This window comes from Pseudonocardia ailaonensis, assembly GCF_039531635.1.
Classification (GTDB): domain Bacteria; phylum Actinomycetota; class Actinomycetes; order Mycobacteriales; family Pseudonocardiaceae; genus Pseudonocardia; species Pseudonocardia ailaonensis.
The window spans coordinates 96406-150856 of sequence record NZ_BAAAQK010000024.1 but is presented as its reverse complement, the minus strand read 5'-3'; the positions used below and the strand labels follow the sequence as shown (position 1 = coordinate 150856).

General features: G+C 72.0%; 57 protein-coding genes and 4 tRNA genes (1 of these 61 cut by a window edge). 27 read left to right on the top strand and 34 right to left on the bottom strand.

The window, feature by feature from the left end; genetic code table 11:
• Nucleotides 1-1956, bottom strand: the start of a protein-coding gene (hrpA, locus tag ABD324_RS29055) for an ATP-dependent RNA helicase HrpA (protein ID WP_344424171.1). 2310 nt of this gene lie to the left of the window's left edge; 1956 of the gene's 4266 nt are visible here — the first part of the coding sequence; the start codon lies at nt 1954-1956; its stop codon lies off the left edge, out of view.
• Nucleotides 1957-2066: 110 nt separating this feature from the next.
• Here hrpA and ABD324_RS29050 point away from each other — a divergent pair, with 110 nt between their 5' ends.
• The gene (locus ABD324_RS29050) at nt 2067-2213 is read left to right on the top strand and encodes a hypothetical protein (RefSeq protein WP_344424168.1); all 147 of its coding nucleotides are present in this window, start codon (nt 2067-2069) and stop codon (nt 2211-2213) included.
• Nucleotides 2214-2468: 255 nt separating this feature from the next.
• Here ABD324_RS29050 and ABD324_RS29045 read toward each other — a convergent pair whose 3' ends face one another.
• Nucleotides 2469-3671, bottom strand: coding sequence for an FAD-dependent monooxygenase (locus ABD324_RS29045; RefSeq protein ID WP_344424165.1), 1203 nt, complete (start codon nt 3669-3671; stop codon nt 2469-2471).
• A gap of 78 nt (nt 3672-3749) precedes the next feature.
• Between ABD324_RS29045 and ABD324_RS29040 the strand changes: the two genes are divergently transcribed.
• Complete coding sequence (locus tag ABD324_RS29040; protein ID WP_344424163.1) at nt 3750-4397, top strand: TetR/AcrR family transcriptional regulator; 648 nt, start codon at nt 3750-3752, stop codon at nt 4395-4397.
• On the opposite strand, the gene ABD324_RS29035 is transcribed toward ABD324_RS29040, so the two are convergent.
• From ABD324_RS29035 to ABD324_RS29025, 3 genes are read right to left on the bottom strand one after another with little or no spacing between them, the layout of a single operon-like run.
• Entirely contained in the window at nt 4381-5208 is an 828-nt protein-coding gene (locus tag ABD324_RS29035) for a serine hydrolase domain-containing protein (RefSeq protein ID WP_344424160.1), read from the bottom strand. The genes ABD324_RS29040 and ABD324_RS29035 overlap by 17 nt on opposite strands.
• Nucleotides 5209-5218: 10 nt before the next feature.
• On the bottom strand, nt 5219-6520 hold the full coding sequence (locus ABD324_RS29030; protein WP_344424157.1) for a M20 family metallopeptidase: 1302 nt from the start codon (nt 6518-6520) through the stop codon (nt 5219-5221).
• Between the two features lie 21 nt (nt 6521-6541).
• Complete coding sequence (locus ABD324_RS29025; RefSeq protein WP_344424154.1) at nt 6542-7012, bottom strand: hypothetical protein; 471 nt, start codon at nt 7010-7012, stop codon at nt 6542-6544.
• Between the two features lie 49 nt (nt 7013-7061).
• Here ABD324_RS29025 and ABD324_RS29020 point away from each other — a divergent pair, with 49 nt between their 5' ends.
• Entirely contained in the window at nt 7062-7862 is an 801-nt protein-coding gene (locus tag ABD324_RS29020) for a DUF72 domain-containing protein (RefSeq protein WP_344424151.1), read from the top strand.
• Here ABD324_RS29020 and ABD324_RS29015 read toward each other — a convergent pair.
• The 5 genes from ABD324_RS29015 to ABD324_RS28995 form a co-directional block, all read right to left on the bottom strand.
• Complete coding sequence (locus ABD324_RS29015) at nt 7859-9037, bottom strand: MFS transporter (RefSeq protein ID WP_344424148.1); 1179 nt, start codon at nt 9035-9037, stop codon at nt 7859-7861. The genes ABD324_RS29020 and ABD324_RS29015 overlap by 4 nt on opposite strands.
• A gap of 103 nt (nt 9038-9140) precedes the next feature.
• Nucleotides 9141-10718, bottom strand: coding sequence for a long-chain-fatty-acid--CoA ligase (locus ABD324_RS29010; RefSeq protein ID WP_344424145.1), 1578 nt, complete (start codon nt 10716-10718; stop codon nt 9141-9143).
• Between the two features lie 48 nt (nt 10719-10766).
• Nucleotides 10767-10958, bottom strand: coding sequence for a ferredoxin (locus tag ABD324_RS29005; RefSeq protein ID WP_344424142.1), 192 nt, complete (start codon nt 10956-10958; stop codon nt 10767-10769).
• A 4-nt stretch (nt 10959-10962) separates the two neighbouring features.
• Complete coding sequence (locus ABD324_RS29000) at nt 10963-11421, bottom strand: hypothetical protein (RefSeq protein WP_344424139.1); 459 nt, start codon at nt 11419-11421, stop codon at nt 10963-10965.
• Nucleotides 11422-11520: 99 nt separating this feature from the next.
• Entirely contained in the window at nt 11521-13398 is a 1878-nt protein-coding gene (locus tag ABD324_RS28995) for a propionyl-CoA synthetase (protein WP_344424136.1), read from the bottom strand.
• 230 nt (nt 13399-13628) lie between these two features.
• On the opposite strand from ABD324_RS28995, the gene ABD324_RS28990 reads away from it, so the two are divergent.
• Entirely contained in the window at nt 13629-14936 is a 1308-nt protein-coding gene (locus ABD324_RS28990; RefSeq protein WP_344424133.1) for a GDSL-type esterase/lipase family protein, read from the top strand.
• Nucleotides 14937-14973: 37 nt separating this feature from the next.
• Here the strand turns inward: ABD324_RS28990 and ABD324_RS28985 are convergent, their stop codons facing one another.
• From ABD324_RS28985 to ABD324_RS28975, 3 genes are all read right to left on the bottom strand, one after another.
• Nucleotides 14974-15327 carry a hypothetical protein gene (locus ABD324_RS28985; protein ID WP_344424130.1) on the bottom strand — a complete coding sequence of 118 codons (354 nt, stop codon included), beginning with the start codon at nt 15325-15327 and terminating at the stop codon, nt 14974-14976.
• 81 nt (nt 15328-15408) lie between these two features.
• A complete protein-coding gene (locus ABD324_RS28980) occupies nt 15409-15627 on the bottom strand; it encodes a heavy-metal-associated domain-containing protein (RefSeq protein WP_344424127.1) in 219 nt (72 codons plus the stop codon).
• A gap of 25 nt (nt 15628-15652) precedes the next feature.
• Complete coding sequence (locus ABD324_RS28975; RefSeq protein ID WP_344424124.1) at nt 15653-15934, bottom strand: metal-sensitive transcriptional regulator; 282 nt, start codon at nt 15932-15934, stop codon at nt 15653-15655.
• A 304-nt stretch (nt 15935-16238) separates the two neighbouring features.
• Between ABD324_RS28975 and ABD324_RS28970 the strand changes: the two genes are divergently transcribed.
• From ABD324_RS28970 to ABD324_RS28955, 4 genes are all read left to right on the top strand, one after another.
• Nucleotides 16239-16457 (top strand): hypothetical protein, encoded by a 219-nt coding sequence (locus tag ABD324_RS28970; protein WP_344424121.1) that lies wholly within the window; start codon nt 16239-16241, stop codon nt 16455-16457.
• A 191-nt stretch (nt 16458-16648) separates the two neighbouring features.
• A tRNA-Glu gene (locus ABD324_RS28965) sits at nt 16649-16721 on the top strand.
• Between the two features lie 23 nt (nt 16722-16744).
• A tRNA-Asp gene (locus ABD324_RS28960) sits at nt 16745-16818 on the top strand.
• Between the two features lie 30 nt (nt 16819-16848).
• Nucleotides 16849-16922, top strand: a tRNA-Phe gene (locus ABD324_RS28955).
• A 173-nt stretch (nt 16923-17095) separates the two neighbouring features.
• On the opposite strand, the gene ABD324_RS28950 is transcribed toward ABD324_RS28955, so the two are convergent.
• From ABD324_RS28950 to ABD324_RS28935, 4 genes are all read right to left on the bottom strand, one after another.
• Nucleotides 17096-17284: a hypothetical protein gene (locus ABD324_RS28950; protein ID WP_344424119.1), complete on the bottom strand. Its 189-nt coding sequence runs from the start codon at nt 17282-17284 to the stop codon at nt 17096-17098.
• A gap of 243 nt (nt 17285-17527) precedes the next feature.
• Entirely contained in the window at nt 17528-18091 is a 564-nt protein-coding gene (locus ABD324_RS28945) for a flavoprotein (protein WP_344424117.1), read from the bottom strand.
• Nucleotides 18088-18507, bottom strand: a complete 420-nt coding sequence (locus tag ABD324_RS28940) for a hypothetical protein (RefSeq protein WP_344424114.1) — start codon at nt 18505-18507, stop codon at nt 18088-18090. Before ABD324_RS28940 ends, ABD324_RS28945 begins: the two co-directional genes overlap by 4 nt.
• 411 nt (nt 18508-18918) lie before the next feature.
• Entirely contained in the window at nt 18919-19296 is a 378-nt protein-coding gene (locus tag ABD324_RS28935) for a helix-turn-helix domain-containing protein (RefSeq protein ID WP_344424111.1), read from the bottom strand.
• A 158-nt stretch (nt 19297-19454) separates the two neighbouring features.
• On the opposite strand from ABD324_RS28935, the gene ABD324_RS28930 reads away from it, so the two are divergent.
• Nucleotides 19455-22763 carry an NACHT domain-containing protein gene (locus tag ABD324_RS28930; RefSeq protein ID WP_425565927.1) on the top strand — a complete coding sequence of 1103 codons (3309 nt, stop codon included), beginning with the start codon at nt 19455-19457 and terminating at the stop codon, nt 22761-22763.
• A gap of 446 nt (nt 22764-23209) precedes the next feature.
• Nucleotides 23210-23306, top strand: a tRNA-Phe gene (locus tag ABD324_RS28925).
• Between the two features lie 556 nt (nt 23307-23862).
• On the opposite strand, the gene ABD324_RS28920 is transcribed toward ABD324_RS28925, so the two are convergent.
• Both ABD324_RS28920 and ABD324_RS28915 read right to left on the bottom strand, forming a co-directional pair.
• Nucleotides 23863-24741, bottom strand: a complete 879-nt coding sequence (locus ABD324_RS28920) for an alpha/beta hydrolase fold domain-containing protein (RefSeq protein ID WP_344424105.1) — start codon at nt 24739-24741, stop codon at nt 23863-23865.
• The gene (locus ABD324_RS28915) at nt 24738-25634 is read right to left on the bottom strand and encodes an NAD-dependent epimerase/dehydratase family protein (protein ID WP_344424103.1); all 897 of its coding nucleotides are present in this window, start codon (nt 25632-25634) and stop codon (nt 24738-24740) included. The genes ABD324_RS28920 and ABD324_RS28915 overlap by 4 nt, the downstream gene beginning before the upstream one ends.
• 96 nt (nt 25635-25730) lie before the next feature.
• On the opposite strand from ABD324_RS28915, the gene ABD324_RS28910 reads away from it, so the two are divergent.
• The gene (locus ABD324_RS28910) at nt 25731-26303 is read left to right on the top strand and encodes a TetR/AcrR family transcriptional regulator (RefSeq protein ID WP_344424099.1); all 573 of its coding nucleotides are present in this window, start codon (nt 25731-25733) and stop codon (nt 26301-26303) included.
• Between the two features lie 76 nt (nt 26304-26379).
• Here ABD324_RS28910 and ABD324_RS28905 read toward each other — a convergent pair whose 3' ends face one another.
• The gene (locus ABD324_RS28905; protein ID WP_344424097.1) at nt 26380-27297 is read right to left on the bottom strand and encodes an oxidoreductase; all 918 of its coding nucleotides are present in this window, start codon (nt 27295-27297) and stop codon (nt 26380-26382) included.
• Between the two features lie 63 nt (nt 27298-27360).
• Here ABD324_RS28905 and ABD324_RS28900 point away from each other — a divergent pair, with 63 nt between their 5' ends.
• Together ABD324_RS28900 and ABD324_RS28895 are read left to right on the top strand one after the other, a co-directional pair.
• Nucleotides 27361-27939, top strand: a complete 579-nt coding sequence (locus ABD324_RS28900; protein WP_344424094.1) for a TetR/AcrR family transcriptional regulator — start codon at nt 27361-27363, stop codon at nt 27937-27939.
• 151 nt (nt 27940-28090) lie between these two features.
• Complete coding sequence (locus ABD324_RS28895) at nt 28091-29146, top strand: sugar-transfer associated ATP-grasp domain-containing protein (protein WP_344424091.1); 1056 nt, start codon at nt 28091-28093, stop codon at nt 29144-29146.
• 57 nt (nt 29147-29203) lie between these two features.
• Here ABD324_RS28895 and ABD324_RS28890 read toward each other — a convergent pair whose 3' ends face one another.
• A complete protein-coding gene (locus tag ABD324_RS28890) occupies nt 29204-30367 on the bottom strand; it encodes an FAD-dependent oxidoreductase (protein WP_344424088.1) in 1164 nt (387 codons plus the stop codon).
• 65 nt (nt 30368-30432) lie between these two features.
• On the opposite strand from ABD324_RS28890, the gene ABD324_RS28885 reads away from it, so the two are divergent.
• The 3 genes from ABD324_RS28885 to ABD324_RS28875 are packed head-to-tail and all read left to right on the top strand — an operon-like array spanning nt 30433 to nt 32938.
• Nucleotides 30433-31098 carry a TetR/AcrR family transcriptional regulator gene (locus tag ABD324_RS28885; protein WP_344424085.1) on the top strand — a complete coding sequence of 222 codons (666 nt, stop codon included), beginning with the start codon at nt 30433-30435 and terminating at the stop codon, nt 31096-31098.
• A gap of 39 nt (nt 31099-31137) precedes the next feature.
• On the top strand, nt 31138-31572 hold the full coding sequence (locus tag ABD324_RS28880) for a MarR family winged helix-turn-helix transcriptional regulator (protein ID WP_344424082.1): 435 nt from the start codon (nt 31138-31140) through the stop codon (nt 31570-31572).
• Complete coding sequence (locus ABD324_RS28875) at nt 31565-32938, top strand: MFS transporter (protein ID WP_344424079.1); 1374 nt, start codon at nt 31565-31567, stop codon at nt 32936-32938. Before ABD324_RS28880 ends, ABD324_RS28875 begins: the two co-directional genes overlap by 8 nt.
• On the opposite strand, the gene ABD324_RS28870 is transcribed toward ABD324_RS28875, so the two are convergent.
• Nucleotides 32928-33686, bottom strand: a complete 759-nt coding sequence (locus tag ABD324_RS28870; RefSeq protein WP_344424076.1) for a helix-turn-helix domain-containing protein — start codon at nt 33684-33686, stop codon at nt 32928-32930. The genes ABD324_RS28875 and ABD324_RS28870 overlap by 11 nt on opposite strands.
• A gap of 56 nt (nt 33687-33742) precedes the next feature.
• Here ABD324_RS28870 and ABD324_RS28865 point away from each other — a divergent pair, with 56 nt between their 5' ends.
• Nucleotides 33743-34129: a VOC family protein gene (locus ABD324_RS28865; protein WP_344424073.1), complete on the top strand. Its 387-nt coding sequence runs from the start codon at nt 33743-33745 to the stop codon at nt 34127-34129.
• Here ABD324_RS28865 and ABD324_RS28860 read toward each other — a convergent pair.
• Both ABD324_RS28860 and ABD324_RS28855 read right to left on the bottom strand, forming a co-directional pair.
• On the bottom strand, nt 34105-35550 hold the full coding sequence (locus ABD324_RS28860) for an FAD-dependent monooxygenase (RefSeq protein WP_344424070.1): 1446 nt from the start codon (nt 35548-35550) through the stop codon (nt 34105-34107). The two genes, ABD324_RS28865 and ABD324_RS28860, sit on opposite strands and share 25 nt — an antisense overlap.
• On the bottom strand, nt 35547-36179 hold the full coding sequence (locus ABD324_RS28855) for an acyl-CoA-like ligand-binding transcription factor (RefSeq protein WP_344424068.1): 633 nt from the start codon (nt 36177-36179) through the stop codon (nt 35547-35549). Before ABD324_RS28855 ends, ABD324_RS28860 begins: the two co-directional genes overlap by 4 nt.
• 200 nt (nt 36180-36379) lie before the next feature.
• Here ABD324_RS28855 and ABD324_RS28850 point away from each other — a divergent pair, with 200 nt between their 5' ends.
• A complete protein-coding gene (locus ABD324_RS28850; RefSeq protein WP_344424065.1) occupies nt 36380-36928 on the top strand; it encodes a hypothetical protein in 549 nt (182 codons plus the stop codon).
• Here the strand turns inward: ABD324_RS28850 and ABD324_RS28845 are convergent.
• Nucleotides 36912-38438, bottom strand: a complete 1527-nt coding sequence (locus ABD324_RS28845) for a glycosyltransferase family 39 protein (RefSeq protein ID WP_344424063.1) — start codon at nt 38436-38438, stop codon at nt 36912-36914. The two genes, ABD324_RS28850 and ABD324_RS28845, sit on opposite strands and share 17 nt — an antisense overlap.
• Before the next feature lie 332 nt (nt 38439-38770).
• Between ABD324_RS28845 and ABD324_RS28840 the strand changes: the two genes are divergently transcribed.
• Nucleotides 38771-39124, top strand: coding sequence for a hypothetical protein (locus ABD324_RS28840; RefSeq protein WP_344424060.1), 354 nt, complete (start codon nt 38771-38773; stop codon nt 39122-39124).
• Nucleotides 39125-39240: 116 nt separating this feature from the next.
• On the opposite strand, the gene ABD324_RS28835 is transcribed toward ABD324_RS28840, so the two are convergent.
• Nucleotides 39241-40236 (bottom strand): sigma-70 family RNA polymerase sigma factor, encoded by a 996-nt coding sequence (locus ABD324_RS28835; protein ID WP_344424057.1) that lies wholly within the window; start codon nt 40234-40236, stop codon nt 39241-39243.
• 151 nt (nt 40237-40387) lie between these two features.
• Nucleotides 40388-41218 carry a mycofactocin-coupled SDR family oxidoreductase gene (locus tag ABD324_RS28830; RefSeq protein ID WP_344424055.1) on the bottom strand — a complete coding sequence of 277 codons (831 nt, stop codon included), beginning with the start codon at nt 41216-41218 and terminating at the stop codon, nt 40388-40390.
• A gap of 156 nt (nt 41219-41374) precedes the next feature.
• Here ABD324_RS28830 and mftR point away from each other — a divergent pair, with 156 nt between their 5' ends.
• Nucleotides 41375-41992 (top strand): mycofactocin system transcriptional regulator, encoded by a 618-nt coding sequence (gene mftR / locus ABD324_RS28825; protein WP_344424052.1) that lies wholly within the window; start codon nt 41375-41377, stop codon nt 41990-41992.
• 116 nt (nt 41993-42108) lie between these two features.
• On the opposite strand, the gene ABD324_RS28820 is transcribed toward mftR, so the two are convergent.
• Nucleotides 42109-42978 (bottom strand): hypothetical protein, encoded by an 870-nt coding sequence (locus ABD324_RS28820; RefSeq protein WP_344424049.1) that lies wholly within the window; start codon nt 42976-42978, stop codon nt 42109-42111.
• A gap of 302 nt (nt 42979-43280) precedes the next feature.
• Nucleotides 43281-44231 carry an acyl-CoA desaturase gene (locus tag ABD324_RS28815; protein ID WP_344424046.1) on the bottom strand — a complete coding sequence of 317 codons (951 nt, stop codon included), beginning with the start codon at nt 44229-44231 and terminating at the stop codon, nt 43281-43283.
• A 473-nt stretch (nt 44232-44704) separates the two neighbouring features.
• Between ABD324_RS28815 and ABD324_RS28810 the strand changes: the two genes are divergently transcribed.
• On the top strand, nt 44705-44908 hold the full coding sequence (locus ABD324_RS28810; protein ID WP_344424043.1) for a cold-shock protein: 204 nt from the start codon (nt 44705-44707) through the stop codon (nt 44906-44908).
• A gap of 63 nt (nt 44909-44971) precedes the next feature.
• Here ABD324_RS28810 and ABD324_RS28805 read toward each other — a convergent pair whose 3' ends face one another.
• Complete coding sequence (locus ABD324_RS28805; protein WP_344424040.1) at nt 44972-45880, bottom strand: NAD-dependent epimerase/dehydratase family protein; 909 nt, start codon at nt 45878-45880, stop codon at nt 44972-44974.
• A gap of 306 nt (nt 45881-46186) precedes the next feature.
• Between ABD324_RS28805 and ABD324_RS28800 the strand changes: the two genes are divergently transcribed.
• Both ABD324_RS28800 and ABD324_RS28795 read left to right on the top strand, forming a co-directional pair.
• On the top strand, nt 46187-46723 hold the full coding sequence (locus tag ABD324_RS28800) for a hypothetical protein (RefSeq protein ID WP_344424037.1): 537 nt from the start codon (nt 46187-46189) through the stop codon (nt 46721-46723).
• Between the two features lie 235 nt (nt 46724-46958).
• Complete coding sequence (locus tag ABD324_RS28795; RefSeq protein WP_425565923.1) at nt 46959-48269, top strand: DUF445 domain-containing protein; 1311 nt, start codon at nt 46959-46961, stop codon at nt 48267-48269.
• Nucleotides 48270-48272: 3 nt separating this feature from the next.
• On the opposite strand, the gene ABD324_RS28790 is transcribed toward ABD324_RS28795, so the two are convergent.
• Nucleotides 48273-49547, bottom strand: coding sequence for an amidohydrolase family protein (locus ABD324_RS28790; RefSeq protein ID WP_344424033.1), 1275 nt, complete (start codon nt 49545-49547; stop codon nt 48273-48275).
• Complete coding sequence (locus tag ABD324_RS28785; protein WP_344424031.1) at nt 49544-50341, bottom strand: class II aldolase/adducin family protein; 798 nt, start codon at nt 50339-50341, stop codon at nt 49544-49546. Before ABD324_RS28785 ends, ABD324_RS28790 begins: the two co-directional genes overlap by 4 nt.
• 120 nt (nt 50342-50461) lie before the next feature.
• Here ABD324_RS28785 and ABD324_RS28780 point away from each other — a divergent pair, with 120 nt between their 5' ends.
• Nucleotides 50462-51430: an ATP-binding cassette domain-containing protein gene (locus ABD324_RS28780; protein ID WP_344424029.1), complete on the top strand. Its 969-nt coding sequence runs from the start codon at nt 50462-50464 to the stop codon at nt 51428-51430.
• Entirely contained in the window at nt 51427-52230 is an 804-nt protein-coding gene (locus ABD324_RS28775) for an ABC transporter permease (protein WP_344424026.1), read from the top strand. Before ABD324_RS28780 ends, ABD324_RS28775 begins: the two co-directional genes overlap by 4 nt.
• Nucleotides 52231-52260: 30 nt before the next feature.
• Here ABD324_RS28775 and crcB (ABD324_RS28770) read toward each other — a convergent pair whose 3' ends face one another.
• Together crcB (ABD324_RS28770) and crcB (ABD324_RS28765) are read right to left on the bottom strand one after the other, a co-directional pair.
• Complete coding sequence (gene crcB, locus ABD324_RS28770) at nt 52261-52617, bottom strand: fluoride efflux transporter CrcB (RefSeq protein ID WP_344424023.1); 357 nt, start codon at nt 52615-52617, stop codon at nt 52261-52263.
• Nucleotides 52614-53075 (bottom strand): fluoride efflux transporter CrcB, encoded by a 462-nt coding sequence (gene crcB / locus ABD324_RS28765; RefSeq protein WP_344424020.1) that lies wholly within the window; start codon nt 53073-53075, stop codon nt 52614-52616. The genes crcB (ABD324_RS28770) and crcB (ABD324_RS28765) overlap by 4 nt, the downstream gene beginning before the upstream one ends.
• A gap of 121 nt (nt 53076-53196) precedes the next feature.
• Here crcB (ABD324_RS28765) and ABD324_RS28760 point away from each other — a divergent pair, with 121 nt between their 5' ends.
• Both ABD324_RS28760 and ABD324_RS28755 read left to right on the top strand, forming a co-directional pair.
• On the top strand, nt 53197-53637 hold the full coding sequence (locus ABD324_RS28760; RefSeq protein WP_344424017.1) for a helix-turn-helix domain-containing protein: 441 nt from the start codon (nt 53197-53199) through the stop codon (nt 53635-53637).
• Nucleotides 53638-53642: 5 nt separating this feature from the next.
• The gene (locus ABD324_RS28755) at nt 53643-54437 is read left to right on the top strand and encodes a hypothetical protein (protein WP_344424014.1); all 795 of its coding nucleotides are present in this window, start codon (nt 53643-53645) and stop codon (nt 54435-54437) included.
• Nucleotides 54438-54451 lie beyond the last annotated feature (14 nt).

Genomic DNA, 54451 nt, shown 5'->3' with positions numbered 1-54451 from the left:
GAAGTCCGAGCCGTCGACCTTGAAGCGGTTGTGCTGCTCGTCCGCGGCCTGGCGCTGCTCGGTGGGGCGCTCGCGCGGGTCCTGGACCGACAGCGCCGCGGCGATCACCAGGACCTCGCGCAGGCAGCCGGTCTTGTTGGCCTCCACCAGCATCCGACCGAGCCGGGGATCGACGGGCAGCCGCGACAGGGCCTGCCCGGTGGCGGTGAGCCGGCCCCCCTGACCGGCTCCGGGCTCGATCGCGCCGAGCTCGTGCAGCAGCGCCAGCCCGTCGGCCACGTCGCGGCGGTCCGGCGGCTCGACGAACGGGAACGCGGCGATCTCGCCCAGGTCCAGCGCGATCATCTGCAGGACGACGCTGGCCAGGTTGGTGCGCAGGATCTCCGGGTCCGTGAACTCGGGGCGCGCGTCGAAGTCGTCCTCGGCGTAGAGGCGGATGCAGATGCCGTCGGACGTACGGCCGCAGCGGCCCGCGCGCTGGTTGGCGCTGGCCTGCGAGACCTTCTCGATGGGCAGTCGCTGCACCTTGAGCCGCCGCGAGTAGCGGGAGATGCGGGCCGTGCCGGCGTCGATCACGTACTTGATGCCCGGGACCGTCAGCGAGGTCTCGGCGACGTTGGTGGACAGCACGATCCGGTTCCCCGCGTGCGGGGCGAAGATCCGCTGCTGCTCGGCCGTGGTGAGGCGCGCGTAGAGCGGGAGGACCTCCGTGCCCGAGAAGTTCCTGCGCTGCAGGGCATCCGTGGTGTCCCGGATCTCACGCTCGCCGGGCAGGAACACGAGGATGTCGCCGGGGCCCTCGCGCTGCAGCTCCGTGACCGCGTCGGCGATCGCGTCGATCTCCTCGCGGTCCGGGTCGGCGTCCGGATCGTCCGGGTCGACGACGGGGCGGTAGCGCACCTCGACGGGATAGGAGCGGCCGCTGACCTCGACGATCGGCGCGTCTCCGAAGTGCCGGGAGAAGCGCTCGGGGTCGATGGTCGCGCTCGTGATGATGACCTTGAGGTCGGGCCGGCGCGGCAGCAGCTGGGTGAGGTAGCCCAGGATGAAGTCGATGTTGAGGCTGCGCTCGTGCGCCTCGTCGATGATCAGCGTGTCGTAGCGGCGGAGCTCGCGGTCGCCGGTGAGCTCGGCGAGCAGGATGCCGTCCGTCATCAGCTTGACCATGGTGCGGTCGCCGACCTGGTCGGTGAAGCGGACCTTCCAGCCCACGACGTCGCCCAGCTCGGTGCCCAGCTCCTCGGCGATGCGGGTGGCCACGGTGCGTGCGGCGAGCCGGCGGGGCTGGGTGTGGCCGATCATGCCGGTGACGCCGCGGCCGAGCTCGAGGCAGATCTTGGGCAGCTGGGTGGTCTTCCCGGAGCCCGTCTCGCCCGCGATGATCACGACCTGGTTGTCCCGGATCGCGGCCGCGATGTCCGCCTTGCGCTGGGAGACCGGTAGCTGCTCGGGATAGACGATCCGCGGGACGGCGGCGCGGCGGCGCTCGAGCCGGTGCTCGGCGGTGGCGACGGCCTCGACCACGGCCTGCTGGGCGGTGCCGTTGCCGGAGCGCCGGGCGCCCTGCAGCCGGCGGGCCAGGCGTTCGGCGTCGAACGGGGCCAGATCGTCGATGCGACGAGAAAGATCGTCGAGGACCTCGTCGGGCAGCGAGGGGGCGGCCGGCTCGGGCGGGCGGCGTTCGCCGCTGCCCGGGGACGTGCTGGTGGGGCCGGGCGCGTTGCCCCGCGCGTCGGCGGGTGCGCTCCGGCCCCGGGAGCCGCGCCGCCGGGGGCGGCGGGCACGGCTCCGATCGCCGCCCGCGGCGCCGCCGGTGGGTACGGCTGCGGCCTGCTCGGCGGCGGGTCCGGTCCCGTGGGTGGGCTGGGACGGACCGGTGGGGAGGGGATCACCACGACGCGCGGAGGGGTCGCCTGCGCGCGCGGGGGTGGTCCCGGTGGTCTGGTGGGAGGACATCGTTCGTCAAGTGTGCCTGTCGGGGACAAAGGGTTTGCCCGCCGGGCCTGTCGTGCAACGGGCGGACCCGCGGACTTGTTCCCCGGGTGCGACCGGCGTCTCATGGGGACATGGAGTCCGAGGGCGGCGATCCGGTCTGCTGGCTGAGCCAGGTGTGCCCGGAGTGCGGTGCGATGCCGGCGGAGGACTCGCCGGAGAAGTGCTGGCGGTGCGGCGTCGTGCGGCCGCAGGGGCAGGGACGGGTCGAGCAGGACTGACGTCCGGACCGGGCGGGCCGGTCGCCTCTCGGCGCGCGGCCGCTCTCGGCGGCGAAAAGGTGGGACCCGGGGACACGGTGTCCGCCCGGATCCGGACGCGTCCAGCACCCTGCGGGGAACCGCAGGGGTGTCCGGACCGGGCGCAGGTCGCCTCGCGGCGAGTTGCACACCGCGGCTCCAGCCGGACTGGTATTCCACGGTGGCGGTTATCCATTGCGGCCCGGGGACACTGCTCGCCCGGTCCGGACAGGTGGCTCAACGGGCGGGAGGCCCGGATGATTCCCCGATCCCGGACGTGTCCCGGGCCACCTCGGGCAGTTCCACCGCGGCGGCCTGCGAGTCCGCCTGGCCGAGCAGCAGTTTTCGGCCCGGGGACGAGCGGAAGATGCGAGTGCGCAGCGCGATCCCGGCGGCCGTGCGGGGCGCGAGGAACTTCCCGGCGCCCGCGGCGCCGCGCTGGCAGCGGGTGACGTAGCGGCGGAGCCGGTCCTCATAGCGGGCGAACGCGACCGCGTGGTCCGGCGTGGCGGCGAGCTCGGCGGCCAGCACGTACGCCCCGACGACCGCGGTGCCGGCGCCCATCCCGCCGAGGGTGGCGCCGTACCCGGCGTCGCCCAGCAGGACGATCCGGCCCTGTGACCAGCGGGGGAGGCGGACGCGGGCGATCGCGTCGACGTAGACGTCGGTCGCGGCGTCGAGCGTGGCGAGCAGCTCGGGCACCCACCAGCCGACGCCGGCGTAGGCCTCGCGCAGCTCGTCGAGACGCGCGGGGCGGTCGCGGGGGAGATCGCCGGTGGCCGCGTGGACGAACAGGGCGCGGGCGGTCCCGGGGTCGTGCGGATCCGCGGTCAGCGCGGCGGTGCGGCCGGGCACGCTGTGCAGGACGGTCGTGCGGTCCGCGCCCAGGGTGTTCGGCAGGTCCCAGCCCGCGACCCGGTAGCCGAAGTGCCGCACGAACCGCTCCTCCGGGCCGAAGGCGAGCCGGCGGACCGCCGAGTGCAGCCCGTCCGCCCCGATCACGAGATCGACGACGCGCTCGACGCCGCTCGCGAGCCCCACCTCGACGCCGTGCGGGCCGTCCCGCAGGGCGGTGATCGAGTCGCCGAACAGGTACTCGACGCCGTCGGCCGCCGCGGCGAGCGTCCGGCTCAGGTCGCCGCGGCGCACCTCGATCGCGCCCCCGGCGTAGGACGCGGGGAGGGTGGCGAGCTCGTGGCCGGCGTCGTCGACGAACGACCAGGGGCTCCCGCCGGTCTGCTGCGCGCGCAGCGGTTCGAGCAGGCCCGTGCGGCGCAGGACCTCGAGATGGACCTCGCCGCGGAAGTCGACGGCCGAGCCGCCGGTCCGCAGCGCGGGTGCGCGCTCGACCACGGTGACCCGGTTGCCGGCGCGGGCGAGCGAGGCGGCGAGCGCGGGGCCGGCGATGCCGGCGCCGGAGATCAGGATCGTGCGGGTCATGGGTGCTCCTCCAGAAACTGTGTCCGCTAGACACTGTGTAAGGTAGACACGGTTTCGTTGGGAAGGCAAGGAGGATCCGTGGACGTCCTGTGGGACTCCGAACCCGCCCCGGCCCGCGGGCCCCGGCGCGGGCTGACGCGCGAGGGGATCGCGAGGGCCGCGATCGCGCTGGCCGACGCCGAGGGGCTCGAGTCGATCGCCATGCAGCGGGTCGCCGCGGCCCTCGGCGTCACCAAGATGGCGCTCTACCGGTACGTCCCGGGCAAGGCGGAGCTGGTCGCGCTGATGGTGGACGTCGGGATCGGGCCGGTCCCGGACATCGCCGGGACCGGACGCGCCGCGCTGGAGGCCTGGTCACGGGCCCTGCACGCGGTCTTCGCCCGGCATCCGTGGGCCACGACTGCGGTCGTGGGCCCGCGCGCGGTGGGCCCCCACGAGCTGCGGTGGACCGAGCGGGCGCTCGCCGCGCTCGCCGGCACCCCGTTCACGGGCGGCGAGAAGCTCGACGCGGTCGCGGTGCTCGCCGGGCACGTCCGGGCGATCGCCCAGCAGGGCGCCGAGGAGGAGATCGGGCAGGCGATGGGGGCGGTCCTCGCCGCCCGAGCCGGCGAGTTCCCCGAGGTCAGCGCGGCCTTCGCCGATCCGGGGGAGCGGAACGCAGCCCTGGACTTCGGGCTCGCCCGGATCCTCGACGGGATCGACGCCGAGATCAGCCGTCGGTCGTGAGCGCGGCGAGGAGGCCGTCGTTGTACGGGGTCCAGGCCTCGACGGCCCACTCGCCGAACTTCCGGTCCGTGAGCACCACGCAGGCGGTCCCGATCTCGGGATCGACCCAGAGGAAGGTGCCGGCCTGGCCGAAGTGGCCGAAGGTGCGGGGCGAGTTGCCCGCGCCGGTCCAGTGGGGGTGCTTGCCGTCGCGGATCTCGAAGCCCGCGCCCCAGTCGTTGGGGCGCTGGGAGCCGTAGCCGGGGAGCACGCCGTTCAGGCCCGGGAAGACGACCCGGGTGGCGGCGGCGAAGGTCTCCGGCGCGACGAGGGTCGGGGCGAGCAGCTCGGCGGCGAACAGCGCCATGTCCGAGGCGGTCGAGTACCCGGCCGAGCCCGGCTGCCCGCGCAGCTCCGTGGCCGCCATGCCGAGGGGGCCGAGGACGGCCTCGCGCAGGTAGTCCGCGAACGCGATGCCGCTGGCCTCGGCGATCGCCTCGCCGAGGACGGTGAAACCGGCGTTCGAGTAGATCCGCCGGGTGCCGGGCTCGGCCTGGACGTCGTCGGAGTCGAACGCGAGCCCGGACGTGTGGGCGGCCAGGTGCCGGATCGTGGAGCCCTCGGGGCCGGCCGGGTCGTCCCACTCCACGGCGCCCTCCTCCACGGCGATGAGCAGCGCGTACGCCGAGAGCAGCTTGGTCACCGACGCCAGCCGGAACTCCCGGTCGAGGTCGCCGGCCGTGGCCAGCACCCCGCCGGCCCCGACCACCACCGCCGCCACGTGGTCGACGGGCCAGTCCAGGACGGCGCGGGTGGCGCGTGCGAGATCCACGAGCCCCAGACTAGAAGTAGCTCGGCACGTCCAGGGCCCCGCCCTGCGCCGCGAACTCGGCGTGCACGGCCTCGCGCAGGCCGGCGTCGGCGAGGTAGTCCAGGGCCGTCATGGCCAGGCCGTGGGCGCCGTCGCGGACCCCCGCGTCGCCCGTCGCGCTGCCCGCGGCGGCCGCGAAGCCCTCGGTGTGCAGCGCTTCCGTCGGGCCGGCGATCGCCAGCATCGGATGTATCGCCGGCATCCGCTGGGACAGGTTGCCGAGGTCCGTGGAGCCGGTGAGGAACTCGGGGACGATGCCCGGGACGAGCGAGGTTCGGCCACGTTCGCGCTGGTTGACGGCCCAGCGGCCGGCGAGCGCGGCGTTGTGGCGGATGGGCAGGTAGGCCGGGGCGGCGTCCCAGCTCAGCTCGACGCCGCAGCCGTGCATCCGGGCTGCGCCCTCGGCGATCGCCGTGACCCGTTCGGCGAGGTCCCGCAGGGTCTCCGGCTCCATCGAGCGCACGTAGAACAGCACCGCCGCCCGCTCCGGGACGACGTTGGGGCGCGCGCCGCCGTCGGTGAACGTGCCGTGGATGCGGTCGGTCGGGGGCAGGTGCTGGCGCAGCGCCGCGACACCCTGGTAGGCGGCGACAGCGGCGTCGAGGGCGTTGCGGCCCATGAACGGCTGCGCGGCCGCGTGCGCCGCGACCCCGCGGAACACCATCTCGACCTGGCGGCGGCCGAGGAACGGGTGCATCGCCACGTCGTGGGAGAACGGATGGAGCATGACGACGGCGTCGACGTCGTCGAACAGGCCGGCGCGGGCCATCGTCTCCTTGCCGCCGCCGCCCTCCTCGGCGGGCGTGCCGAACAGCGTCACGCGGCCCGGGGCGCGCCCGGCCAGGGCGAGGAACGCGCCGAGCGCGGTGGTGGCGATGACGTTGTGGCCGCAGCCGTGCCCGATCCCGGGGAGCGCGTCGTACTCGGCGAGGATCCCGACGTGCGGGCCGTCGCCGCCGGAGGTGCAGCGCAGCGCGGTGTCCAGCCCGCCGACGCCGGTCTCGGGCTCGTGGCCGTGGCGTTCGAGGAGCTCCGCCACCGCCCGCGCCGAGCGGTGCTCCGCGAAGGACGTCTCGGGGTGGGCGTGGAGGTCCCGGCTCAGCGCGACGAGCTCGTCGCCGAGGGCGTCGACCGCCGCGGCGACCGGTTCCCGCAGCTCGGCGGGGGCACCCGCGTGCTCGGAGCCGAGCGGCTCGGCACCCGCGACCGCCTGCTCGGTGGCCGCGACCAGCGCGCGGAGGTAGCCGTCGTCGGGTCGTACCGGGCCGCTCATGCGGGCAGCGTAGGCGCCGGGTCAGTCCGAGGACGACGAGGAGGACCCGGAGTCCGACGAGCCCGAGTCCGAGGAGCTCGACGAGCCGGAGTCCGAGGAGGAACCCGAGTCCGAGGAGCACGTCGACCAGGAGTCCGAACCCGACCACGAGCCCTGGTCGGGCGCGCACCCGTTGTCCCACGACGGACCCCACGACGAGCCGGTGTCCCCCGTGCTGGTGTCCCAGGACCGCTGCCGCGTCGCCCAGTCGTCGTCGAGCGGGGCGCCCGGCACCCAGTGCCCGCCCGCCCGCGGCACCGCCCCGGCGGGGATCCGCAGGTCGGAGGCCATCCGGCGCAGCGGCGACGCGAGCCGCAGCACGACCACCACGATGATCGAGGAGATCACGAGCGGCACGGCGAAGAACAGCGCGGGCCAGTCGAGGACGGCGTAGAGCGCGCCGACGACCACGAGGTCGCCGAGCACGACGAGGGGCAGGATCCACCGGGCCACATCCTCATCACGCTCCCCACGCCCACGGCGTTACCGCCAGGATGGGGCGATGGCGACCTGGCGCACCGGGACCTCGGGCTGGCGGTACCCGCCCTGGCGCGGCACCTTCTATCCGAAGGGCCTCGCGCAGCGCCGGGAGCTGGAGTACCTCTCCCGCGAGGTGACTTCCATCGAGATCAACGGCTCCTTCTACTCCCGGCAGACCGCGTGGCCGAGCTGGCGCGAGCAGACGCCCGAGGGCTTCGTCTTCTCGGTGAAGGGGCCGCGGTTCATCACCCACATGAAGCAGCTCAACGACGTCCGGGTGCCGGTCGCGAACTTCCTCGCCTCCGGGCTGCTCGCGCTCGGCCCGAAGCTCGGCCCGGTCCTCTGGCAGCTGCCACCCCGGATGATCTTCAGGCCGGAGCGGATGCGGGCCTTCCTGGAGCTGTTGCCGCACACCACGACCGCCGCGGCCGACCTGGCGAGGGAGCACGACGAGCGGATCGGGGATCCCGTGCTCGACGCGGACGAGCGCCCGATGCGGCACGCCGTCGAGGTCCGGCACGAGAGCTTCCGCGATCCGGCCTTCCTCGCGTTGCTGCGGGAGTTCGGGATCGCGCTGGTCGTGGCGGACACGGCGGGGAAGTGGCCGTTCCTGACCGACGTCACCGCCGACCACGTCTACGTCCGGCTGCACGGCGCCGAGGAGCTCTACGTCAGCGGCTACACGCCGGAGGCCCTCGATTCCTGGGCGCAGCGGATCCGCGGCTGGCTCGCCGAGGGGCTCGACGTGAACGCCTACTTCGACAACGACGTGAAGGTGCACGCGCCGCGGGACGCGATCGCGCTGGCCGAGCGCCTGCGTTAGGCCGGCACGAGCTCGCGGGTCCGGCGGTGCGCCACGAGCATGCGCCGGCCGAGCATCACGCCGCCGGCGGCGATCGCCATCGCCACCGCGCTCGCGTACCAGGCCACCGGGAACGACGCGTGCGTCACGAGGAACCCGAACCCGACCGGGCCGAGCGCGCAGCCTGCGTACACGCCGACCTGCACGATCGCCGTCGCGGCCGCCGGGGCCTCGGGATTGAGCCGGACCACCGCGAACTGCAGGAGCCCCGGCCAGGACCAGCCGAGCCCGAACGCGAGGACGGTCCCGACCACCAGCGCGACCGAGCCGGGCACCGCGAGCAGGATCAGGCCGACCGTCCCGGAGATCAGACAGCCGGCGACGACGGCGACGTGCGCGCCGCTGCGACGGTCCGCCAGCCAGCCGTGCAGCATCCGGATGAGCAGGCCGACCACGCTGCCCAGGGTCAGCACCAGGCCGGCGAGCCCGGGATCGATGCCGCGGTCCACCGCCGAGGCCACGAGGAAGATCCCGAGCGCGTTCGCGGCGGCGGCACCCAGCCCCGCGGCGGCGCCGATCACCGCGAGCGCACCGGTCGCCCGGTCCTGCGGCACGGTGCGGTCCCGGCGCTCCGGGCCGGCGCCGCGCGGCGCGGCCAGGACCGCGAGCAGGGCGAGGCCGGCGGCGATGACGTAGGCCCACCGCCACCCGATCGTCAGCACGACGGTCGGGACCGCGACCCCGGCGAGCAGCCCCGCGAGCGGCACGGAGGCCTGCTTGACACCGAAGGACAGCCCCATCCGCTCCTGCGGCATCGAACGGGCCAGCGTCAGGTTGGAGGAGAGCTGGCCCATCACGTTGCACCACGCGCCGCACAGCAGGATCACGACGAGCGCGGTGTACGAGTGTGCCAACAGGGCCACGAGGAGCAGGAACGTCGCGGCGCCCAGCACCGCGACCCGGCTGGTGACCCCCGCGCCGAACCGCTCGACGAGCCGGCCGATCGGCAGCGACACGAGCGCGCTGACCGCGAAGTAGAGCGCCACGATGATCCCGAGCCCGGCCGGGTCGAAGCCGAGCTCCGCGGAGATCTGGACGGCGGAGGCGCCGGTCAGGAACACGGGGATCACCGTGCAGGTGGTCACGATGATCGCGCCCGCCCCCACCCGGAAGGCGCTCTGGGGCTTCCTGGTCATGGTGAGCAACGCTAACGGCGCGCGGGCGCCGGATCACGGGAACGTGACGAAGTGTCTCGGCCGGGTCGTGCGTGGCGGCGGCCCCACCGGGGGGCACAGCCGCTCACCGGGACTTGCGGAGCTCGAACTTCTGGATCTTGCCGGTGGAGGTCTTGGGCAGCTCGTCCAGGAACTCGACCACCTTCGGGGCCTTGAAGCGCGCGATCCTGGACCTCACGTGGTCGATCAGGTCCTGTTCGGTGGCCGCTCCGCCGGGACCGAGGACGACGAAGGCCTTCGGGCGCTCGCCCCACTCCTCGTCCGGGATGCCGACGACGGCGCACTCGAGGACCGCCTCGTGGGACATCAGCGCCTGCTCGACCTCGACCGTCGAGATGTTCTCGCCGCCCGAGATCACGATGTCCTTGGCGCGGTCGCGGAGCTCCACGTAGCCGTCGGGGTGCATCACGCCGAGGTCGCCGGAGTGGAACCAGCCACCGGCGAAGGCCTTGTCCGTGCCCTCGGGGTCCTCGAAGTACCCCTTCATCACGTTGTTGCCGCGCATGACGATCTCGCCCATCGTCTGCCCGTCGCGCGGCACGTCGCGCATCTCCTGGTCCACCACGCGGACCCGCTCCGCCTGCAGCATCCCGACGCCCTGCCGGGCCTGCAGCGCCGCGCGCTCCTCGGCCCCGAGGCCGTCCCAGGCGCGCTGGTACTGGTTCACCGAGTACGGCCCGTAGGTCTCGGTCAGGCCGTAGACGTGCACGATCCGGAAGCCCATGCGCTCCATCTGCAGGATCGTGGTCGGGCTCGGCGGCGCACCGGCCGTCGTCACCACCAGCTGGTAGTCGAGCGTGCGCGCCTGCTCGGCCCGCATGATCGTCGTGACGACCGTGGGGGCGCCGTTGAGGTGCGTGACGCCGTGCTCCCCGATCAGCTCCCAGATCCGGTCCCCGCGGACCTCGCGCAGGCAGACGTGGGTGCCGCCGACCCCGGTGACCGCCCAGGGCGTGCACCAGCCGTTGCAGTGGAACATCGGGAGCGTCCAGAGGTACACGCTGTCCGGCGTGTGCGTGGAGTGCACGATCTCGCCGAAGGAGTTCAGGTACGCGCCGCGGTGGGTGTACTGCACGCCCTTGGGACGGCCGGTGGTCCCGGACGTGTAGTTGATCGAGATCACGGACTCCTCGTCCTCGACCTCCCACCGCAGGGGCTCGTCGGACCCGCGGGCCAGCAGGTCGTCGTAGCGGATGCCGGAGCCCACACCGTCCCCCGGCGCCGCCGGGTCGATCACCGTGACGATCTCCTCGACCGTCTTCAGCTCGGCGGCGACTGGCGCGACCTGCGGGTACAGGGTGGCGTCGACGACGAGCAGGGTCGAGCCCGAGTGGTCGAGGATGTAGCGGATCTCCTCCGTGGAGAGCCGGGTGTTGATCGCGACGAGGACGGCGCCGGCCAGCGGCACCGCGAAGTGCGCCACGAGCATCTCGGGGATGTTCGGCAGCAGGTACGCCACCCGGTCGCCCGGGCGGACCCCCGACCCGCGCAGGCCGTGTGCGACCCGGGTGGCCTCGGCCGCGAAATCGGCATAGGAGAGCCGGCGGTCGCCGTGGACGATCGCCGTCTTGTCCGGATAGACCTCGGCCGAGCGGGCGAGGAAGGCGAGCGGTGTGAGCGGCGTGGTCCAGACCGACGGCATCCGCCGATCCTCGCCGCTGCCGTGACCCGACGCCAGTCCTGCCCGGGTCTAGTCCTGGAGCGTGATGGCGGCCTTCGGGCAGGCCCGGACCGCCTCCTCGACCTTGGCCCGCAACGCTTCGGGCGGGTTCTCGTCGAGGACGTAGAGGAAGTCGTCGTCCCGCACCTCGAACACCTCGGGTGCGGCTGCCATGCAGAGCGCGTTGCTCTCGCAGAGGTCGAAGTCCACCGAAACCTTCATGACCTCATGGTGCGCCCGAAGCCGACCCTTCGCGTGACTCAGGACACCCTTGCTCGACGTCCGCGCTGGTCGGGGCGGCGAGCGCGGCCTGCACGGGGGCCGGGAGCGCCGCCGGAGCCGTGGACGTGGCCGCGACGGTCGCGCACGGGGCCACCGGAGTCGGCCGGGCCGCGCGGGCCGTGGTCGCCGCGGCGGGAGCCGGGGCGGGCGGGGTCGTGGCGATCCGGGGGGCGGGCCGGCGAGGCGTCTCGGGAGAGGTCGGCGTGGCGGACCGGGGGGAGGTCGTGGGCGGGTGGGGCGCGAGGGCCAGCGACGACGGGGGGACGCGGAACTCGGCGGCGAGCGCCGGTGCGGCCGACGCGTGCGCGTCGACGACGAACGCGGCCCCGGCCAGCCCGCCCACGGCGGTCAGGCCGAGGGCAGCGGCCAGCACGGCGGGCCACCGCTCGGGGGAGCGGAACATCGGAGGCGGGTCCTCTCCGGGTGGGGAGACGACCGAGGGGGAGCAGCCGTCGTTCCCCCCATCGCCGGGAGGGCCCGCCTCCGTTACACGATCGGGTGATCAGCCCTTGCGCAGAACGGACCGAAGATCGTCCAGGACGTCGACATTCTCGATGGTCGAGGGGACCGGCTCGTCGAGGCCGTCGGCGATGCCCCGCATGGTCTTGCGCAGGATCTTCCCGGAGCGGGTCTTGGGCAGGGCGGCGACGACCGCGACGTCCTTCAGGCTGGCCACGGCCCCGATCCGGTCCCGGACCATCTGCACCAGCTCGGCCCGCAGCTCGTCCGGATCGGGGTCCGCGCCGGCCTTGAGGACGACGAAGCCGCGGGGCACCTGCCCCTTCATCTGGTCCGCGACACCGATCACCGCGCACTCCGCCACGGCCGGGTGGCTCGCGAGGACCTCCTCCATGCCGCCGGTCGAGAGCCGGTGCCCGGCGACGTTGATGACGTCGTCCGTGCGGCCCATGACGAACACGTAGCCGTCGGAGTCGATCCGGCCGCCGTCGCCCGTCAGGTAGTAGCCGGGGAAGGCGGACATGTACGAGGAGACGAACCGCTCGTCGTCGTTCCAGAGGGTCGGGAAGGCGCCCGGCGGCAGGGGGAGCTTGGCCACGATCGCGCCGTCGGTGTCCGGGGGGACCTGCCGGCCGTTCGCGTCGAGGACCTGGATGTCCCAGCCCGGCAACGGGCGGGTGGGGGAGCCGGGCTTGATCGGCAGGAGCTCGATGCCGGCCGGGTCGGCGACGATCGGCCAGCCCGTCTCGGTCTGCCACCAGTGGTCGATCACCGGGATGTCGAGCAGGTCCAGGGCCCAGCGGTAGGTCTCCGGGTCGAGGCGCTCGCCGGCCAGGAAGAGGTACTTCAGCCCGGACAGGTCGTACTGCGTCGCGTACTCGCCGTTCGGGTCCTCCTTCTTCAGCGCGCGGAACGCGGTCGGCGCGGTGAAGAGCGCGCGGACGCCGTGCTCGGCGCAGACCCGCCAGAACTGGCCCGCGTCCGGGGTGCCGACGGGTTTGCCCTCGTAGAGCACGGTCGTCGCCCCGGCCAGCAGCGGCGCGTAGACGATGTAGGAGTGGCCGACGACCCAGCCGACGTCGGACGCGGTGAAGATCGTCTGGCCGGGGCCGACGTCGTAGACGTGGGGCATGGACCAGGCCAGCGCGGTCGCGTAGCCGCCGCCATCGCGCACCACGCCCTTCGGCTTGCCGGTGGTGCCGGAGGTGTAGAGCACGTAGAGCGGGTCAGTCGACTTCACCGGGACGGGGTCCGCCGGGGTGGCCTTGGCGACCGCCTCGGCCCAGTCGACGTCGGTGGCGCCCATGGCGGCCTCGGCCTGCGGGCGCTGCAGGATCACCTGCGAGTCCGGCTTGTGCGAGGACAGCGCGATCGCCTTGTCCAGCAACGGCTTGTACTCGATGACTCGTTTGCCCTCGATCCCGCAGCTCGCCGAGACGACGACCTTCGGGGTGGCGTCCTCGATGCGGACGGCGAGCTCGTTGGCGGCGAACCCGCCGAACACCACCGAGTGCACCGCGCCCAGGCGGGCGCAGGCGAGCATCGCGACCACCGCCTCGGGGACCATCGGCATGTAGATCACCACGCGGTCCCCGACCCCGACGCCCTCGGCCCGCAGCACGCCCGCGAAGGTGGCGACCTCGTCGGTCAGCCGGGCGTAGGTGTAGGTCCGCTGGGTGCCGGTGACCGGGGAGTCGTAGATCAGTGCGGCCTGGTCGCCCCGGCCCGCGGCGACGTGCCGGTCCAGGGCGTTGTGCGCGACGTTGAGCCGCCCGTCGGGGAACCAGCGGTAGAAGGGCGGGTTGGCGTCGTCCAGGGCCCTGGTCGGTGGGGTCTCCCACTCCAGGGCCTGCGCCGCCTCCAGCCAGAACCCCTCCCGGTCGGCCACACTCGCCCGGAAAACGTCCTCGTACGCGCCCACAGCAGCCTCCTTCGTCGGACCGCTCCGAACCCTAGGCGACCGGCGGCGTCGTGGCTGCTGATCCTGTCCCCTCCGACAGGTCGCAGAGGGTTAGCAAGGTTCTACGTAACGTCACCACCCGGATGGCCGATAGGCGGATCGCCGGCCGAAATCGTTCGTCCCGGTGAGGACCGGCTCACACGGTCGGGTGACGACGAGGGGGTGCGGGGTTGGGAACCCTGCTCGGTCGGATGTCGGGACGGAGCCTCGTCGCGGGCCTCGTCGGTGCGGTCGCCGTCCTCGGGCTGGCCGTCGCGTTGTTGCCGCTGGGATCCGGTGGGGCGTCCGCCTCGGCGTCGGCATCGCTGCCCGGGCCGTCGGAGTGCGGGCCGGCCTGGGTGGCGGCCTGGCGCACCAGCCCCGAGGCCGTGCCGGACCCCGGTCTCGCCGGGCGCACCCTGAGGATGCTCGTGCGCCCCCAGGCCACGGGCTCCGAGCTGCGGATCCGGGTGTCCAACCGGTTCGGCGCCACCCCGCTGCGGATCGACTCCGCCTCGGCCGGGACCGCCGGCGCCGGTGCGGCGCTGGTGCCCGGGAGCGTCCGGCCGCTGACGTTCGGTGGTGCGGCGGGGGTCGAGGTGCCGCCCGGGGCCGAGCTCGAGAGCGATTCCGCACCGTTCGTGGCCGAGCGGGGCAGGTCCGTGGCGATCAGCCTGCACCTGCCCGACGCGCCGCCCGCGCAGGTCAGCGGACATCCGGTGGCGCTGCAGACCTCGTACGTCTCCGGGCCGGGGGACGCGGGGGACGTGGTCGACGCCGTGAGCGGTGCGGCGTACACCCGGCCCGTCGGATCGTGGTTCGTGCTCACCGGGATCGACGTCCGGGCACCGCGAGCGGAGAACGCCGTGGTGCTGGTGGGCGACTCGATCACGGACGGGGTGGGCAGCGACCCCGACCGCGACGACCGCTGGTCCGACGCACTGGCCGCGCGGCTCACCGGCGGCGACACGATGCCCGTCCTCAACGCGGGGATCTCGTCGAACCAGCTGGTCTCGGGCGTGGTCGGCCCGGCCCCCGTGGCGCGCCTCGCCGACGACGTGGCGGACGTGCCCGGCGCGCGGGACGTCGTCCTCCACATCGGGACGAACGACCTCGCCGCCGGTGTCGACGCCGGCAGGATCGTCTCGGCGATGGTCGACTACGCGGACCAGGTCCGGGCCGGCGGCCGCCGCATCTTCCTGACGACGATCACGCCGTCGACCGCGGGGGATCACGGATCGGCATGGGCGGACCTGCAGCGCGACGCCGTCAACACCTGGATCCGGACGGACGGTCCGGCGCACGCGGACGGCGTGTTCGACTTCGCCGCCGCGGTCGCGGACCCGGGGGACCCGCACCGGCTCGCCCCGGCCTACGACGCGGGGGACGGCCTGCACCTCTCCGCCGCGGGCTACCGGGCGCTGGCCGGGGCGGTCGATCCGTCGAGGCTGAGCGGGAGCCCGTGCCTCGCGGACCCGGGCCCGGACTCGGCGAAGGTCGTGGTCTCGGCGCCGCGCTGAGCTCCGCACCCCGGGTGGCCCGAGTGGCGTTCGCTGCTCAGCGCGGGCGGCGGCGGAGGCGCATCTGGGCGCGGCGGCCCGCCTCGCGGGCCGTGACGGGCAGCGGGCCGGTCGGGGCGTCCTCGTTCTCCAGACGCTCCACGATCCAGTCCGTGGCCAGGGCCGCGGCCGACGTGCCCCGCTCCTCGGCCACCTGCCGCAGCTGCTCGATCCGCAGCGCGGGCAGCCGGACCTGCAGCACCTGGGCGCTGCCGAACTTCCCGGTCTCCGCCTCGGGCGCGAGCGCGGCGAGGTACGAGTCGAGCTCGGGATCGTGCTGCTCGAGCTCGGCCTCCGCCCGCTTGGCGGGCGCGCCGTGGCGCGAGGGACGACGTTCCCGGAAGGCCGGCATGGCCCGGGACGCTAGTGCGCGGCCCCGGCGGGCCGCCACGGGCCTCGCCGCCGGGCGCGCCCGATCCGGTGTCCCCGCCCGTCAGACCAGCGTGTAGCCGGCCTCGGACACCGCCGCCTCGATCTCGCCGCGGCCGAGCGCGCGGTCCGCGGTGATCGTGACGGCGCCGCTGGCCAGGTCGACCTCGACGGCGCGGACGCCGGCGATCTCACCGACCTCCTCCTGGACGGACGCGGTGCAGTGCCCGCAGGTCATCCCGGTGACGGTGACGGTGGTGCGGAACGGGGTCTCGACGGTCATGGCGGGGAGCCTCTTCTCTCGGGGGTCAGGACTTCACGAGCCGGGCGATCGCGTCGGAGGCCTCCTTGACCTTCGCCGCGCCCTCCTCCGGGGAGTTGCGGGCCGCGTCGACGACGCAGCCCTTCATGTGGTCCTCGAGGAGCTCGAGGGCGAACGACTGCAGGGCGCGGGTCGCCGCGGACACCTGGGTCAGCACGTCGATGCAGTACACGTCGTCGTCGACCATGCGCTGCAGGCCGCGGATCTGGCCCTCGATGCGGCGCAGCCGGCGCTGGTGCGCCTCGCGCTCGCCGGAGTAGCCGGCCATCTCGCCTCCCGGGTCGTCTCGCTCTCGCCGCCACCATACCCCTCAGGGGTACGGCACGCGGGGGGTGTCCGGTGATCGGAGTGTGACGCACGGTCGCATCCCTCACCCGGGAAGGGGCATGCGTGGAAGGTCTCCGGTAGGTAACGTTCCGGCCACGGTCACGGGGGTGACCGCGCTACGCGCCGGGTGCGGGCCGGACGGGTGAGGCTCCGCGCCGGCTCCGGCATGCCCCCGAAACCGCCAGGGGTGGCGAACGAACGGGGAGGCGTCGTTGAGCGGGATCGACAGCATTCGGGCAAGTGGCGTGAACGGTGCAGTGTCCGACGAGCACGCGGCGCCGTCGGGCTCCATCCCCTCGCCGCGGACCGCGGCGGACGCGTACCGGGTGTCCGACGAGCAGGTCCACCAGGCCCGCCGGGTCGTCGCCGACAACTCGCAGTCCCCCGAGGACCTCCGCCTGCTGCTCGACATGCTCGGCCTCGTGTCCAGCAACCCCGATCTCCCGCCCCCGGTGAGCCGCTGACGGGTGTGTCGCAGGTCATCATGGCGCCCGATCGCGCCATTCCCGGCGTGATCGGGCCGCCGATGCCGGCCTGACCTGCGCGGACAGGGGTGGGGAGGGGTGGTGTGGGAGGGCGTTCGGACGTGTCCTATGCTTTCCTCACTCCCAACGGACAGCCGTTGGAGGTGAAGGTCCGCCTCCGGGTTGGCCGAGCCCCCATCGTCTAGCGGCCTAGGACTCCGCCCTTTCAAGGCGGCAGCGCGGGTTCGAATCCCGTTGGGGGTACGGTTCCACCAGCTACACAGCAAGGCCCAGTGGCGCAGTTGGTTAGCGCGTCGCCCTGTCACGGCGAAGGTCGCGGGTTCGAGTCCCGTCTGGGTCGCTTCACTTTCCAGGCTCCTCACGGAGCCGGGGCCAGGTAGCTCAGTTGGTACGAGCGTCCGCCTGAAAAGCGGAAGGTCGGCGGTTCGACCCCGCCCCTGGCCACACCCTCTCACCAGGCACTTCTCCCAGCCTGGCCCTCCCGAATCGCTCAGCTGTAGCAACGGGGTCGTCCGATCTGCTCCTGCAGCAGCGCCAGGGCCTCGCGCTTGTCCTTCGACGACACGTGCGCGTAGATGCCGAGCGTCACACTCATGTCCGTGTGGCCGACGATCTCCTCACGCGCTCTTGGTAGCAGCGACGGGGCGGCCCTCGTCAGCGCGGTAGGCGACGCCAGCGCGGCCGTTGCGGGACCAGGGCATCGCGACCAGCCGGATAAGGGTGACCGGCTGCCCCTGCTGGAGCTGGGGCGGCTCGGTCGCGGCGATCGTGACGGTGATCGTGTCGGCGCCCTCGGGGTCCATCACGACGAGCTGGGCAGCCCCACAGCGGGGCGCCGGTGCGGCGGTCGAGACGGTGGACGCCGTTGTCGTCGAGGCGGCGGTCGAAGGTGAAGTTCATCTGGGTGGTGTCGATCAGCAGTCGCACGGCCGGTCTCCTAATCGAGGGGCACTGAGTGGTGCCTCACCAGGAGAAGCCCGAGGTCGCGAAAGGACCCGGACAAACTGTCCGGGTCTGTTCTGGCAGGGGTTGCGCGGTGCGGGGGAGTGCTACCGCGTTGCCGCAGTGACCTGCTCGACCAGGTCCAGGATGGTCGACCACGGGAGCGGGCGGCCGGGCGGGGCTTCTCGCGGCTCGTAGAGCGGCCAGAGGTCCTCGCCGGTCACCAGGTGTACCCCAGCGGACCCCAGGGCCGCCAGGTGAGATTCCCAGGCGGGGTGGCGAGTGTGCGCGGCGTTGACCCGTGGGAAGACGACCACCGGGACGACGCCGCCCCCAATGGCCTCGTTCACCGTCGTGAGGGCCTGGTTGTCGGAGATCCCGAGCGCGAGCTTGGCAACGACGTTGGCCGTGGCCGGCGCGACGACGTAGCAGGAGATCGGCGGGTGCGGGCTCGTCTCGCCCGGCATCCGCGGGGAGCTGCGCACGAGGTGCCCGGTCAGCTCTTCGAGCTTGGCCGCCTCGCCGGACTCCTCCAGCCACGTCGCCGTGGTCGGGGTCAGCGTGATCGCGACGTCCCAGCCGCGCTCGATAGCCGGCTCGACGAAGTCAGCCCGGATCGTCTCGGCCCCGCCGGCGGCGCAGGCGATGAGCCCAATCGTCCGCCGACTCACGCCACCGCCCGGCAGCGCTGCGCGAACGCCAGCAGCTCCGACGAGCGCGACCCGCCCGTCACCGGGGACCGCCGATGCATGTCCTTGACCATCTCCCGCACGGAAGCACTGTGCCGCACGAGAGCCGGCGCCTGCCTCTCAGCGTTCAGCAGGAGGTCCAGGGCCTCGGTGTCCTTGGCGAGGTAAGAGAGCGCCCGAGCGATGTCGATCATGTGCGTGACCCGCCGCTCGACCGGCAGATCCTCCGCACCCACCTGCTGCCCGTGCTCGGCGACCCAAGCGACGTCCCCGAGGTCGAGACCAGCGGAGAGTCGGTGCAGCTCGACGTTTGTGGGTTCAAAGCCCGTCTGCCAGTAGTTCGCGTCCACCCCGAGCTGTTCGGCGGCACGAGCCGCCCGCCCGAGCAGTTCTGCCACCGTCGCGCGGTCCTTGGAGCATCCCGAAGAGGCTCAACGCTTCCGGGTCGCCATCCGCTACTTGTGGCTCCAACCAGCGAGCCGCCGTCTCCCCGAGATGCGATGCATCGTCGTAGCGTCCGATTGCCAGCAGCGCGCGAGTCGCCGCACGGCCGCTGAGGCGAGAACCAGTGGATCGCCGGACTCATCGGCAGCCCTCATGGCGCGCTCGGCCGCGATCCAAGAAAGATCAGACTCTCCAACCTTGCTGAGAGTCGTTGCCGCAAGATGATGGACGCGAGCCGAAACGGCCCATGCCGAACCGCCTGTACCTGCCCCGACTCCTAAGTGCTGTTCCAATTCCTGCGCTTCGCGGATCCGGCGGGGGAGCGAAGCGACGACGTCGCCGATTCTCCCTGCCTGGTAGGAAGCTCAAGCGAACTCGACCAGGCGAGAAGACTGCTCTAGGCTCAACACCTTGGTCGGGGATTCGGACACGGAGAATAGGGTGCGGGAGAGCTGGCCAGGCGCCATCAGCGCATCGCGGATAGCTGGAATGCCGTCTCGGCGGTTCTCCTCTTCGAGGAGAACCGGCTGACCCATCAGATCGGGGAGCGAGACTCGCAGAACCCGAGCTACGGCGGCAATTAGCTCAACGTTGCGAAGCGGACGTTCTCCGCGCTCGATCTTGCTCAGCCAGTCTGTGCGACGCCCGACGAGATTTGCAAGCTGAGTCTGGGTCAGTCCACGACGCGCGCTATAGAAGGCATACGCTCTCCCGATGCTTAGAGAGTCTCCTGCGCCACGCATGCCTACGATTCTACACCCTGAGGTGGGCTTTCGGCGTCGACACTTCGTGAGCGAACTCTACAGTCGGTGGGTAGGACACTTCATCAGATTTGACTAGCTGTAACGGCTCTGGCACATCCGACGATGGAAGTTGCAGAAACCGCATAGAGGGGTGAGAGTTGAGCCTAGAGGCGACAGGTCTGAGTCTGGGGAAGACAGTTGCAAAGCTTGCGCTGAAGCGCTGGACCCAGAAACGAGCGGCGCGCATCAGCAGAGAATCCGAGCTCATGGATCTGGTGTCTCTCGGAGGGATGGATCGATTTCAGAGAAGGAAGTTCGAACGTCAGGTCGACGATATTGTCGATCACACCACGAAGCGCCTCGAACAGTTTTATATGGTCGAGTTTCGGAATCTCCCAGAGAATGAGAAGAGCGCCGCCTTAGAAGCCGTTGTCGATTCTCTCCTAACTCCTGACATAGACGACAACGTGCTATTTGCAAACGACGTCGACGCGAGGAAGATCTCTGAAGAGATTCGCCGTGCTAGTCGAGTCAAAGTAAGTACTGCGCTACTAAGTAGCGACGCGTACGCCTTGTACGATCGCGTGCTCGATGACTGCTGTATCGTAATCGTCGAGATCCTAAAAAGTCTGCCCGAGTTCACAGGTCGCGCGGTAGCTGAGCTGCTTTCAAGGTTCACCGAGGCGACTAACCGGCTCGACGAGGTGCTAGCTGCTTTACCGCGCACTGGCCTTCATCTCAATGATTCAGAATTCTTGACCCGATACATGCGCTCAACCATCGAATCACAGGAAGCGCTAGAGATCTTCGGAATCGACACCCGAAATTACCGACCGAGATCTAGGGTTTCAGTTGCTTACATGACGCTGTCGGTCAGTTCAGGAGTTGAGCGGCGGCAGCAGCACCAAGCTGTCGTTAATGTGGATGACGATGAAATTGCTGAAGGTGCAGGGGCTTCTCGAAGCATCACTAGTAGTCTCTCCGTGGAATCTGCTCTTGGTGAGAGCCAGCGAACTCTGATCGTCGGGAACGCGGGCTCCGGAAAGACAACTCTTCTCCAATGGATCGCTGTCACCGCTGCGCGTTCAGAATTCACTGGACCTCTTGTCGGCTGGAACTCGCTGGTGCCGTTCGTGCTGAAGCTGAGAAGCTGGTCTGGCAACTCTCTTCCTGAGGCCGACAACCTTGTGTCCGTAACCGCTCCCGAACTGAGCGCATTCAAGCCCGAGGGCTGGGAACACATTCACCTCGTGGAAGGGAAGGCCATACTTCTAGTTGACGGCGTCGACGAGATAGGACCGGGACGTCGCCGAAGCATTAATTCGTCTCTGAAGCAGTTTTCGTCGGCGTACCCAGAGGTTCCTATCGTAGTAACGAGCCGTCCGAGCGCGGTCGAGAAGGACTGGCTGAAGAGTGCCGGTTTTACCCAGATCCAGCTTGAGCCAATGTCTGTTCCTGATGTGGCCGAGTTCCTTCATCGATGGCACACCGCCATTGGCGAAGCTGCGCGTGAGGGGGACGTGTCTCTTCCTTGTGATCCGCCGGAACTAGATAGATACGAGACATCGCTCCACCGTCAGCTAGCTGCTAGAAGGCACTTGCAGTCACTGGCAACGAACCCGCTGATGTGTGCAATGCTGTGTGCGCTAAACCTCGACCGTCAGACTCGCTTACCAGCTGACCGGATGAAGCTATATGAGGACGCCATCCTTCTACTGCTGGAACGGAGAGACTCCGGCCGCGAGATCCCGGCGGCACAACTTTCAGGTGAACTGCCAGCCCGACTAGCGTTGACAATTCTGCGTCATCTTGCATGGCGGATGACGCTTGCGGGAAGAGCGGAAATGGGTGTGAGTACTGCGCTTAACCATGTAGGTCACGTCATAGGTCGTATGCCGACTATCGTTGATGACGCGAGCAAGGTTTTGCAGCATCTGCTCGAACGGAGCGGATTATTGCGTAGCCCGACGCAGGGAAAGGTCGACTTCGTTCATAAGACTTTTCAAGAGTATCTTGCAGCCCAAGAGGCAATTGATGAGCACTACATCGACGTGCTGCTAAGCAAGGCCACGCGCGACAGTTGGCGCGAGGTGATTGTCATGGCTGCTGGCCATGCGACTCGACCTCTGCGTGAACAGCTAATAAACGGACTCCTTGATCAGGCTGGCGATGGTACGCGCAGGTCCCGGCAAATTCGACTGCTAACAGCTGCGTGTCTTGAGACCGCCAAAGATGAATTGCTGCCCGAGACGAGCGCCAAGGTCGACCGAGTTCTGAGCTCTCTGATCCCGCCTGCTCGTCTTCCTGAGGCGCGAGCACTCGCTATTCTCGGCGATGACGCGTTGAAGATGTTGCCTGCGTCCCTTGAAGGACTCCGCGACACGGAGGCTGCGGCATGTGTCGAGTGTGCAGCTTTCGTGGGGAACGATCGCTCGCTGCGTATGTTGTCTGGTTATGCCTCTGACGCGAGACCGCGTGTTCAGGCCCAATTAGTGAACGCGTGGCGATACTTTGATACAGAGAAATATGCGCGGGAGGTTCTCGCTGACGCTCCTCTCGATCGTGGACGACTTCAAATTGGTCGGACCGAAGTTCTTCCATACCTAGGATATTTAAAGAACCTGACCTCGGTGCATTTCGAAGCTTCGCGGTCTCGGGTGTTATCGGACCTCCGATGCTTTGCGGAGATCCCATTTCTCCGGATTGTCAGTGTGAAGGTCGAAGGCACTGTAGATCTTTCCCCCCTTCAGGGCGCGAGCAACCTGCTGATGCTGTCAGTCTTCGGCGATCATACGGGGATTCGCGGGCTAGGGACCCTGCAGAGCCTGTCGGAATTGCGAAGTCTGCAACTTCAAGGTGTAGACTCGCTGGAGCTGTTCGAAGCTCTCTCGAACTCGCCTCAAATCTCACACCTCACGTTGAATGGTGCCTCTGGTCTTCGTGAGCTTTCTGCGATTCCTGCGTTCGAGAAGCTAAGGAGCCTCGATCTCTTCGGCCTCAATGGTTTGCGTAACATTGACCGACTAGCAGAGATGTCGGAGCACTTGACAGGGCTCTCATTGCAGCCATTTCAGGTCTCGGGTGGACTCAAGAAGGTTGCTCAGGTCGCACCAAATTTGACGTTCTTGAACGTGCATGATGGCCGGAACTTGCGCCCCGCTGATCTGCTAGGTCTTCCTCTGGAGCGCCTATGGTTACGTGACTGTGAACTCGGTGACATTTCCGTGCTGACTCAAATTGAGAGTCTATCCGACGTTTCGCTTTATGGCTCGAAGGTCGACCGCGTCGAGACTCTGGCCAGTCTGCCGCGGCTGCGACGGCTAGACCTCCGCGCGGCAATGCAGTCAATAGACTTGCAGCCATTCATCGACGCTGGTGGTCCGAAGATCGACATTGTTGCTGGCGTCAACCAGTCCGTCGAGCAGCCGGCTCCAGGGCAGAGCCGGGTACGCCTAGTCTTCTGGTGAGAACTTTCTGTACGTCTTCAAGCTGGCCCTGGCGGGCCGGGGCGGAGCCCTCCATGCGCGCTCGGCCTTGCCGCTCCGCTCCCCGCCGGCGCGCCCGGGCAGCGCCGGGACCAGAACCGGGTGAGGCGTAGAAGGCTCCGGGGAGACGGAGGCGCCAGCTCGTCCGCAGCAATCGTCAACGACCGGGCCGACCGCATCAAGGCTGGAACACCACGGCGCCGGCCCCGCCCAGGCTCCCGAGGATCGAGCACCAGAAGAGGAAGGGGCGGGGCCGGCGCCGCGGTGTTCCAGCCTTGACACGGCCGGCCCGGTCGATGAGGCGGCCAGGACGACGAGCAAGGCCGCGGAGTGAGCAGGTGGGGGAGCGCCTGGTCAGCCGGGCGCCGCTGTAGCCGGAGCTTCAGCAACGGGGTCAGCACCAGGCGCACGGATCGGGACGCCGATGCAGGTCAGCGGGACGCGCTGGACTCCCACGGACTCAGTGATCACGCGCGACCGTGCCTGAAAAGCGGAAGGTCGGCGGTTCGACCCCGCCCCTGGCCACACCCTCTCACCAGCGGATTCTCCGCTCGGCACCGTTCCGATTCGCCCGGTTCACGGCAGCAGTGAGGCGGCGGACAGTCATGGCAGCAGAGCGAACGCCTCGACGTGACGGTCGTACCGCGGAGAAGTGGCGCCGGTCCGTCGTGAGGATCGTGGTGATCGAGAGCCTCTCGGTGATGGCGATCACGCTCAGGACTCGTGCCCCAAGCTGTCGCGGATCTCGTCCTTGGCTCGCTCGCTGAGGTCGCCGTGGCCGGTTGCGACGCTACCCAGCCATCCGAGGCGGCGACGGGCGTCGCCGGCGCGGCTCCACCTTCGATCACCTCGAAGCGGACCCGGTCTCCCGTGTGCAGGGGAAGGCCCAGGCGCTCGGCAACCTCGGCCAGCTCCGGTGCGACCACGAACTCGTGCTGCTCGCCTGCGGCAGGCATGCTCATCGCGGACACCTCCTTGGCTCTCCCAGTGTCGCATCTGTGGCCCGCAGCGTCCCGAAGAACGATCCTGACGGCAACGCACAGGCACGCAACGGAAGCCCCTGCCGTTCAGCGTCCCGCGATCAGCCCTCACCCCCACCACCTGCGCCTCGCAGGAGCGCGACGATGTCTCCGGTCGTCCGACGGCCCTCGGGGGTCGGCATGATCGGCCAGTCGTGGATCATCCCCTCGCCGATGTGCAGGTGGAGATCGGTTCCGGGCGCCTGCTCGGCCCGGTCCCGGAGCAGGACCGCGTCGGGGAAGAGGAGGTCGCGTGTCCCGGCGTACACGTGGACGGGTCCGAGGTGGTCCAGGTGGCCGTTCAGCGGGCTGGCCCGCGGGTGCGACGGATCGGCCGGGGCCGACCAGCGGGCCGCGAGAACCCTGATGTGCTCGAGATTCAGCAACGGGTCCCGCGGTGCGATGTCGGCGATCCCCGGGTTGGTGAAGGTCAGATCGAGGGAAGGCGAGATCAGCACGGTGAGGTCCGGCCGGCTCAGCGGGGGCAGTGCCTGGAGCACGGACAGGGCGATGTTCGCGCCCGACGAGTCACCGATCAGCGCGGTCGGCCCCTGGCGTCGGACGTGCTCGAACAGGCGCAGCGCAACCGGGAGGACGTCGGAGTGGGTGGCGGTGGGCAGGCGGGGGTACAGCGGCACCACGACGTCTCGACCGGATTCGACGGCGATCCGGGCGGCCAGCCTCCAGTGTTGCGTCGTGATGGGGGCGGCCCAGGCGCCGCCGTGGAGATAGACGGCATGGTTCCGCACCGGATCGGCGGGTGTCAGCCGATGGACCGTCCAGCCGTCGAACTCCTCCCGCCGGACCGTCACACCCCGCAGGCGCGGCGGGGACGGGGTGGCCACCTCGGCGAGGAACCGGCCGGGGTCGAACTGGCGCTTCTTCAGCCCTGCCACGCGCAGGAGGCCGACGACGGCACGGCTGGCCAGGCTGGGGTTCACGGCTTCACGACCTGGTAGGAACCGGAGCGCACATCGTCCGGCAGGGCCGGACCGCTGGTGCTCCACCCGAAGGTGTCGCGCGCCTTCCGGGAACGGATCCGCGCCGAGGAACCGAGCAGCGCGGCTCTCGGCCCCATGGCGCTCTCGGCCTGGCCGGCGGTGATCGAGGTCGCCGTGGTTCCGGTCAGGTCCGCGATCGCCTCGGCCAGCTCGCGGAAGCTGAACTGCTGCGGTCCCGCGGCGTTGTAGATGCCCGCCACCGGGTGCTCCAGGGCGGCCAGGTACAGCCGCGCCAGGTCGTCCACGTGCACCGGGGTCCACTCGTTGTCGCCGGCGTCGATGTAGACGGCGGTGCCCGAGCGGGTCGCGGCGTCGATGAGGCTGGTCAGCAGGAGCGAGCCGCCCCGGCCGTAGATCAGACCCGCGCGGATGACGACGCCGCCCAGGCCCGCAGCCTCGCGCACCAGGCGCTCGCCGACGAGCTTGAACGGCTGCGGGCCGGGCTCCGGCAGTTCGGCGTCCTCGTCGCGGGGGTGGGCGGGGTCGAGCCCGTAGACCAGGTTCGTGCTGGTGTAGAGGAACGGCTTGCCGGTGCCCGCCTTCCCCGCCCCGCGGGTCAACGCCTCCACCGCGGCGACTTCCGCGGCGAACGCGTCCTCGCCACCGTCGTAGTCCACCGCGGTGTGCACCACGGCGTCGGCGTCCGCTGCGGCCTTCTCGAGGAGCGCGGTGTCGGTCAGGCTGCCGGGCAGAGGGCGCGCGCCCGCCTGCGTCGCCTTGGCTGCCGACTCCGGGGACCGGGTGAGCGCCACGACCTCGTGGCCTGCTGCGACGAAGTGTTCGACGAGCACCGAGCCCAGGTAGCCGGTGCCGCCGGTGATGAGGATCTGCACGCTTCCTCCACGGATGAGCGGACGACGAAACGGATGAGTCATCCGTTTGTGGCGACCCTAGCACGACCGGATGACTCATCCGTTTATGCTGGGCGGGTGGCCGCTTCCCCGCTCCGCAAGGACGCCGTACGCAACCGCCGGCGGATCATCGAGGTCGGCCGGGAGCTGGTCGCGGACGGCGCCCCGGTCCAGCTGAACGAGGTGGCCCGTGCGGCCGGCGTCGGCGTGGCCACGGTGTACCGGCACTTCCCCACGCCACAGGCCTTGATCGAGGCGGTGTCGGTGGACGGTCTGGAGGCGCTGATCCGGGCCGCCGAACGGGCCGTCGACCGGGACGACCCCTGGACGGCCTTCCGTGACTTCCTGGTCGGGATCGTGGACGCGCAGCTCGCCGACGCCGCGCTGTCCCCGGTGCTGTCCGCGCCCCAGGCTGCCCTCCCCGGCACAGCGCACCTGCTCGAGCGGTTGTCCTCGCTGTTCACCACTCTGTTCGGGCGGGTCAGCGAGGCGGGGCGGCTCGCGCCCGGCATCACGCTCGCCGACATGACTCCCTTGATGTGCGGGATCGCCTACTCGGCCAGGCTGCAGCCGGCCGACGATCCGCAGGCACGTGCCGCCGCCGGCCGCCACTACCTCGACGTCGTGCTGAACGGGATCCGGGCCCGCTGAGCACCGGACCCGGCGGGCGCGCATCGTCCCGGGCGGGTCCGCGGCAGCTCTCGGTGGTACTCGATGCCGCGCACGATCAGACCTCCGAGGGGTCCGGTGTCGGCACCGCCCGGGTGAGCGGAAAGCGCGTGCCGGTGAGGCGTTCGGAGACGTCCCACAGCCGGGCGGCGGCGTCGGGGTCCGTCGCTGCGGCGGACGTTCCCCCCGCCGTCGCCGGTCCTCGGACGCCGCCGAAGCGGCTCGGGCCGGCGAGACTCCCGGCGGGAACGTCGCCGACGGCCGCCAGCAGGGTGGGGAGCGCGCCGCCCTCGGGTCCGTGGGCGAGCAGGGGCGTGACGGCGGCCGCCAGGGTGTCGAGGAGCCGGTTGCCGCTGGTGATCCGGAAGCCCGTGGACGCCCAGCCGGGGTGGGCGGCGGTGGCGGTCACCGACGAGCCGGCCAGGTTCAGACGGCGCTGCAGCTCGGTGGTGAACAGCAGGGTCGCCAGCTTGGACTGCCCGTAGGCGCCGAACGGGGCGTAGGGGCGCCGCTCCCACTGCAGATCGTCGAAGTCGATCTGCGCGGACCGGTACGCGGCCGACGAGACCGACACGACGCGGCCGGTGATCCGGTCCAGGAGCAGGTTCGTGAGCGCGAAGGGTCCGAGGTGGTTGACCCCGAGCTGGAGCTCGAAGCCGTCCGCGGTGTGGTGCAGCGAGTCGGTCATCGTCCCGGCGTTGTTGACGAGCACGTCGACCGGGCCGTCGACGCCGGCGGCGAAGTCCCGGATCGAGGCCAGCGACCCGAGATCGAGCGGGCGGACCTCGACCTGGCCGGTCATCGATGCGGCCGCGGCCCGGCCCTTGTCCTGGTCCCTGACGGCGAGGACGAGCCGCGCGCCCCTGGCGGCGAGTGCGGCCGCGGCGGCGCGGCCGATCCCGCTGCCGGCGCCCGTGACGATCACCGTGCGGCCCGTCTGATCCGGTACCTGCGAGAGCGAAGCAAGTGTGTGCATGCCGCCGAATGTATCCACTGGAGACTATCTAGTCAACGGATACATCGTGGGTAGACTGCGCGCATGACGCCTGCCCGTCCGTACCACCACGGCAACCTGCGCCAGGCGGTGCTGGAGCGCGCGACGGCGGTGGTTCGGGAACGGGGGGCCTCGGAACTGTCGCTCCGCGAGCTGGCCGCCGCTGTCGGCGTGACTCACGCGGCGCCGCGCCGCTACTTCCCCGACCGGCAACAGCTTCTCGACGCCCTCGCCGTCGAGGGCTTCGCACTGCTCGGGGCCCGGCTGCGGGAGGCCGTCGACGCCTCGCCCGACCCGTCGACGCGGGTTCGCTCGATCGCCGGCGCCTACCTCGAGTTCGCGATCTCCGAGGCGAACCTGGCCGAGCTGATGTTCGCCCACACGCACGGAGCGGGCGGCGACGCGGTGGGCGAGGGCGCCGCGGCGGCCTTCGCGCCGCTGGTCCGGGTGTTCCAGGGGGACCTGCCGCCGGGTTCGACGCCGCAGCGGGTCGCGCTGATCTTCCTCGCCACCCTCCAGGGGCTGGCCGGCCTCGTGAACTGCGGTGTCGTCGCTGTCGACGAGGTCGGCGGCCTGATCGACGAGGCGGTCGCGCGGTTCCCGCAGGGGCGGGGTGAGCCGTGAGGTGAGCCGAGGCCTGCGCGCGGACCGGTGCCGGTGGGCGTTCGCCCCCGGTCGCCCCGTTCGCGGGACTCTGCGAGCCTGGCCTTCCCGAGACGCCTCGAGGCCCCTGTCGTGGGGCCGAGGGAGCTCTCCGATCCGGGAAGTTGGGCCGATGACGTCCTTGGAAGCCTTGGCCTTTCGAGCCCTGCGGGCCGCGGGGGACGTCCGGTTCCACCGGCAGCACCGCGGGCAGGCGGCGGCGGTCCTCGCCTCCGTGGAGAGCGAGCGGGGTGCGACGGACCCGGCGCTGATCAAGGCGTGCGACGACTACGCCGGCGACGTGCTCGGCCGGCACGGGTACGCGCCCTGGCTGCGGGTGTACGCCGCCGTCGCGGGGGAGTTCAGGACCGGCTGGATCCCGGACAACTACTACGGGCGGATCGTGCTGCCCGCGGTGCAGGGGCCCTACGGCGAGGTCTCGAAGCTCAAGCCGCTGTCGCGGCGGCTCCTGCAGACCGACCTGCTCGCCGACGTCGCCTACTGGGTCAACGGGGGCCTCTACGGTCGCGACCTCGAGCACCTCGACCGGGCCGACCTGGTGGCGGTGCTGTTCGCGGACTCGGACCGGGTCGTGTTCAAGTCGGACGACTCGGTGCAGGGGCAGGGCGTCCGGATCCTCGACCGCGCCGGGTTCGGCGCCGACGGCCTCGCCCGGCTGCCGAGCGGGGTGTTCCAGACCTACGTGCGCCAGCACCCGCTGTTCGCCGAGTTCACGCCGGCGTCGGTGGCCACGATCCGGATCACCACGACCGTCACGGACGACGGCGGGTGCCGGGTGCGCGCGGCCTACCTGCGGCTCGGTCGGGCGAGCGACACCCACGTGCAGTCGACCAGCCACCTGCGGGTCGCCCTCGACCCCGAGACCGGTGCCTTCGCCGACGACGGCTTCACCACGGACTGGAGGACGCTCACCGCGCACCCGGACACGGGCGTGACGTTCGCGGGGAACCGCGCGCCCGGGTTCGGCAGCTGCACGGCGGCGGTCGTGGAGCTCCACCGGCGGATGCCGTTCGCGCGCAACGTCGGGTGGGACGTCGTCGTCGACTCCGACGACGAGGTGAAGGTCCTCGAGTGGAACGCCGGCCACAACGACATCAAGTTCTCCGAGGCGGTCCAGGGCCCGTGCTTCGCGGACCTGGGCTGGGAGACGCTCTGGCGGACGCGGTGATCACCGTTTCGGTGCGGTGAGGCATGGCGACGGTGCCTGCCCGCACCGCAACGGCGATCATCGTGCGGATCGGGCGGCGGACGGTGCGGGCTCGGCCGAGGCGGCGGCAGCGGCGGTGAAGGCGCTGACGAGGCTCTGCGGGGCCTCCTCCCCGAACATGAGGGCGTAGAGCTCCTCGCCGTCCGCGGCGGCCTCCTCACCGCGGGGGAACATCGCCTGCTCGTACTCCGCGAGGGCCGCCTCGACGTCGCCGGGGTGGGCCGCGAGAGCGATGCCGAGCTCCGCGCCGTCCTGCATCGCGATGTTGGCGCCCTCGCCGTTCGGCGGTGCGAGGTGGGCGGCGTCGCCGACGAGGGTCACCCCGGCGACCCGGTCCCAGCGGTGACCGACGGGCAGGGTGTGCAGCGAGCGCAGGACCGGCGGCGTGTCCGTCTCGGTGATCAGCGCGGTGAGCTCCGGGGCCCAGCCCTCGAACTCCTGCGCGACCCGTGCGGTGGCCGCCTCCGGGTCGGAGAAGTCGATGGCGGAGAACCAGTCCTGCTCCTCGACGAGCGCGATGTAGGTGTGCAGGGTGTCGCCGCGCTCCCGGTGGGCCTGGATCCCCTTCCGCGGCGCGAGCGCCATGAGCGCCCCGCCGCCGACCGCGCGGGCGGCCTCGGGATGGCGGGTGTCGGCCCCGTACAGGTAGGTCTCGACGAAGGAACGGCCGGAGTACTCCGGCGTCGCGGCCGAGAGCAGCGGGCGGACCTTCGACCACGCGCCGTCGGCCCCGACCAGCAGGTCCGTGGTCACGGTGCTGCCGTCGGCGAACGCCACCTCGTGGCGGCCGCCGCCGAGCGCGCGGACGCCGGTGACCTTGCGGCCCCAGCGGACCGTGCCCTCGGGCAGCGAGTCGAGCAGCAGGCTGCGCAGCTCGCCGCGTTGGACCTCCGGACGGCCGCCGGTGCCGTCGTCCGGTTCGTCGAGCAGCACGGTGCCGTTTCGGTCGAGGACCCGCATGGCCTGACGGCCTTCGAGGACGAGGCCGCGGAACCCGTCGAGGAGCCCGGCGGCGTCGAGGGCCGGCTGGCCGTTGTAGTCGTGGACGTCGAGCATCCCGCCCTGGGCGCGGGCACTCGCCGAGGTCTCGGCCTCGTACACGGTGGCGGCGATGCCGTGGACGGTCAGGACGCGGGCGAGGACGAGGCCGCCGAGGCCGGCGCCGATGATCGTGACGTTCATGGTGACTCCCCCACAGGTGCTGGAATGACATTCCAATCTTGGAACGACGTTCCATCCATGTCAAGATGGTGGCTGTGACATCACGGACACGGCGGGCGGAGGCGCTCTCCCGCGAGCGGATCGTCGAGGCCGCCGTCGCCCTCCTCGATGCGGACGGCGAGGGCGGTCTGACCTTCAAGGCCCTGACCGAACGGCTCGCCACGGGGCCCGGCGCGATCTACCACCACGTCGCGAACAAGGGCGAGCTGCTCGCCGTCGCCACCGACGGGGTGGTGGTGGCGGCGCTGGAGGCGGAGGCCGCGGGGTCACCGCAGGACGCCCTCCGCGGGATCGCGCTCCGGCTGTTCGACGCCATCGACGCCCATCCGTGGGTGGCCGCGCAGCTCTCCGCGAGCTCGTGGCAGGCCGGCGGGCCGCTGATCCTCGAGCGCGTCGGGCGGCAGGTCCAGGCGCTGGGCGTGCCCGAGCGCGACTGGTTCACCGTGACGACGGTGCTGATGCAGTACGTCCTCGGCGCCGCCGCGCAGAACGCGGCGAACGCGCGGGTAGCGGCACCCGGGGTGGGCCGGGCGGAGTTCCTCGGCGAGGTGGCCGAGACCTGGAAGGCGCTCGACGGCTACCCGTTCGCGCGCGCCGTGGCGGACCAGATGCGAGAGCACGACGACCGCGCGCAGTTCCTCGCCGGGATCGACCTCGTCCTCACCGGCATCGTCGGTCGATATACAGGCTGACTGCGCAGTTCGACTGAACATTTCGGTTAGCATGGCTACATGCCCCTCTCCGACACCGCCGTCTCGGCGTCGCGGGAGGTCCGCGCCGTCATCAGCCGTCTGCGGCGGCGGATCCTCGCCGCCTCCGACGCCGATGACATGAGCGTCGCCCAGGCCTCCGTGCTCGCCCGCCTCTCCTCGGAGAAGGAGCTGACGGTCAGCGACCTGGCCGCGGCGGAGGGGGTCCGGCACCAGTCGATGAGCGCGATCGTGGCGGCCCTGGCCGAGCGGGCGCTGGTGGAGCGTCGGGCCGACCCGACCGACGGTCGTCGGCAGCGGATCGTGCTGACCGCCGCCGGTGGCGAGCGGGTCGCCGAGGGCCGGCGCGCGCGGGACGAGTGGTTGGCCGGGCAGCTGCAGGAGAAGTGCACGGAGAGCGAACGCGAGACGGTGCTCGCCGCGATGGAGATCCTCGGGCGGCTGACCCGTGACTGACACGGCGGCCCAGCCCGCCTTCGACCGGCGGCTCATCCCGCCGATGCTGCTGGGCTCGATCCTCAACCCCGTCAACTCGACGATCATCGCCGTCGCGCTGGTGCCGATCGGCGTCGCGCTCGGGGCGCCCCCCGCGGAGACGGCGTGGCTGGTGTCCGCGCTGTACCTGGCGACCGCCCTCGGGCAGCCGGTCGTCGGCCGGCTGATCGACCTCTTCGGGCCGCGCCGGCTGTTCCTGATCGGCACGAGCCTGGTGGGGGTCGCCGGGATCGTGGGCGCGCTGGCACCCGGCATCGGCGTGCTCGTCGCCGCGCGCGTGCTGCTCGGCTTCGGCACGTGCGCGGGCTATCCCGCCGCCATGGCGCTGCTGCGCAGCGAGGCGCAGCGCACCGGCCGGGACAGCCCGGGCACCGTCCTGACCGCGCTCGCCGTGGCCAACCAGACGATCGCGGTGATCGGCCCGCTCCTCGGTGGGCTGCTGATCGGGGTCGGCGGCTGGCGCAGCGTCTTCCTGGTCAACGTGCCGCTCGCGGCCGCCGCCTTCCTCCTGGGCGTGCTGCGGCTGCCGACGCAGCCGCACCACGCCGTGGAGAGCCGGGCGCGCCTGGACCTGCCGGGCATGGGCCTGTTCGCCGTGATGCTCGTGGCGCTGCTGCTGTTCCTGATGAACCTGCGGCTGAGCAGCTGGTACCTCGTGGTGATCACCGTGGCGGCCGGTGCGGCGTTCGCCCTGCGGGAGCTGCGGACCCGGGACCCGTTCATCGACCTGCAGGTCCTCGGCGGGAACCTGCCGCTGGTGACGACCTACCTGCGCGCGCTCGTCTCGTTCACGGTCACCTACGCCTTCCTCTACGGCTTCACGCAGTGGACCGAGCAGGGGTTCGGGCTCACGCCGTTCGAGGCGGGGCTGGTGCAGATCCCAATGTTCGTGGTCGGCATGGCCGTCTCGGCGATCACCGGGCGGCGCCGCGGCGTCCGCGGCACGCTCCTGCTCGGCGCGGTCGGGCAGATCGCGGGCTGCGGGCTGATGCTGCTGCTCACCGGCACCAGCCCGGTGTGGATGCTCCTGCTGCTCGCGGTGGTCTTCGGGATCCCGCAGGGCGCCACCACCCTCGCGCTGCAGAACGCCGTCTACCACCAGGCCGATCCCGAGCGCATGGGCTCCTCCGCGGGTCTGCTCCGCACCTTCGGCTACCTCGGCTCGATGGTGGCCGCCGCGATGACCGCCGCGTCCTTCGGACAGGAGGCGACGACGCCGGGGATGCACCACCTCGCCCGGCTCATGCTCGGGGCGGGGGTGCTGTTCCTGCTGCTCACGGTCGCCGACCGCAGCCTGCGCCGGCAGCCGGCGGCGGTCACGGCGTGAACCAGCGGCTCGGGGTGGTGCCGAAGGTGCTGCGGAAGGCCGCGACCCAGGCGCTCGGGGTGGCGTAGCCCGCGGCCCGGGCGGCCGCGACCGCGGTGCCCCCGGCGGCGACGACCTCCAGGCCGCGCAGCAGCATCAGCTGGCGGCGCCAGCGGCCGACCGTCAGGCCCGTGTCGTCGAGGAAGCGGCGTTCGAGGGTGCGGACGCCCAGGCCGACGGCCCGCGCGAGCGCGGCGGTGGTGCTGCCGGCCGGGTCCTCGCCGATCAGCCGGGCCGCCTCCGCGGTCGGGCCGCCCGCCGGTTCCGGCAGCGTGATCGCGGCCTGGCCGGCGCCGTCGAGCTCGGCCAGGATCAGCGACGTCACCGCGGCCTCGGTGGGGTCGCGCTCGTCGAGCATGCCGAGCTCGGTGGTGCGGGCGAGCAGCTCGCGCAGCAGCGGGCTGACCGCGAACGCGCGGCAGTCGCCGCCCGGCGCGCGGTCGGGCCGGACGTAGGCGGTGCGCAGCGCGCTCGCCCCGGTGAACCGCAGCTCGTGCTCCGCGCCCGCCGGCAGCCAGACCGCCCAGGTGGGCGGGGCGATCCAGGTGCCGGCCGGCGTGCGGACCGTGGTCAGCCCGGACCGGACGTGGACGAGCTGGTGCCAGCCGTGCGAGTGGGCGCCGATCCGGGACCCGTCCCGGTGGTCCGACGCGGACGTCCGTACGACGAGGAACGGTTCGTCCGTCACCCGCCGCCGTTTTCTCGACATCGGTCGGCAGAATAGCGAGATTGCGGCGCGCCGACGAGCGGTCCTAGCGTGACCCCGTGCCCGCCAACCTCGCCTCCTTCGCCCTCCACGTCGACGACGTCGACCGCGCCCGTCGCTTCTACGAGGCGGTCTTCGGCTGGGACTTCGAACCCTGGGGCCCGCCCGGCTTCTACCTCGTCCACACCGGCACCGACGAGTCCCCGGGCATCCAGGGCCTGATGCACCGGCGCGAGGAGCCCCGCACCGGCACCGGCCTGAACGGGATCGAGCCGACCTTCGCGGTCGACGACGTCGACGCCGTCGCCGAGGCGGTGCAGGCCCACGGCGGCACGATCACGTTCGCGGCCTCGGCGATCCCGGGCGTCGGGCGGCTGATGCGCTTCCTCGACACCGAGGGCAACGACATCGGCGCGATGGCCTACGAGAGCACCCCGCACACCTGAGGGCCGAGCCATCGGGAGAGTGCCCTGGTCAGGCCCTCCTGGTCGGGCTCGGTGCTGGCCCAGGCCACGTACCCGTCCGGCCGGACCAGCATCGCCGGGCCGTCTCCCGCGACGACGTCGACCTCCCACGACCCCGGATCGAGTGCCCCGGTCGGATCGACGAGCTGCGCCCGCGCCCGGCGCTCCTGCGCGGTGCCGGGCACGAACCGGCCGGCGAGGGGATGGTCGCACCCGGTGTCGTAGCGGACGTCCGCGCCCGCCATCAGGTCCGCGATCCGCCGGCGCACGGTCGGCTCCTCGAACAGCTCGGTCATCAGCGTGCGCAGCGCCGTGACCTCGTCGCCGGGCGCGATCAGCGCGGACTGGGCGAGGCTCGACATGATCACCCGCTCGCTCACCGGGCGGCGTTCGCCCTCGTAGGTGTCGAGGAGGTCCGCGGCGCCCCGGTGGACGGCGGCGGCCAGCTTCCAGCCCAGGTTGACGGCGTCCTGCAGGCCGAGGTTCAGGCCCGGCCCGCCGATCGCGGAGTGGACGTGCGCGGCGTCGCCCACCAGGAGCACGCGGCCCTCGCGGTAGCGGTCGGCGAGGCGGGTGTTGCCGCTGGTCAGGCGCCGGAGCAGGTGCGGGCCGTCGCCGGCGGGCGGGCCGAGGGGCACGTCCGCACCCAGGACCCGGCGGACGCTGGCCTCCAGTTCGGCGATCGTCGGGGGAGCGGCGGGCTCGGATGCGCCCCACTCGATCGTGCTGACCAGCGCGGGCCGGCCGGGGAAGGGCGCGAAGACGAACAGGCCGCGGTCCGTGCGGTGGTGCAGGAACCCGGGGATCCGGCCGTACCCGGGCACCGTCAGGGTGTCGGTGGCGTCGACCCACTCCGCAGGGACCGTGACGTGCGCGGTGCGGGAGACGGAGTCGTCGTGGGTCACGCCCGGGAAGCCGATCCCGGCGAGCCGGCGCGTCGGGCTGTGTCCGCCGTCCGCACCCACGAGGTACTCGGTGCGAATCCGTTCGCGGCCGTTGACCTCCACGGTCACCCCGTCGTCGTCCTGGGTGAGGCCGGTCAGCGCATGCCCCCGACGGACCTCGACGCCCAGCTCCGCGGCCCGCTCGCCGAGGACCCGCTCGACCTGACGCTGTGGCACCCCGAGCAGGTACAGGGGATGGTCGCCGAGGTCGGCCAGCGGCATCGGCAGCGCCCCGAACACGAACCCGGGTGTGGGCGCCAGCGGCTGGTCGGTCAGCCGGTCGTAGAGGCCGCGCCGGTGCAGCATCCGGACGACCTGCCCGACCAGCCCGTTCGCCTTCGGCTCGGTGGCGGCCTCGGTGAGCCGCTCGAGCACCAGGGGCCGCACGCCGGCCAACGCCAGCTCGCAGGCGAGCATCAGGCCGTTGGGCCCGGCGCCGGAGATCACGACCTGGTTCATTGCTCCTCCTCGGGAAGTCCGGACGAGAGCCGGTCGAGCGCCTCGGCCAGCAGGGGGGCCATCGGGACCGGGGGATCGGCCCGCAGCCAGTGCTCGGTGGCGACGCCGACGGCCGCGGCGACCGAGGCGGCGACGAGCTTCGGGTAGAGGTCGCCGGGATCGGTGCCGGTCCGCGCGGCCACGGCCTCGGCGAACGCCTGCGCGGCCGTGGCGGCGGCCTTCTGCATCGCGCCCTGCAGTGCGGGTTCGGTGACCATCAGCCGCACGCCGGCCACCCACTCCGGATCCGGGAGGCCGTGCCCCCCACCCGGCCCCCCACCCGGCCCCTCGTCCGCCCCGAGCGCGAACCGTGCCCCGACGGCCTCGCGGATCGCGGTCCACAGCGGCTCGCCGGCGGGCCGGGCCCGCAGCTCGTCGGCGATCTGCCGGCTGCGCTCGAGATGGCGGTAGGCGATCGCGTCCGCCTTGGTGGGGAAGTAGTTGCGGAAGGTGCGCAGCGAGACGCCCGCCTCCTCGGCGATGTCCTCGATCCGCACGGCGTCGAGCCCGCGCTCGACGACGAGCCGGATCGCCGCCCAGCTCAGCGCCACCCGCGTCTGCTGCTTCTTCCGTTCCCGGAGCCCGTCCACGCGACCCACCGTACGCAGAAAGATGCTGGATCGGCAAAATTACCTCTCAGGCAAGTTTCAGCGGCCTACTCCGCCGGGAGTACGGGAAGGTCGTCGCGGCCCTCCGGCGCGGTAGCGGAGGTGTCCGCGCCCGCCGGATTCGCGCAGGTCCGGACCTTGGGAACCTGGTCCGGAGGCGAGAGGGGAGCAGGATGACGAGCGTGACGACGACGGGGACGACGGCTGGGACGACGACGAGGCCCCGCGCGGTGCGCGATCCGGTGCGCTGGCCCGTGCCGGTCGCGGCCCGTCGGTCGATGCTGACGCTGCACGTGGTGAGCACGGCCGCGTGGCTGGGCCTCGACGTGGCCCTCGGCGTGCTGGTCTTCGTGCCGATGGCGAACCCGGCCCTGACGGCCGCCTGCTACCAGGTGCTGCCCCTGCTGTTCTGGCCCGTGCTCACCGCGGGGCTGCTCGCCCTGCTCAGCGGGGTCGGCATCGGCGTGATGACGCGCTGGGGGCTGGTCCGGCACTGGTGGGTGGCGGCCAAGCTCGTGATGAACCTCCTGCTCCTCGTCCTGATCGCGCTGCTGCTCCACCCCGCCCTGACCGACGCGGGCGAGTTCGGCCGCGCGCTCGCCACCGGCACGCCGACGACGGTCGAGGTGCCGCGGATCTTCATGCCGCCCGTGGTGTCGACGACCGTGCTGCTCGTGGCGACCGTGCTCTCGGTGTGGAAGCCGAAGGGTCGCGTCAGCCGACGTAGATGATCTGCGGCCACAGCTCGGCCCAGCTCCCGCGGGGCGTGCACACGGAGACCACCCGGCCCTGCTCCTGGTTCTTCAGGCCCACCCCGTTGTCGATCCGCGCCGCCGGGGTGCAGCCGGTGAACCATCGCTCCAGCTGTGCCGGGGTGAAGCCGATGACGACGGCCTGGCGCGCCGACTCCGGCGGCGGGCCCCAGTAGCCCAAGGAGTTCTGGGTGCCGAACACCGGGACGCCGGGCGCGAACCGCTCGACCGCGCCGGCCTCCCCGTAGTTGCGGGCCACGACGACGGTGCCGGCCGGCTGCGCGGCCACCACCCCGGCGACGGTCCGGGCGAACTCCGGCCACCCGACCGTCTCCCCGACGTCCGGGACGACATCCGTGATCGGGGTGGACGCCAGCGCGGTGACGGGCACGACCGGAAGCATCAGCACGACGTTGACCAGCGCGCCGAGCGCGACCGCCGCCGCGAGCAGCACGGCCCGCACCCTCGTGCGCGCCCACTCCACCGTCGGCCCGGCACCGGCGGCGAGCAGCAGCGGATAGAGCCCGCACACGTAGTACGGCTTGGCGCTCGTCACGGTGAAGATCACCAGCAGGACCGCGTAGGCCACGACGAACAGGCGGAGCTCCCGGCCGCGCCACAGCGCCACCAGGCCCGCGACCCACACCGGGATCAGCAGCGGGCTGACGAGCACCGCCTGGAACGGGACCACCAGCCACCAGGGCTGGCTCGAGGTGGAGCCGCCCGCGGCGATCGACCCGGACAGCGTGAGCAGCGGCAGCCCGTGGGCGAACTGCCAGACCAGCCACGGCGCCCACAGCACCAGCGCGAGCAGGCCGCCGAGCCAGAGCCACGGATCCCGCAGCGCCGATCGCGGGCCCGCCAGCAGGAGCCCGACGAGCAGCGCCACCAGCAGGAACGCCATGAGCATCTTGTTCTCGAGCGCGATCCCCGCCGAGAGCCCGACCCACAGCCAGCTCCGCCCGCCGCGCCGCAACGCGCGGACCACCAGCCAGGAGGTCAGCGCCCAGGCCAGCAGGTCGAAGGTCGTGGTGGAGAGCAGGTGCCCGGTCTGCAACGCGATCGCGGAGACGGCCACGGTGCCCGCGGCGAGTGCCTGGGCGCCCCGCCCGCCGCGCAGCTCGCGCGCCATCAGCCCGGCGAGCAGGGCCGTGGCGCCGATCATCAGCGCCGGCAGCACCCGCGTGCCGACCAGGGAGTCCCCGAAGATCGCGTGGCCGAGCCAGCCGATCAGCGGCGTGACGGGGCCCTGGTCCGGATAGCCGACGCTCAGCCGCCTGCTCGCGGCGAGGAAGTACAGCTCGTCCCGGTGGTAGCCGTAGCGGCCGGCGAGGGCGACGAGCAGGGCCGTGACCAGGGCGGCCACGGTCAGGACCGGGCCGCGGGCGAAGGGCGGGAGGCCCGGTTGCGGAGCGGAGTCCCCCGCCACCACCGGATCGGGGTTCGGGTGACCCGCTCCGGGGCGCCGGAGGCCCCCGTCGCGACTCACGACGCAACCCTTTCGAGGAACTGAATTCCCCGGGTCGGGAGACCCCGATGACTGCGCGTGATCATCTGAAAGGTTATTGGGCCGAACGGGTCGCTGATCACTACATCGTGTGACGAGGTCCGGGTGTTCGAGATTGACTTCGGCCCTCGGGCATGCCCGATGAGAGCAGTATCCTTGCGGAGAGTAATTGCGTTCATCCGATGGTGGTAGATGATGAGGTGAACCGGCCGGGTGCCCGATAGCGTTTCGTTCATCAGCGGGGCTCCCCAAGTCACACGCTGAACACACGATGGGGCTGCATTCCGGCCCCCGTACGTAACAGGAGAATCACTGTGCTGAAGAAGGCTGGGATCATCACCGCCGGTGTCGCTGCGACCCTCGTCGCGGTGTCCCCGCTCGCCTTCGCGGGTGAGAAGGGCCACGGTCACCACGAGCAGGCCGGCAACGGCCCGAAGAACGTCGCCGTCCTCGGTGACGACGGCGCGAGCTCGGCCAACGGCCTCGTCGCGGTGAACGCCCTGAACAACGCCGACGTGCTCAAGAACGTCAACGTCTGCCCGAACGTGAACGTCGGCGCGGCCGTCTCCGGCATCCTGGGCCTGCTGAGCGGCCCGGCCACCACGCCGGCCGGCGACCAGACCGCGGTGTGCTCGGCCGGCGACTCGGCCGCCGTCTGGCAGAAGTGACCCGAGGACGCCAGTAGTCCAACCGGGGATGACGCGCCGGACCCTTCGGGGTCCGGCGCGTCCCTGCATTTCGGGGCGCATTCCCGCGGCTTTCTCGTCCTGCCGGGGAAAACGTCTCAGGCGGCCGGCTCGAGCTTTTCCGGCAGGCCGAACAACGCGAAGAGCTTCGTGTCGAGGAATGTGCTGATCCCGGCGATCCGGTCGCCCTCGATACGCAGCACCTGCAGGCCCCACGGCCGGTGCACGCCGTCCGGGTGCAGGCGGTACTGCCCGAACGCCGGCGACCCGTTGGCCGAGGTGGCGAGCATCCGCGAGCCCTTGCACCCCGCTCCCGGGCCCTGCATCCAGGCCAGGATGTTCTCCGAGCCCTTGAGCCACAGCTCCAGCGGCGGCATGTTCTGCTCCGCGTCCTCGTGCAGCAGGGCGACCAGCGCCTCCATGTCGTAGCTCTCGAAGGCCGCGACGTACTTGGCCAGCAGCTCGACGTGGTCCTCCGCGGGCGGGTTGACACCCGCCTCGTCCGCCGCGCCGATGCCCCGCTCGTCGAGCGTGGCCCGGGCCCGCTGCAGGGCGCTGTTGACCGACGCCACGGTCGACCCGAGCAGCTCGGCCACCTCGGCGGCCTTCCAGCACAGCACCTCGCGCAGGATCAGCACGACCCGCTGCCGCGGGGGCAGGTGCTGCAGCGCGGCCACGAACGCGAGCCGCACGGACTCCCGCGCCACCGCCGTCTCCGCCGGATCGGCCCCCGACGGGGCGATCCGCACGTCCGGCACCGGTTCGAGCCACTGGTCGTCCGGGAGCGGTTCGCGCAGGTTCTCCATCCGCGGCTCCGAGGGGCCGCCGAAGTCCATCGGCACGGCCCGGCGCTTGCGGCCGTTCAGCGCGTCGATGCAGACGTTGGTGGCGATCCGGTAGAGCCAGGAGCGCAGCGAGGAGCGCCCGTCGAACTTGTCCAGCGCCTTCCAGGCCCTGATCATCGTCTCCTGCACCGCGTCCTCGGCCTCGAAGGAGGACCCGAGCATCCGGTAGCTGTAGCCGGTGAGCTCGGACCGGAAGCCCTCCAGCTGCGGCTCGAGCTCCTCGCGCGGTGGCGCGGTCGGCGCACTCATCGTGATCCCCCCTGGGTCGGTGAACGGCTCACCCGAGAGTGTGCCCGGGACCACCGACAAAATCAGGGTCGTAGCGCCGATCCACCCGGATCCCCGCGGTGGGCGGCAGGCCGGGGTGTGCCGGGTGAGCGCCCCGGCACACCCCGTGACCTCACTTGACGGTGAAGCCGGCGTCGACCGGGAGCGTCACGCCCGTGATGTAGCGGGCCTCGTCGGAGGCGAGGAAGAGGATCGCGTTGGAGATGTCGACGGACTCCACCCACGGCACCGGCAGGCCGTTGGCCGCCTGGAACACGGGCGCCGCAGCCTCGCGGGTGGGGTGCGGGTTGTCCGGGTCGAACAGCCCCCACGTCTTCTCGTTCTGGATCATCACCGTGTTCACGCCCGTCGGGTGCACGGTGTTGCAGCGGATCGACTTCGCGGCGAACTCGTTCGCGATGGTCCGCATGATGCCGACGACGCCGTGCTTGGCCGCCGTGTAGTGAATCGCGTTCGGGGTCCCTTTCAGCCCCGCCGTCGAGCTGGTGATGACGATGGAGCCGCCGCGCTCGGTGAGGTGCGGCAGGGCCGCCCGGCAGGTGTTCCACACCCCCGTCAGGTTGATGTCGATCATCTCGCGCCAGGCCTCGTCCGTGAGCTCGAGGACGGGCGCGATCTCGAAGACACCGGCGTTGGCGCACACGATGTCCAGCCGGCCGAGCTCGGCCACGCCCGCGTCGACCGCCGCCCGCAGGGCCCCGGAGTCCCGGACGTCCGCCTTCGCGCTGACCACGCGCCGGTCCAGGGCCTCGATCTGCCGGACCGTCTCGGCCAGGTCCTCCTCGGTCGACGGCGGGTACATCCGGATGCTCGCCACGGGACCGCAGAGGTCCACCGCGATGATGTCGGCGCCCTCCTCGGCCAGTCGCAGCGCGTGGCTGCGCCCCTGGCTGCGCGCCGCCCCCGTCACGAAGGCGACCTTCCCCTCGACCCGGCCCGTCATATGCCCTCCTCGCACCTTCGCGTACGACCGTTTGACAGGTCAACGGCCACACCGGTCGCTCCGGTCCCGGTCGTACGATGCAGATCGAGAGTCCGGTAGCGCGAGCGTCCGGCGTCCCCGACGTTAGCCCGGCCGGTCCGGGCGGAGGAAGGCCCGATGCCCGCGACCGCCGGTGCGCAGACCACCCGCCGGGCCGGCCGCCGACCCGTGACCAGCCGCTCCGAGATCGAGCACATCGCGTTGGACCTGTTCACCGAACGCGGCTTCGACTCGACCACGGTGGACGACGTGGCGCAGGCCGCGGGAATCGGCCGGCGCACCTTCTTCCGCTACTACGCCTCGAAGAACGACGTGCCCTGGGGCGCGTTCGACGAGATGCTCGAGCGGATGCGGGCCCGTTTCGCGCTGCTGCCCGGGAACGTCCCCGTGATGGCCGGGATCCGCGAGACGGTGCTGGACTTCAACGACGTGCCGGCCGACGAGCAGCCCTGGCACCGGCAGCGGCTGCGGCTGATCCTGGAGACGCCCACGCTGCAGGCCCACTCCACCCTGCGGTACGCCGAGTGGCGGCAGGTCGTGGCGGACTACGCGGGCGCGCGGCTCGGCGAGCCGGCGAGCGCGCTGCTGCCGCGCACGCTCGGGCACGTCTGCCTCGGCGCGGCCCTCTCGGCCTACGAGCAGTGGCTGCGCGAGGAGGACCGGGAGCTCCGGGAGCTGCTCGACGAGGTGCTGCTCGCCCTCGAGGACGGGTTCTCGGGCACCCGCGAGGCCTGAGCCCCGGGTCCCCGGACGGCTCGCGCTCGGCGGACCGTGCCCACGACGACTCGTGTTCCGCAGGACACGCGCGCCCCGGCCGCCGTGGCGACCGGGGCGCGCGGAGTTCGTGCCCGTCAGCCGGCCGGAACCGGGACCGGTGCCGGCGGCACGGCGGCGGCCGGGGCGGGCAGGGCCGGGACGGCGGGCGCCGGTACCGCGGCGGCCGGGTCCGGCAGTGCCGGTGCGGCGGCACCGGGGTTCGGCAGGGCCGGGACCGCCGCGCCCGGATCGGTCAGGGCCGGGACCGCCGCGGCCGGGTCCGGCACGGCCGGAGCGCCGGGAACGGCGGGGGCACAGGGGACGGCCGGGACGGCGGCGGCCGGATCGGGCGCCGCCGGAACGACGGCGGCCGGGTCCGGCACGGCCGGAGCGGCGACGGCGGCGGGGTCCGGAACCGCAGGGGCCGCCGCGGGATCGGGCACGGCCGGGGTCGCGCAGGGGGCCGGCACGGCGGGCAGCGCCGCCGTCGGGTCCGGGACCGCCGGGGCGGTGACCGGGAGGCCCGGGTCGGGCAGGGCGGGATCGGGCAGGGCTGGGTCGGGCAGGGCGGGGAGCTGCTCCGGCGAGGCCGCCTGCGGGGTCGCCCCCGAGGCCGCGGCGGCGGCCGGGTCCGCCGCCACGGGGAGGGCGGGCACCGCGGGCACGGCCGGGACCGCGGGGACCGCGGGCACGGCGGGGACCAGGGCGACCGGGTCGGCCGGGACCACCCCGCCGAGCAGGGAGGGCAGCAGGCCCTGGAGGGTGGCGAGCACGTCGTGCAGCAGCCCACCCACCGGCGTGTCGGGCACGGCGGGGACCGCCGGCACCGCGGGCACGGCGGGTGCGGCCACCGGCACCGGTAGCTGTTCGGCGGCGGGCGCGGCCATCGCCGTGCCCGCGCCGAGTACGGCGACGCTGCCGCTGGTCGCCACCGCGACCAGCGCCAACGCAATCCTCTTCCGCACGGTCTGCCTCCTGTGATGATCGTTCCGGCGGGATGGAACGAATCATGCGAAGGCGGTGTCCGCGCTGGCCAGAGACCCGTCCGGGGCGCCGAACGGTATCGGTCACGCGGAGTGCGCGACGACCCGTGTCGACACCCCGGCGGGGGTCACCCGATGCGGGTGCGGGCGAGGGCCCGGGGCCCCGCGCGCCGGGGCCGGCTGGGCCGCCCGGGGGAGCCCGTCACCCGACGGCATGGGAAGTGTTTCCTGCTCACCCGGTCGGGCATTCCGTCACCCGCTGTGGAAGCCGGTCGCCGCGAGCGTCACGCCGCGTGTTCGGGGACCTTGCTCAACCGGGTCAGCCGGCGGGTGGTCGGCCACCGGACCGAGTGGGCCCAGCCGAGCTTCTCGAAGATCCGGATCGTCCGCGCCGAGACGTCGATCTGGCCGCGTCTCGCGCCGTGCCGCGCGCAGGTGGGGTCCGCGTGGTGCAGGTTGTGCCAGGACTCGCCGAAGGACAGCAGCGCCAGCCACCAGACGTTCGCCGAGCGGTCACGCGCCGCGAACGGCCGGTCCCCCCAGATGTGGCACACCGAGTTGATCGACCAGGTGACGTGGTGCAGCAGGGCCACGCGCACCAGGCCGGCCCAGAACAGCGCCGTCAGTCCGCCGGAGACCGACCACGTGATGAGCCCGCCGAGCACGCCCGGGAGCAACAGGCTGGTCAGCGCGACCCAGAGGAAGCTGTCGTCGACCCGCCGGATGTCCCGGTCCGCGAGCAGGTCCGGCGAGAACCGGCGGGCGTTCGTCCTGTCCCGGTCGAGCAGCCATCCCATGTGGGCGTGCCAGAAGCCGCGGGCGAGCGCGCCCGGCCCGGTGCCGAACAGCCACGGGGAGTGCGGGTCGCCCTCCTTGTCGGAGTAGGCGTGGTGGCGGCGGTGGTCCGACACCCACGAGACCACGCCGCCCTGCAGCGCCAGCGAGCCGGCGAGCGCGAGCGCGATGCGCAGCGGCCGGTTCGCCTTGAAGGAGCCGTGCGTGAAGTAACGGTGGAACCCGACCGTCACCCCCATCCCGCTGACCACGTAGAACGCCGCGAACAGCGCCACGTCCGTCCAGCCGAGACCCCACCCCCACGCGACGGGCACCGCGGCGGCCACGGCCAGCAGCGGGACGATCATGAACGCGATCACGAGCACGTGCTCGAGGGTGGAACGGCGGCCCTCGGTGGGCGGTTCGGCCGCGCGGGGACGCTCAGGGGCGAGGGAGGGCATACATCGGCCTTCTCGTCGGGGGTCGGTCGGGGGAGGACCGGCTCCGGCAGCCCTGCGCCGCCCGACCGCGCCGCATCCGGGCGCCTTCACGGACCGTGCCGTGTCGTTCCCCGGCACATCTCGCCGTCGGCCGTCACGCACAGCGGCCGAGGGTCACGGTAGCGCAACGGTCCGGCCTCGGAGAGGTCGCGGACCTGTGCATCGTCCGGCCAGCGGGCGTCGGGCCCGTGACGTGCGGTGGAACCGGCGTTTCCCGCGGATGTGCAACCGCCGTCACGTCCGGCCGTGGTAGCGTTCCCAGCGGTTGCAGTCGTGTTTTCCTCGATCGTTGAGACAGCGTGCGTGGAACGTGTGACACCGGGCTCCGCACGAGCGTCGAGGCTTCTGCCTTCTCCCTCGCGCGGGTCGTCCGCGCAGCCTCCGGCCTTCGACATGTCGGCCGGATCCGTTCAGTGCGTGGGAGAAAAAAGCTTATGCCGCAGGGCACCGTCAAGTGGTTCAACGCCGAGAAGGGCTTCGGCTTCATCGCCACCGACGACAACGGTCCGGACGTGTTCGTCCACTACTCGGCGATCCAGTCGTCGGGCTTCCGGACCCTCGAGGAGAACCAGCGTGTCTCCTTCGAGGCCAGCCAGGGCGCCAAGGGCCCGCAGGCCGACTCGGTGACCCCGCTGTAGTAGCGGCATCCGGGACTTCTCCGCTGCCGGCGGCTCCTTCGGGGGTCGCCGGCAGCGGCGTTTCTACAGGTGTGCGCGCAGCCACGGAGCGGTGAGCGCGAGCCCCTCCTCCACGCCCCGGGGTGCGAAGCCCAGGGCCCGGGCCCCGTCGTCCACCATCCGGACGGGCGGGAAGCGCCCGTAGGCCTCGGACCGGCGGGCGAACGCGGACGCCGCCGGGCCGAGCGTCGAGCCCGCGGGGAGTGCGGTGACCCGCCGCGGGCTGCCCAGCAGCTCCGCCGCCCGGTTCAGGACGCCGGGGAAGCGGGCGACCTCGCCGTTGAGCACGTACCGGCGGCCGGGCTCGCCGTGGTCGAGCGCCAGCAGGATCCCCGCCGCCGTGTCCTCGGCCAGCACCCAGCCCATCGTCGCGTCGACGACCTCGGTGACCTCGCCGGACACCACCCCGCGCAGCAGCGCGTTGTAGCTCAGCGGCCCGGCGGGGCTCGGCCCGTAGACGGACGTGGGCAGGACGATCGACGCCGCGAGCCCCGAGCCGAGGACCAGCGCGTCCGCCTCCGCCTTGGCGGTGGAGTAGGGGTCGGTGAGCACCTGGGGGCGCCGCGGCTCCTCGCTGACCACCCCGGCGTCGTCCAGCACGGCCGCCGCGCTGCTCACCTGGACGTACCGCGCGACGCCGGCCCGCTGCGCGGCCGCCACGACCGCCCGGGTGCCCTCGACGTTGGCCGCGTGGATCTGCTCCGGAGTGCCGCCGACCAGCCCGGCGAGGTGCAGGACGCCGTCGCAGCCGTCGAGCGCGGCGTCGAGGACGCCGGGGTCGCCCAGTGCGCCGACGGCGGCCTCCGTGCCGGGCGGCAGGAGCACGGCCTTGGCCGGGTCGCGGACGAGCGCGCGGAACGGTCGTCCCCGCGCGGCGAGCAGGCCGGCGAGGACGGAGCCCAGATAGCCGGTGGCACCGGTGACGAGCAGCATCGGGCCATCATCACCGATCACCGCTCGTCGGGGGGCCGTGCGACGACCGGCGCCGCCTCTCGAACGGAGTAGCCGCCGGACCCGGGCCGCTGACCGGTCGGCCACCGATCACCGGTGCCCCGCCGGCCGATGATCGCGGACCCCGTCCATTCATCTCGTCGTCACGCGCGGTCACCGCTGTCTGTCCCGTAACGCACACCCCGGGCCCTGTCGATGGTGTTCCATGTGATGTGGGCGACGTCCTACCGGACGTCCCACGGACCAGTTCTTCAGATCAGCTCGTGATCACGGTAGGAGATGAGTCGGATGTCGTGGTGGGACAGCTACCGGGCCGTCTACGGCGCGGAGCTGCGGGCGGCCGCGGTCGAGTACGTCGAGCACGGCTGGCCGCTGGTCCCGGGCCCGGGTGGCGAGATCCTCCTCGACACGGGCACGGTGCTCGACGTCATCGAGATCCCCTCCGCGCTCGGCCGCGAGGTGTGCGCCACGCTCCGTGACCGCGGGCTCGTGGTCCCGGTCGCCGCGACGCCGCACGACACGTGGTGGTTCCCGATGTCGCCGAACCACGAGCTGCCCGCGGAGCTCTCCCTCCACGCGGACGTCGTGCTCCACACGGACGGCATCGGGGTGCTCGCCCCGCCGACCGAGCGGCCGGACGGCTGGGTGCAGTGGCGGGTCCGCCCGGCGTTCACCGGGTACGTCGTGCCCGACGCGGACGTGATCGTCGACGCCGTCCTCGCCGCCGTGCGGCAGCGGGCGGCCGCGAACAGAAGTGCGGTTCACAGCGGCGTGGAGGCGGGTGCCCAGCGGCCCGCCACCGCCGCCACCGGGGGCGCGCGCTAGGCGCGCGCCACCTGCGTCCCCCTCGGCCGGACGGTCCCGCGCGGAGCGGATCTGAGCATCCGCGCGCCCGGCCTGGGGACGCTCCGGGTGCGGTCCGCGACCGCCGGGGGCACTCCCGGCGGGCGCCGCACCTGTGGACCCCGGCCGGGCCCGGAGGCCAGAGCCCCGGGCCCGGCCGTGACCCTCTTCTCAGGTTCCCGCCGCGCCTCGTTCCCCGCACGGGCACACTGGGTGCGTGGAGACTTCTCAGCGCGCCCTGCCGGGCGGATCCGCCGTCCCGGACGGGCTGGCGCTCGGTCCGCAGGCCGAGGCGCAGAAACGGCGTGACCTGCGCCGGATGAAGCTGGTCGCCACCGGGTTCCTGGTCGGCGCCACGATCATCTTCTTCGTGATGCGGTACCTGGAGCTCAAGCAGGGCCTGGCCTGGGCCGGCTACGTGCGGGCGGCCGCCGAGGCCGGGATGGTCGGCGCGCTGGCGGACTGGTTCGCGGTCACGGCGCTCTTCCGGCACCCGCTGGGCCTCAAGATCCCGCACACGGCGATCATCCCGCGCAAGAAGGACACCATCGGGGACTCGCTGGGCGACTTCGTCGGCGAGAACTTCCTGTCCGAGGACGTGGTACGGGACAAGCTCGGCCGCGTCGACGTCACCCGGCGGCTGGGCACGTGGGTCGCCCAGCAGGACAACGCCGAGCGGGTCACCGCCGAGCTCGCCACGGCGGCCCGCGGCGTGGTCACCGTGCTGCGCGACGACGTGGTGCAGGACCTGATCGAGCAGGTCCTCGTCCGCAAGATCGTCGACACCGAGGTGGGCCCGCCGCTGGGCAAGGTGCTCGAGGGGGTCCTCACGGACGGGGCGCACCGCAGGCTCGTCGACCTGGTGTGCGACCGGGCCTACGACTGGGTCACCGAGAACCAGGAGATGGTCCTGCGGGTGGTGCACGACCGGGCGCCGATGTGGACGCCCCGGTTCGTCGACGACATGATGGCCACCAAGCTGTACAACGAGGTCCAGGCCTACGCGTGGGCCGTCAAGACGGATCCGGACCACCAGCTGCGACACGCCGTGGACCGCTTCCTGTCGGAGTTCGCGCGGGACCTGCAGAGCGACCCGAAGACGATCGCCCGGGCCGAGCAGGTCAAGCAGCAGGTGCTCGACCATCCCGACGTGCAGAAGTTCATCGGGCAGGCCTGGTCCGTGGTCAAGGGCATGATCCTCGACGCCGCCGCGGACCCGTCGTCGGAGCTGCGCCGCCGGGTCCGCGACGGGCTGATGTCCCTGGGCGAGCGCCTCGCCACGGACGCCGACCTGCGCCGCCGGATCGACGGCTGGCTCGCCGACGCCGCCGGCTACGTCGTGCGCCACTACCGGCACGAGATCACCACGCTGATCACGGACACCGTGGCCAAGTGGGACGCCGAGGAGACCTCCCGCAAGATCGAGCTCCAGGTGGGCCGCGACCTGCAGTTCATCCGGATCAACGGCACCGTCGTCGGCGCGCTCGCCGGCCTGGTGATCTACACGGTGTCCCAGCTGGTGTTCTGACCCCTAGCCGGGGAGGCCGACCTCCGAGGCCGCGACGAGCTCGGGTGGGGGCGGCGGCTGGTGGTAGATGCGGGCCGCGTTCTCGTAGCAGACCTTGCGCACGACGTCGGCGGGCAGGCCGGCCAGCTGGCTGCGGAGCATCTGCTGGCAGTCGGGCCAGGTGCTGTCGAAGTGCGGGTAGTCGGTCTCGACCATCACGATGTCCTCGCCGATGAGGTCGAGCTGCCGCATGCCCGCCGGGTCCTCGATCGACGTGAAGGCGAAGTTGCGGCGCACGATCTCGGTCGGCGAGAGGTCGCCCGCCGGCCAGCCCCGGCCGACGGCCGACGACTGGCGCTGCGCGCGCGCCAGGCGCTCGATCGCCATCGGCACCCACGAGACGCCCGCCTCGGACATCACGATCCTCAGCCCGGGGAACCGGGTGGGGATCTCGGAGTAGATCCAGTCGACGAGCGCCGTCACCCCGCTCAACGGGAACAGCGCGACGAGCACGTCCCCGGGCGACGACGACGAGGGCACGGTGAGGGTGCCCGACGACCCGACGTGGAGGTTGACGACCGTGCCGGTCTCCTCGCAGGCGCGGAAGTACGGGTCCCAGGAACGGTCGTAGATGTTGGGGAAGCCGAGCGGCTCCGGGTTCTCGGAGAAGCTCACCGACCGCACGCCACGCTCGGCGTTGCGGTAGATCTCGGCGGCGCCCTCGACCGGGTCGCGCAGCCACGGCAGCTGGCACGGGATGAAGCGGTCGGGCGCGGCGCCCCACCACTCCTCCACCATCCAGTCGTTCCACGCCCTGACACAGGCGAGGCCGACCTCCGGATCGGGCATCTGCGAGAAGCGGCTGCCGGCGAAGCCCCACACGATCGAGCCGAAGCAGAGGCTGGCCCACACACCCGTGAGGTCCATGTCGTGGAGCCGCTCGTTCGGGTCCCACACCGCGCGGCGGAACTCGTCGTACTCGGAGGCGGCCGCGCTCCACTCCGAGATCGGGCGACCCGACGCGCCGTTGGCCATCGAGATCGGCACGACGGCGTCGCCGATGACCCACCACCGGGCACCGTCCTCCTGGCGCTCGAGCCGGGGCGCGTCGGCCTGCAGGCGCTGCGGCAGCCGGCCGTCGAACAGCGTCGGCGGCTCGAGGAGGTGGTCGTCGACCGAGATCATCGGGCAGAACAGCGGCTCGGGCTCCGGCTCGTCGATGAAGGTCACGACCCCCGAGCGGCCCAGGCGTTTCGCGCTCTCCGCCCAGGCGGCGTCACCGTTCGCCGTCGACGTCACGCGATCCCCTCACCCTGGAGCAACGCCGGATCGGCGCGCAGCTCACGCCGCACGGCCCACGGCCACTGGTGCGGCAGCGCGCCGTCGCACCCCACCGCGATCGCCTGTGCGAGCCAGTCGCGGCCCTTCTGCGGCATCTCGTGACCGCCGCCCGCGGCCTCGACGTGCCACGCCTGCTGGCAGCGCCACTCCAGCGAGGTGGCGCGACCGAAGGCCTGGGCGATGGAGTTGGCGACGACGAAGGCGCCGTGGTTGCGCAGGATGGCGCACGACCGGTCGCCGAGCGCGTTCACCGCGGCGCGGGCCTCGTCGACACTGTTGACGCCGCCGGAGTAGTCGTCGTAGAAGGCGATCTGGTCGTCCGGCAGGTACGCCGCGCGCTGGTCGTAGGCCGGTGGCACCTTGCCGATCGCCGACCACACGGTGGTGAAGCGCGGGTGCTGGTGCACGGTCACGTCGCACTCGGGCCGGAGCCGGTGGAACTCGAGGTGCAGGACGATCGCGCCGGTGACGCTGAAGTCGCCCTCGAGGACGTTGCCGTCGATGTCGATGCGGAGGATCTCCTCCGGGCGCACCTCGTCCCACCCACGCTCGAACGGCAACGTGAGGAACGTGTCGTCGGGCAGGCGGTAGGTGATGTGGCCGACCTCGAAGTCGTCCCAGCCCTCGCGGTACAGCGCCCGGGCGAGCAGCACGATCTCCTGCCGCGGCGTGAGCGCGAGGTGGGCGAGCTGCGCCGCTCTGGCGGCGCTCGGCGACAGGCGTTGCTTCACAGCGGCTTCGGTGGTCATCATTGTCCCTCGTTGCTGGCCGACCGGTTAATTCTACCCCGTGAGCGGGCCCGAGGCACGAACAAATCGGGGCCGGGACAAATCGGGCGAGAACTGTCGGGGGTCCCCTCTAGTCTGCGCCGCATGACAGAAGCGGCGGTGCGCGCCGAGGGCCTGGTCAAGTCCTTCGGGAAGACGAAGGCGCTCGACGGTGTGGATCTCGAGATCCCGGCCGGCACGATCCTGGGGCTGCTGGGGCCGAACGGCGCGGGCAAGACGACCATGGTGCGGGTCCTCACCACGCTGCTGCGGCCGGACGCCGGGCGGGCATGGGTGGCGGGGCACGAGGTGGCGGCGGAGCCGCAGGCCGTGCGCCGGTCGATCGGGCTGTCCGGGCAGTACGCGGCGGTCGACGAGAACCTGACCGGCTACGAGAACCTCTACCTCGTCGGCCGGCTCTACGGCTTCGGCCGCCGGAAGGCGCGGGAGCGGTCGCGCGAGCTGCTCGACCGCTTCCGGCTCGACGAGGCGGCGGACCGGCCCGCCAAGGGCTACTCCGGCGGCATGCGCCGGCGGCTGGACCTGGCGGGCGCGCTGGTCGCGCAGCCGCCGGTCGTGGTGCTCGACGAGCCGACCACGGGGCTCGACCCGCGGGGCCGCCTCGACACCTGGGCGATGATCTCCGAGCTGGTCACCGACGGTGCGACGGTGCTGCTCACCACGCAGTACCTGGAGGAGGCGGACCAGCTCGCGGACAGCATCGTCGTGATCGACAAGGGGCGGGCGATCGCCCGCGGCACGGCGGACGAGCTGAAGGCCCGGATCGGCGGTGAGCGGCTGCAGCTGATCGTCACCCAGCCCGAGCAGCTGGCGCGGGCCACCGCGATCCTCGCCGAGGTCGGCTCCGGGCCACCCGTGGTCGACGAGGGGGTGAGACGGCTGGCGGTGCCGGTCGAGGGTGGGACGAAGGCCCTGGTCGAGGCGTTGCGCCGGTTCGACGCCGAGGGCATCGAGGTGCAGGACGTGGCGAGCAGCCGCCCCACGTTGGACGACGTGTTCCTGGCCCTGACCGGCCACGCGGCAGAGACGTCGGAGACGGAGGAGGACAAGTGAACGCGGTGGCCCAGGGGGTCCGGGACGGCTCGATCGTCACGTGGCGCAACCTCGTCGGGATGAAGCGCGTGCCGGACGCGCTGATCGGCATGACCGTGCAGCCGATCATGTTCGTGGTGCTGTTCGCGCTGGTCTTCGCGGGCAGCCTCGGCGGCGACACCTACCGCGAGTTCCTGATCGGCGGCATCTTCGCGCAGACGGTGGCGTTCAACGTCTTCTTCACGACCATCGGCATGGCCAACGACCTGGGCAAGGGCGTGCTCGACCGGTTCCGGTCGCTGCCCATGTCCCGGCTGGCGGTGGTGCTCGGCCGCACCACCGCGGACCTGGGCGTCGGCGTGATCACGCTGGTCGTCATGTCGCTGTCCGGGCTGGTCGTGGGCTGGCGGATCCGCGGCAGCCTGCTCGACGCGATCGCGGGCTACGCGCTCCTGCTGCTCTTCTCGTTCGCGATGTCGTGGATCGGGGTGTTCGTGGGGCTGATCGCGCGCAACGTGGAGGTGGCGCAGAGCGTCGGGCTGATCTGGCTGTTCCCGCTCACGTTCCTGTCCAGCGCGTTCGTGTCGATCCAGGGCTTCCCGGGCTGGCTGCAACCGGTGGGGGAGTGGAACCCGGTGTCCGCGGTGGCGGGGGCGTGCCGGCAGCTGTTCGGCAACCCGACGCAGCTGCCGGGCTTCGAGGTGTCCACGGCCTGGCCCGCCCAGCACGCCGTGCTCTACGCGGTGCTGTCCTCGGTGGGGATCATCGCGGTCTTCCTGCCGTTGGCGGTGATCCGGTACCGGCGGGTGGCGTCCAAGTAGCGGCGTCCGGGTAGTGGAGTCGACGTCGGGTTAGAACAGCCGGCCCAGGGCGAGGCCGAGGCCGGCCGCGCCCAGGCCGGCGACGACCGAGCCCAGGGCGTTGAAGGTCGCGAAGAGGACGCTGCGGCCGGCGGCGAGCTGGACGGTCTCGTAGCCGAAGGTGGAGTAGGTGGTGAGGGCGCCGCAGAACCCGGTGCCGACCAGCGCGGTGATCGCCGGGGACGCGGTCGCGCCCGTCACGAAGCCGAGGACGAACGAGCCGACGACGTTGACCGTGAAGGTGCCCCACGGGAAGCCGGTGTCGTGGCGGGACTGGACCAGCCGGTCCGTCAGGTAGCGGGCGGGGGCGCCGACGACGGCCCCCACGATCACCAACAGCGGGATCATCGACGTCCCACCTTCCGGGCCAGGGCGATGCCCGCCCAGGTCGCGAGGAGCGCGGCCACGAGGGTGCCGCCGAGGTAGCCGAGTGCGAGCAGCGCGTGCCGGGTGAGCAGCAGGCGTTCGGCGTCGACCGAGAAGGTGGAGAACGTCGTGAACCCGCCGAGGACGCCCGTCGCCAGGAAGGGACGCAGCAGCGGATGGGGGCAGCGCTGCTCGGTGAGCACCACCAGCAGCACGCCGATGGCGAAGCAGCCCACGGTGTTGATCCCGAAGGTGCCGAGCGGGAACGTGCCGGGCGCGGCCGGCAGCCCGAGCCCGACCGCCCAGCGGGCGATCGCGCCGATCGCGCCGCCCACGGCGACCGCCGCGGTCGCGCGGGCCTGACCTCGCAGGGGTCGGAAGAACGGCGGTCGCGGTGCCGCGACCACGTCCTCTCCGGTGCCCGGTAACTCGTCCGCCACGCCCGTACCCTATTTCGCCGTGAAAACACCGTGGCGAGGGCCACTCCACCAGCGCAAGCATCCTGCTTGCAGGAGCTAGCACTCGTCGGTACCGTCGGAGGGGCACGAGGGAGTGAGCAGGATGGTCAGCAGTTCCGACAGGGAGAAGAGCGACCCGATCAGCCAGGTCGGGCAGGTCGCCGACAAGGTCGACAAGACCGTGAAGACCGCCGTCGACGACATCGGCTCCTACATCCGGGCGCAGCGCGAGACCGCCCAGGTCTCCTTGCGCCAGCTCGCCCGCACCGCCGGCGTCAGCAACCCGTACCTCAGCCAGATCGAGCGGGGGCTGCGCAAGCCGTCGGCGGAGATCCTGCAGCAGATCGCCAAGGGGCTGCGGATCTCCGCGGAGGCGCTGTACGTCAGAGCCGGGATCCTCGAGGAACGCCCGGCGAGCGCCGTCACCGACGCCGTGCTCGCCGACGTCACCCTGTCCGAGCGGCAGAAACAGGTGCTGCTCGACATCTACGACTCCTTCCGGCGGGAGACCGAGCCGGACGAACCCACACACCAGGGGAAGTGATCATCATGGCCGTATCGCTGCCGACCGCTGCGGACGTCCGCAAGGTCCGTGAGCAGGCTGCCAAGACCGCGGCCGAGCAGGCCGAGGTCGTCAAGACGCCGCTGCTCGCGGCGCTGGGCGCGGGGGAGTACGCCTACAGCTCGCTCGTCTCCGCCTACACCGACGCCGTGCAGAAGGCGTCCGCGTCGTACGCCGCGACCACCAAGCGCGCCCAGGAGATCCCGGGCGAGGTCGGGGAGCTGCGCGGCAAGCTGTCCACCGAGGAGCTGCGCAAGCTGGTCGAGTCGCTGCGCGCCCAGGCGGAGAAGGCCTACGCGGACCTCGCGTCCCGCGGTGAGTCGACCTGGGGCACGCTGCGCAAGCAGCCGCAGGTCAAGCAGGCTTTCGCCCAGGTCGAGGACCTGACCGAGAAGCTGGACGCCCGGGTCGACGCCCTCGTCGACGATGCGCACGACGCCGCCGAGAAGGCGCTGTCGGTCGTCACCCGCGAGACCCGCTCGGTGGGCGAGAAGGTCGCCGTCCGCACCCAGAAGGCTGCCGACGAGGTCGCCGAGACCATCACCGAGGTCTCCGCGGACGCGTCGAAGACCGTGGCCGAGGTGGGCAAGGACGCCGCGGCCGCCGTCGACGAGGCCGGGGACGACGCCGCCGCCGCGACCCGCAGCACCACCCGCCGGGCCGCGAACCGGACCGCTCCGGCGAAGCCGGCCGCGGAGAAGACGGCGGAGAAGACCGCGCCGAAGACCGCCGCGCGCAAGCCGGCGGCACGGCGTGCCGCCACCCCGAAGACCGAGAGCTGAGCGCTCCCGCGCCG

What these genes read in the sequence shown, in the direction of transcription:
- ABD324_RS29050 (WP_344424168.1), top strand. Translation starts at nt 2,067, where the DNA reads ATGGAGTCCGAGGGCGGCGATCCGGTCTGCTGGCTGAGCCAGGTGTGC.
- ABD324_RS29045 (WP_344424165.1), bottom strand. Translation starts at nt 3,671, where the DNA reads ATGACCCGCACGATCCTGATCTCCGGCGCCGGCATCGCCGGCCCCGCG.
- ABD324_RS29030 (WP_344424157.1), bottom strand. Translation starts at nt 6,520, where the DNA reads ATGAGCGGCCCGGTACGACCCGACGACGGCTACCTCCGCGCGCTGGTC.
- ABD324_RS29020 (WP_344424151.1), top strand. Translation starts at nt 7,062, where the DNA reads ATGGCGACCTGGCGCACCGGGACCTCGGGCTGGCGGTACCCGCCCTGG.
- ABD324_RS29015 (WP_344424148.1), bottom strand. Translation starts at nt 9,037, where the DNA reads ATGACCAGGAAGCCCCAGAGCGCCTTCCGGGTGGGGGCGGGCGCGATC.
- ABD324_RS29010 (WP_344424145.1), bottom strand. Translation starts at nt 10,718, where the DNA reads ATGCCGTCGGTCTGGACCACGCCGCTCACACCGCTCGCCTTCCTCGCC.
- ABD324_RS29005 (WP_344424142.1), bottom strand. Translation starts at nt 10,958, where the DNA reads ATGAAGGTTTCGGTGGACTTCGACCTCTGCGAGAGCAACGCGCTCTGC.
- ABD324_RS29000 (WP_344424139.1), bottom strand. Translation starts at nt 11,421, where the DNA reads ATGTTCCGCTCCCCCGAGCGGTGGCCCGCCGTGCTGGCCGCTGCCCTC.
- ABD324_RS28990 (WP_344424133.1), top strand. Translation starts at nt 13,629, where the DNA reads ATGTCGGGACGGAGCCTCGTCGCGGGCCTCGTCGGTGCGGTCGCCGTC.
- ABD324_RS28985 (WP_344424130.1), bottom strand. Translation starts at nt 15,327, where the DNA reads ATGCCGGCCTTCCGGGAACGTCGTCCCTCGCGCCACGGCGCGCCCGCC.
- ABD324_RS28980 (WP_344424127.1), bottom strand. Translation starts at nt 15,627, where the DNA reads ATGACCGTCGAGACCCCGTTCCGCACCACCGTCACCGTCACCGGGATG.
- ABD324_RS28975 (WP_344424124.1), bottom strand. Translation starts at nt 15,934, where the DNA reads ATGGCCGGCTACTCCGGCGAGCGCGAGGCGCACCAGCGCCGGCTGCGC.
- ABD324_RS28935 (WP_344424111.1), bottom strand. Translation starts at nt 19,296, where the DNA reads ATGCGTGGCGCAGGAGACTCTCTAAGCATCGGGAGAGCGTATGCCTTC.
- ABD324_RS28905 (WP_344424097.1), bottom strand. Translation starts at nt 27,297, where the DNA reads ATGCACACACTTGCTTCGCTCTCGCAGGTACCGGATCAGACGGGCCGC.
- ABD324_RS28900 (WP_344424094.1), top strand. Translation starts at nt 27,361, where the DNA reads ATGACGCCTGCCCGTCCGTACCACCACGGCAACCTGCGCCAGGCGGTG.
- ABD324_RS28895 (WP_344424091.1), top strand. Translation starts at nt 28,091, where the DNA reads ATGACGTCCTTGGAAGCCTTGGCCTTTCGAGCCCTGCGGGCCGCGGGG.
- ABD324_RS28890 (WP_344424088.1), bottom strand. Translation starts at nt 30,367, where the DNA reads ATGAACGTCACGATCATCGGCGCCGGCCTCGGCGGCCTCGTCCTCGCC.
- ABD324_RS28885 (WP_344424085.1), top strand. Translation starts at nt 30,433, where the DNA reads ATGGTGGCTGTGACATCACGGACACGGCGGGCGGAGGCGCTCTCCCGC.
- ABD324_RS28880 (WP_344424082.1), top strand. Translation starts at nt 31,138, where the DNA reads ATGCCCCTCTCCGACACCGCCGTCTCGGCGTCGCGGGAGGTCCGCGCC.
- ABD324_RS28870 (WP_344424076.1), bottom strand. Translation starts at nt 33,686, where the DNA reads ATGTCGAGAAAACGGCGGCGGGTGACGGACGAACCGTTCCTCGTCGTA.
- ABD324_RS28860 (WP_344424070.1), bottom strand. Translation starts at nt 35,550, where the DNA reads ATGAACCAGGTCGTGATCTCCGGCGCCGGGCCCAACGGCCTGATGCTC.
- ABD324_RS28835 (WP_344424057.1), bottom strand. Translation starts at nt 40,236, where the DNA reads ATGAGTGCGCCGACCGCGCCACCGCGCGAGGAGCTCGAGCCGCAGCTG.
- ABD324_RS28830 (WP_344424055.1), bottom strand. Translation starts at nt 41,218, where the DNA reads ATGACGGGCCGGGTCGAGGGGAAGGTCGCCTTCGTGACGGGGGCGGCG.
- mftR (WP_344424052.1), top strand. Translation starts at nt 41,375, where the DNA reads ATGCCCGCGACCGCCGGTGCGCAGACCACCCGCCGGGCCGGCCGCCGA.
- ABD324_RS28815 (WP_344424046.1), bottom strand. Translation starts at nt 44,231, where the DNA reads ATGCCCTCCCTCGCCCCTGAGCGTCCCCGCGCGGCCGAACCGCCCACC.
- ABD324_RS28810 (WP_344424043.1), top strand. Translation starts at nt 44,705, where the DNA reads ATGCCGCAGGGCACCGTCAAGTGGTTCAACGCCGAGAAGGGCTTCGGC.
- ABD324_RS28805 (WP_344424040.1), bottom strand. Translation starts at nt 45,880, where the DNA reads ATGCTGCTCGTCACCGGTGCCACCGGCTATCTGGGCTCCGTCCTCGCC.
- ABD324_RS28800 (WP_344424037.1), top strand. Translation starts at nt 46,187, where the DNA reads ATGTCGTGGTGGGACAGCTACCGGGCCGTCTACGGCGCGGAGCTGCGG.
- ABD324_RS28785 (WP_344424031.1), bottom strand. Translation starts at nt 50,341, where the DNA reads ATGATGACCACCGAAGCCGCTGTGAAGCAACGCCTGTCGCCGAGCGCC.
- ABD324_RS28780 (WP_344424029.1), top strand. Translation starts at nt 50,462, where the DNA reads ATGACAGAAGCGGCGGTGCGCGCCGAGGGCCTGGTCAAGTCCTTCGGG.
- crcB (WP_344424023.1), bottom strand. Translation starts at nt 52,617, where the DNA reads ATGATCCCGCTGTTGGTGATCGTGGGGGCCGTCGTCGGCGCCCCCGCC.
- ABD324_RS28760 (WP_344424017.1), top strand. Translation starts at nt 53,197, where the DNA reads ATGGTCAGCAGTTCCGACAGGGAGAAGAGCGACCCGATCAGCCAGGTC.
- ABD324_RS28755 (WP_344424014.1), top strand. Translation starts at nt 53,643, where the DNA reads ATGGCCGTATCGCTGCCGACCGCTGCGGACGTCCGCAAGGTCCGTGAG.